The organism is Agrobacterium sp. ST15.13.013 (genome assembly GCF_027956525.1).
Classification (GTDB): Bacteria; Pseudomonadota; Alphaproteobacteria; order Rhizobiales; family Rhizobiaceae; genus Agrobacterium; species Agrobacterium salinitolerans.
Map to the genome: position 1 here is coordinate 1 of NZ_JAQKGP010000018.1, position 57,671 is coordinate 57,671.

Annotated in this window: 43 protein-coding genes, 1 tRNA gene and 1 pseudogene (1 of these 45 running past the window's edge); 26 read left to right on the forward strand and 19 right to left on the reverse strand. The window is 58.4% G+C overall.

Features of this window, described 5'->3' with window-relative positions; genetic code table 11:
- Positions 1–241: 241 nt before the first annotated feature.
- The 3 genes from PL597_RS17820 to PL597_RS17830 all read right to left on the reverse strand — a co-directional run bounded on the left by PL597_RS17820 (position 242) and on the right by PL597_RS17830 (position 2,990).
- Complete coding sequence (locus tag PL597_RS17820; protein ID WP_233283388.1) at positions 242–925, reverse strand: hypothetical protein; 684 nt, start codon at positions 923–925, stop codon at positions 242–244.
- Positions 926–1,004: 79 nt separating this feature from the next.
- Positions 1,005–2,303, reverse strand: coding sequence for a hypothetical protein (locus PL597_RS17825; protein WP_271365827.1), 1,299 nt, complete (start codon positions 2,301–2,303; stop codon positions 1,005–1,007).
- Between the two features lie 90 nt (positions 2,304–2,393).
- Positions 2,394–2,990 (reverse strand): recombinase family protein, encoded by a 597-nt coding sequence (locus PL597_RS17830; protein WP_099086416.1) that lies wholly within the window; start codon positions 2,988–2,990, stop codon positions 2,394–2,396.
- A 250-nt stretch (positions 2,991–3,240) separates the two neighbouring features.
- On the opposite strand from PL597_RS17830, the gene PL597_RS17835 reads away from it, so the two are divergent.
- The 5 genes from PL597_RS17835 to PL597_RS17855 all read left to right on the forward strand — a co-directional run bounded on the left by PL597_RS17835 (position 3,241) and on the right by PL597_RS17855 (position 11,094).
- Positions 3,241–3,891: a GNAT family N-acetyltransferase gene (locus PL597_RS17835; protein WP_271365830.1), complete on the forward strand. Its 651-nt coding sequence runs from the start codon at positions 3,241–3,243 to the stop codon at positions 3,889–3,891.
- A gap of 30 nt (positions 3,892–3,921) precedes the next feature.
- Positions 3,922–5,754 carry a type I restriction-modification system subunit M gene (locus PL597_RS17840; RefSeq protein WP_271365832.1) on the forward strand — a complete coding sequence of 611 codons (1,833 nt, stop codon included), beginning with the start codon at positions 3,922–3,924 and terminating at the stop codon, positions 5,752–5,754.
- A 143-nt stretch (positions 5,755–5,897) separates the two neighbouring features.
- A complete protein-coding gene (locus PL597_RS17845) occupies positions 5,898–7,061 on the forward strand; it encodes a restriction endonuclease subunit S (RefSeq protein WP_271365834.1) in 1,164 nt (387 codons plus the stop codon).
- On the forward strand, positions 7,058–7,969 hold the full coding sequence (locus PL597_RS17850) for a GIY-YIG nuclease family protein (protein ID WP_271365836.1): 912 nt from the start codon (positions 7,058–7,060) through the stop codon (positions 7,967–7,969). The genes PL597_RS17845 and PL597_RS17850 overlap by 4 nt, the downstream gene beginning before the upstream one ends.
- Positions 7,966–11,094, forward strand: coding sequence for a type I restriction endonuclease subunit R (locus PL597_RS17855; RefSeq protein ID WP_271365838.1), 3,129 nt, complete (start codon positions 7,966–7,968; stop codon positions 11,092–11,094). The genes PL597_RS17850 and PL597_RS17855 overlap by 4 nt, the downstream gene beginning before the upstream one ends.
- Here the strand turns inward: PL597_RS17855 and PL597_RS17860 are convergent.
- The 7 genes from PL597_RS17860 to PL597_RS17890 all read right to left on the reverse strand — a co-directional run bounded on the left by PL597_RS17860 (position 11,091) and on the right by PL597_RS17890 (position 19,173).
- Positions 11,091–12,842: a site-specific integrase gene (locus PL597_RS17860; RefSeq protein ID WP_271365840.1), complete on the reverse strand. Its 1,752-nt coding sequence runs from the start codon at positions 12,840–12,842 to the stop codon at positions 11,091–11,093. The two genes, PL597_RS17855 and PL597_RS17860, sit on opposite strands and share 4 nt — an antisense overlap.
- Before the next feature lie 91 nt (positions 12,843–12,933).
- Positions 12,934–13,023: transfer RNA gene (locus PL597_RS17865), tRNA-Ser, on the reverse strand.
- 197 nt (positions 13,024–13,220) lie between these two features.
- Positions 13,221–14,102: a dihydrodipicolinate synthase family protein gene (locus tag PL597_RS17870; protein WP_271365842.1), complete on the reverse strand. Its 882-nt coding sequence runs from the start codon at positions 14,100–14,102 to the stop codon at positions 13,221–13,223.
- The gene (locus tag PL597_RS17875) at positions 14,099–15,742 is read right to left on the reverse strand and encodes an ABC transporter ATP-binding protein (protein WP_271365843.1); all 1,644 of its coding nucleotides are present in this window, start codon (positions 15,740–15,742) and stop codon (positions 14,099–14,101) included. Before PL597_RS17875 ends, PL597_RS17870 begins: the two co-directional genes overlap by 4 nt.
- The gene (locus PL597_RS17880) at positions 15,735–16,658 is read right to left on the reverse strand and encodes an ABC transporter permease (RefSeq protein WP_142913379.1); all 924 of its coding nucleotides are present in this window, start codon (positions 16,656–16,658) and stop codon (positions 15,735–15,737) included. Before PL597_RS17880 ends, PL597_RS17875 begins: the two co-directional genes overlap by 8 nt.
- A gap of 15 nt (positions 16,659–16,673) precedes the next feature.
- Positions 16,674–17,588: an ABC transporter permease gene (locus PL597_RS17885; protein WP_077984726.1), complete on the reverse strand. Its 915-nt coding sequence runs from the start codon at positions 17,586–17,588 to the stop codon at positions 16,674–16,676.
- Positions 17,589–17,664: 76 nt separating this feature from the next.
- Positions 17,665–19,173, reverse strand: a complete 1,509-nt coding sequence (locus tag PL597_RS17890; protein WP_271365844.1) for an ABC transporter substrate-binding protein — start codon at positions 19,171–19,173, stop codon at positions 17,665–17,667.
- A 323-nt stretch (positions 19,174–19,496) separates the two neighbouring features.
- On the opposite strand from PL597_RS17890, the gene PL597_RS17895 reads away from it, so the two are divergent.
- The 3 genes from PL597_RS17895 to PL597_RS17905 are packed head-to-tail and all read left to right on the forward strand — an operon-like array spanning position 19,497 to position 22,770.
- On the forward strand, positions 19,497–20,693 hold the full coding sequence (locus PL597_RS17895) for a sialidase family protein (protein WP_271365845.1): 1,197 nt from the start codon (positions 19,497–19,499) through the stop codon (positions 20,691–20,693).
- A complete protein-coding gene (gene pdxA, locus PL597_RS17900) occupies positions 20,690–21,646 on the forward strand; it encodes a 4-hydroxythreonine-4-phosphate dehydrogenase PdxA (RefSeq protein ID WP_077984723.1) in 957 nt (318 codons plus the stop codon). The genes PL597_RS17895 and pdxA overlap by 4 nt, the downstream gene beginning before the upstream one ends.
- Positions 21,643–22,770, forward strand: coding sequence for an iron-containing alcohol dehydrogenase (locus PL597_RS17905; RefSeq protein WP_271365847.1), 1,128 nt, complete (start codon positions 21,643–21,645; stop codon positions 22,768–22,770). Before pdxA ends, PL597_RS17905 begins: the two co-directional genes overlap by 4 nt.
- Positions 22,771–22,817: 47 nt before the next feature.
- On the opposite strand, the gene PL597_RS17910 is transcribed toward PL597_RS17905, so the two are convergent.
- The 4 genes from PL597_RS17910 to PL597_RS17925 form a co-directional block, all read right to left on the reverse strand.
- Entirely contained in the window at positions 22,818–23,525 is a 708-nt protein-coding gene (locus PL597_RS17910) for a FadR/GntR family transcriptional regulator (RefSeq protein ID WP_142913472.1), read from the reverse strand.
- Positions 23,526–23,529: 4 nt separating this feature from the next.
- Entirely contained in the window at positions 23,530–24,570 is a 1,041-nt protein-coding gene (locus PL597_RS17915) for a four-carbon acid sugar kinase family protein (RefSeq protein ID WP_269824948.1), read from the reverse strand.
- Positions 24,571–24,802: 232 nt separating this feature from the next.
- A complete protein-coding gene (locus PL597_RS17920) occupies positions 24,803–27,046 on the reverse strand; it encodes a polysaccharide deacetylase family protein (protein ID WP_271365848.1) in 2,244 nt (747 codons plus the stop codon).
- A gap of 171 nt (positions 27,047–27,217) precedes the next feature.
- Complete coding sequence (locus tag PL597_RS17925; protein ID WP_035260778.1) at positions 27,218–27,607, reverse strand: acyl-CoA thioesterase; 390 nt, start codon at positions 27,605–27,607, stop codon at positions 27,218–27,220.
- A 173-nt stretch (positions 27,608–27,780) separates the two neighbouring features.
- Here PL597_RS17925 and PL597_RS17930 point away from each other — a divergent pair, with 173 nt between their 5' ends.
- On the forward strand, positions 27,781–27,975 hold the full coding sequence (locus PL597_RS17930) for a hypothetical protein (protein WP_217004127.1): 195 nt from the start codon (positions 27,781–27,783) through the stop codon (positions 27,973–27,975).
- Positions 27,976–28,006: 31 nt separating this feature from the next.
- On the opposite strand, the gene PL597_RS17935 is transcribed toward PL597_RS17930, so the two are convergent.
- Positions 28,007–29,815: an ABC transporter ATP-binding protein/permease gene (locus PL597_RS17935; RefSeq protein WP_077984717.1), complete on the reverse strand. Its 1,809-nt coding sequence runs from the start codon at positions 29,813–29,815 to the stop codon at positions 28,007–28,009.
- A gap of 292 nt (positions 29,816–30,107) precedes the next feature.
- On the opposite strand from PL597_RS17935, the gene PL597_RS17940 reads away from it, so the two are divergent.
- The 7 genes from PL597_RS17940 to PL597_RS17970 all read left to right on the forward strand — a co-directional run bounded on the left by PL597_RS17940 (position 30,108) and on the right by PL597_RS17970 (position 41,848).
- The gene (locus PL597_RS17940; RefSeq protein ID WP_271365850.1) at positions 30,108–33,434 is read left to right on the forward strand and encodes a transglutaminase family protein; all 3,327 of its coding nucleotides are present in this window, start codon (positions 30,108–30,110) and stop codon (positions 33,432–33,434) included.
- Between the two features lies 1 nt (position 33,435).
- On the forward strand, positions 33,436–35,841 hold the full coding sequence (locus PL597_RS17945) for a circularly permuted type 2 ATP-grasp protein (RefSeq protein ID WP_269824945.1): 2,406 nt from the start codon (positions 33,436–33,438) through the stop codon (positions 35,839–35,841).
- 4 nt (positions 35,842–35,845) lie between these two features.
- A complete protein-coding gene (locus PL597_RS17950; RefSeq protein WP_271365851.1) occupies positions 35,846–36,724 on the forward strand; it encodes a transglutaminase family protein in 879 nt (292 codons plus the stop codon).
- A 168-nt stretch (positions 36,725–36,892) separates the two neighbouring features.
- Entirely contained in the window at positions 36,893–38,131 is a 1,239-nt protein-coding gene (locus PL597_RS17955; protein WP_191218611.1) for a vWA domain-containing protein, read from the forward strand.
- Positions 38,132–38,256: 125 nt separating this feature from the next.
- Positions 38,257–39,879: an ABC-F family ATP-binding cassette domain-containing protein gene (locus tag PL597_RS17960; RefSeq protein ID WP_077984712.1), complete on the forward strand. Its 1,623-nt coding sequence runs from the start codon at positions 38,257–38,259 to the stop codon at positions 39,877–39,879.
- A 60-nt stretch (positions 39,880–39,939) separates the two neighbouring features.
- Positions 39,940–40,950: a 2-hydroxyacid dehydrogenase gene (locus tag PL597_RS17965; RefSeq protein WP_269827166.1), complete on the forward strand. Its 1,011-nt coding sequence runs from the start codon at positions 39,940–39,942 to the stop codon at positions 40,948–40,950.
- Positions 40,951–41,095: 145 nt separating this feature from the next.
- A complete protein-coding gene (locus PL597_RS17970; RefSeq protein ID WP_077984710.1) occupies positions 41,096–41,848 on the forward strand; it encodes a FadR/GntR family transcriptional regulator in 753 nt (250 codons plus the stop codon).
- Between the two features lie 56 nt (positions 41,849–41,904).
- Here the strand turns inward: PL597_RS17970 and PL597_RS17975 are convergent, their stop codons facing one another.
- Together PL597_RS17975 and PL597_RS17980 are read right to left on the reverse strand one after the other, a co-directional pair.
- Positions 41,905–42,702 carry a carbohydrate-binding protein gene (locus PL597_RS17975; RefSeq protein WP_271365854.1) on the reverse strand — a complete coding sequence of 266 codons (798 nt, stop codon included), beginning with the start codon at positions 42,700–42,702 and terminating at the stop codon, positions 41,905–41,907.
- A 10-nt stretch (positions 42,703–42,712) separates the two neighbouring features.
- Complete coding sequence (locus tag PL597_RS17980) at positions 42,713–44,500, reverse strand: heparinase II/III domain-containing protein (protein ID WP_271365855.1); 1,788 nt, start codon at positions 44,498–44,500, stop codon at positions 42,713–42,715.
- A 245-nt stretch (positions 44,501–44,745) separates the two neighbouring features.
- On the opposite strand from PL597_RS17980, the gene PL597_RS17985 reads away from it, so the two are divergent.
- The 9 genes from PL597_RS17985 to PL597_RS18025 all read left to right on the forward strand — a co-directional run bounded on the left by PL597_RS17985 (position 44,746) and on the right by PL597_RS18025 (position 55,672).
- Positions 44,746–45,675, forward strand: coding sequence for a carbohydrate ABC transporter permease (locus tag PL597_RS17985; protein ID WP_202048328.1), 930 nt, complete (start codon positions 44,746–44,748; stop codon positions 45,673–45,675).
- A gap of 3 nt (positions 45,676–45,678) precedes the next feature.
- Positions 45,679–46,515 carry a carbohydrate ABC transporter permease gene (locus tag PL597_RS17990; protein WP_077984706.1) on the forward strand — a complete coding sequence of 279 codons (837 nt, stop codon included), beginning with the start codon at positions 45,679–45,681 and terminating at the stop codon, positions 46,513–46,515.
- A 4-nt stretch (positions 46,516–46,519) separates the two neighbouring features.
- Positions 46,520–47,692, forward strand: a complete 1,173-nt coding sequence (locus PL597_RS17995; RefSeq protein ID WP_137412561.1) for a glycoside hydrolase family 88 protein — start codon at positions 46,520–46,522, stop codon at positions 47,690–47,692.
- A gap of 13 nt (positions 47,693–47,705) precedes the next feature.
- Positions 47,706–48,815, forward strand: a complete 1,110-nt coding sequence (locus PL597_RS18000) for an ABC transporter ATP-binding protein (protein ID WP_137412562.1) — start codon at positions 47,706–47,708, stop codon at positions 48,813–48,815.
- Between the two features lie 19 nt (positions 48,816–48,834).
- Positions 48,835–49,539: a hypothetical protein gene (locus PL597_RS18005; RefSeq protein WP_271365856.1), complete on the forward strand. Its 705-nt coding sequence runs from the start codon at positions 48,835–48,837 to the stop codon at positions 49,537–49,539.
- A gap of 48 nt (positions 49,540–49,587) precedes the next feature.
- The gene (locus PL597_RS18010; protein ID WP_271365857.1) at positions 49,588–50,868 is read left to right on the forward strand and encodes an ABC transporter substrate-binding protein; all 1,281 of its coding nucleotides are present in this window, start codon (positions 49,588–49,590) and stop codon (positions 50,866–50,868) included.
- Positions 50,869–50,937: 69 nt separating this feature from the next.
- Positions 50,938–52,812: a DUF2264 domain-containing protein gene (locus PL597_RS18015; protein WP_271365859.1), complete on the forward strand. Its 1,875-nt coding sequence runs from the start codon at positions 50,938–50,940 to the stop codon at positions 52,810–52,812.
- Positions 52,809–54,476, forward strand: a complete 1,668-nt coding sequence (locus tag PL597_RS18020) for an acyltransferase (protein WP_269827161.1) — start codon at positions 52,809–52,811, stop codon at positions 54,474–54,476. Before PL597_RS18015 ends, PL597_RS18020 begins: the two co-directional genes overlap by 4 nt.
- A 50-nt stretch (positions 54,477–54,526) precedes the next feature.
- Positions 54,527–55,672, forward strand: coding sequence for an alpha-hydroxy acid oxidase (locus PL597_RS18025; protein WP_077984699.1), 1,146 nt, complete (start codon positions 54,527–54,529; stop codon positions 55,670–55,672).
- A gap of 226 nt (positions 55,673–55,898) precedes the next feature.
- On the opposite strand, the pseudogene PL597_RS18030 reads toward PL597_RS18025, so the two are convergent.
- Together PL597_RS18030 and PL597_RS18035 are read right to left on the reverse strand one after the other, a co-directional pair.
- Positions 55,899–56,108 (reverse strand): annotated as a pseudogene (locus PL597_RS18030) (IS3 family transposase); the annotation flags it as partial.
- Positions 56,109–56,322: 214 nt separating this feature from the next.
- A complete protein-coding gene (locus PL597_RS18035; RefSeq protein WP_077984698.1) occupies positions 56,323–57,219 on the reverse strand; it encodes a LysR family transcriptional regulator in 897 nt (298 codons plus the stop codon).
- Positions 57,220–57,324: 105 nt separating this feature from the next.
- On the opposite strand from PL597_RS18035, the gene PL597_RS18040 reads away from it, so the two are divergent.
- Positions 57,325–57,671, forward strand: the start of a protein-coding gene (locus tag PL597_RS18040) for a 4-oxalomesaconate tautomerase (RefSeq protein WP_271365861.1). The gene runs 736 nt beyond the window's last position; only the first 347 of its 1,083 coding nucleotides appear in the window; it begins with the start codon at positions 57,325–57,327; the stop codon falls past the right edge of the window.

The window sequence follows — 57,671 nt, forward strand, 5'->3', positions numbered from 1 at the left end:
TGGAACAGAGAACGCTGCAAACAATCGACAATCCGTTCGGCACGAGATTGTCACCTATGTCTTAGGTACAAACTGTTACCTATGTCTCCGGTCTGGACATTTGCATCAATGGCGGAGAGGGTGGGAAACTCCACGGAGCCCTTTTACCCTAACAATTTCAATGGCTAAGCTACTCGCTTCCACATGGCTCTGTAGCATTTCAATGTAACAGTCGCAACGGCTCCTAGCTGGTCAACGATGATCAAAAGTTGCGACTGGAACAAACATCTCCGGCGGCTTCTTCCATCTGAACTCCGATGTGCCTGAGTACCCTGCCTCTTGGCCTTGGGTAGACGTGAAGCTCTTGTACGCCACCTCCTGGTTTGGGCCACGATTTGTGAGTTCCGGATGCCATACGGTGGATGAGACGGGCTGCTTGAACGTGCTTGAACTCGTTTTTCAACTCGGGTTGAGGGTCAGCTTTGATCTTCGCTTCAACGGCCATCCAAGCTGCAATGATTTCCAGCGGCTCGACCTTCGCCTTTCTGAGGCGCGCCCATGCTGCTCTGGCGCGGTCCTCGGGAGACAGCCCGCGAAGACGGAAGGCTTCCACATGATAGCCTGCCTGCTGAAACAGCCCTTTCACTCGAAGCACGGCGATCTGAACCGAAGCCTCATCGATATGCTGCTCCAACCATCGACGAGCGGCGACACGATGTTCGCGAAGCTCTGCAGCCGTATAGCTTTTCTTGTACGGACTTCCGTGACGGCTGTAGTGATCAGCGTGCGATCGACAGAAACGGCGATCCAAGCCCTCCCCAGTCGCGGCACGAGCCGGATGGCCGCAGCCGACGACTTTGCACGAGCCGACCTCCCAGTCTGGCGCGGCAGCTCTGCTCTTGATATCGTTCTTGCGGCGTTGGCGTTTCGTCCAGTCAATCGTCATTACGGGTCCATCTAAGGATTAAGTGAGGTCAGCCCTGTATGGCTGTATCAGCATGAGAGAGTTTGTGCTCAGGTCCAAATCATCCAGCTCCAAGAGCATCTGGTGGATAGGAGCTCACAGCACCATCCACGCCTGACCTGGATAAGAAGGCCTCCATCATGATGTCCCTGCCTATCATGGCTGCTGACCGAGGCACGACCACCGCATCATGTATCGGCAATGCGGTTATGCCGCGATCAATCAAACCGAGAAGTGTGTTAACAAGGATGTCGCTCTCAATGCGTTGCACCGTGTGCCCGACCCCATTGAAGAAAAGATGAGCGACGGGGCCGTGGTAGGCTTCCACCGCAGCCGTGAACTTGGCCATCGTGTGTTTCCTACCAAGGTTAGCTTTGATCTCGCCAGGCGTCCTGGTCAGGCGTCTATCGGCTGCCACCATAGCAGCAAAACCCTGCTTGACCCCCGACCGATAGTCCTCGAACCCTGGAATGTTGTAGAGATCGCCTTCAGGCACAGGCAGGCGTGCTAAACCGTACAGGATGCGGGCACCTGCCTGGCCATAATCAAGCTCAACAACCTCTTCTCCATCGATACTGAGGGCATCGCGGCGACGTTTCTTTTTCAGGACCTGCCAGAAGCCATTCCAGAGCCGACCGCCACTATCAAAGCTTCCTCGGGTGAAACGTCGAACAAGCTTCCTTTGAGTGACATCCGGGTAATGGTCTCCATCTTCGAACATGAACTCGTCAAGCGAGATGTCTGCACGAACCAGCCAACTGTTAATCGTGGCCATCTGCTCACGGAGCTTGATGGTCTCTGCCGTGTCTTCATACGGGGCGAGTTCCACACCCCCTCTGCTCGTTTTCGGAGAAGCCAAATGGATAACCTCTCCAGCATCTTCCTGCCCGATGTCATCGAAGTCGATGCCGAGCGCCTCTAGGCGTGACTTCAGCTTCTGCGTCGGTCGTAAGCTCGTAAGCCACGATTGGTGCGCTTCAAAACCCTGCTGGCCTTTGTTCTGATGGACATAGTCGAGGCCACTTTCAGACAGTGCGTCCAGGATGGGTGGCAACAGCTTGCTTTGGACTGGAGTACGGTATCGAGCAGGTGGCCAAATATTCGAGCGTCGCACCGAAATTCCGTCTCCACTCTCCATGAGGCTATACAGAGCGAGATCGCAAATGACCGCTGCGACTGTGCGATCGAAGGTATTTTGGTCTATCGCTCGGCGCTTCCGCTTGCGCTCTGGAAGGCTCGCATCCACCTCCGCTGCGATGTCTCTGACGAGACTTGCTAAACGTACGCTGTTGGGCAACCGGTATGGGTTAAGCGGTCTGTCTTTTGGAGCACTTACGGGCTCGAAATCGTCATCAGTCATTTCAGAAATTCAGCATGCCTGTCATAAATAGCCACCCCGCAGTCTGTCAGTGAAAGGCTCCCACTGACAAATGCAAGGCGTGGAAGAATATCACCGGAGTTCAGGAGAGCTTTCGTTAGTCGCTTTGAGGCCAGCGCTTTCAAGTGCTCGATAAACTGAGCCACGGCCAATTCCAAGCTCTGTTGCCACCTGCGACACTGACTTTCCAGAGCGAAACAGCTCCACAGCGTCATCAGCCTTGGCTCTAGCCGTAGGTTTGCGACCCTTGTATTTGCCCTGCGCTTTGGCCTTGTTGATACCTTCGATCTGCCGTTCCTTCATAAGGGTGCGCTCAAACTCGGCAAACGCGGCGAACATATTGAGAATTAGCCGTCCATATGCTCCGTTGGTATCGACGGTCTCCTTGCCGAACTGCAGCACTCGAAGGCCCACACCACGCTGATGCAAGTCATCCACGATCTCGCCGAGTGCCCTCGTGTTGCGGGCCAAGCGGTCCACCTTGCTCACTACCAAAGTGTCCCCCTCTCGAAGAAACGTCAGCGCAGCATCGAGTTGCGGGCGGGAACTCAAAGCCGAGGTCTGCTCCTGAAATATCTTATCGCAGCCTTCCGCGACTAGGTCCCGAACCTGGGCTTCCAAACCAGCGACCTGCTCTTGTGTTGAAGTCCTCGCATAACCGATCAGCATGATACCCCCAAATGTCCAATAGGGTTTAGATATAAATCGAACAACCGTCCAAAAGTCAACGCCTACTCTTTTGGACAGCAAATTGAGACCCATTGACGCCGTCCATTGGACCCTGCCCTTATGGACAGTCAGAGGCCGAGCCTGTACTGCGTAACGCGGGCTACCTACCGGGAGGGGGGAGTTCGAAGAGGCATCTTAGTCAGATGGGGGTCTCGAATTTTTTTGGCATAAAATTCCTAGGAGCCGTCGAATGGAAGACCTCAAGTATCTTAAAGTTGAGACCACGTTCAGCAAGAATACTGATGACCGCGACCTGCTGGAATTCAGAGTGACGCTAATCGATGAGCCAGCTAAGGATGGCGCCCCTTCCTCAATCCTCGCCAAGCTGAGTGGGTTTCTGGTGCAGCCCGGTTATCTACCGGAAGAGGGAGATGATTGGTACTTCGACATCTTCGACATGCGCAGCGGTCATGCAATGGAGGTATTCCATATACTAGCTGATCAGCGCCCGCTTTGGGTGAAGGCATTAAAGCTGCCCCTCGCGTTGGGTGCCTACGATTGCGTCGCCCACCTCGAACGCGTTTGGGTGGCGCCAGAGTTACGAGGGCAAGGCGTCGCACTTCGCCTCATGCGTGAAGCACAGCATGTTCTCGGACGCCCCGGCCTGCTAGTTATTCTAAAAGCACATCCTGATGGGAAGGATGTTCCCGATGCCGCTTGCCTCAAGTTAGCTAAATATTACCAATCAGATAAGCGGCTTGGTTTTGCTGCGGTATCGAAGCGAAAACATCCTGGCTGGCTTGTTGCCGCGTGGCATGAACCGGTAGCTGCATCCGGAGATGAGGTCTTCTTTGCCCAGCCGACCAAAGAGCTTACGGAAAAGCAAGCTTTGCAGCCGTAACATGCCGAACTACAATATGAGGTTACAGCGTTGAACCAGCAGGCACTTTCATCTTTCATCTGGTCGGTAGCGGACCTATTGCGTGGCGATTATAAGCAGGCGGACTATGGTAAGGTCATTCTGCCGTTTACCGTGTTGCGCCGTCTCGACTGCGTGCTGGAGCCAACCCGTGCTGCCGTTTTGGCTGAGTTCAAGGCGCGTGAAGGCTTGGGCATCGACCCAACGCCGTTCCTCAGGCGCAAGTCAGGGCTGCCCTTCTTCAATACATCTGACATTGACATGAAGCGTCTAGTGGATGACCAGGATAACATAGTGCAGAACCTGCACTTCTATATTCAAGGCTTTTCGGATGACGTACGCGATATTTTCGAGCGGTTCGAATTCGCTGCGCAGGTAGACAAGCTTGCCAAGGCGGGGCTGCTCTACATGGTCGCTGAAAAGTTCACTCGTATCAACCTAAGCCCCTCAGAAGTGAGCAGTCACCAGATGGGATTAGCGTTCGAGGAGTTGATCAGGCGCTTCTCGGAATTGTCGAATGAAACGGCGGGCGAACACTTTACTCCCCGTGAAGTGATCAGCCTTATGGTCCACCTTCTCTTTGTCGAGGATGATGATGTTCTGTCTAAGCCAGGTGTGATCAGGACGATATACGACCCAACGGCGGGCACGGGCGGGATGCTCTCGGTTGCCGATGAATATCTTGTTGAACACAACCCTAATGCTCGACTGGTTATGAACGGCCAGGAACTTAACCCTGAGAGCTACGCCATCTGCAAGGCGGACATGCTGATTAAGGGCCAGGACGTAAGCAAGATTGTCTTCGGCAACACCCTCTCCGACGACGGTCATATGACCGAGAAGTTCGACTACATGCTCTCCAATCCGCCATTCGGCGTCGAGTGGAAGAAGGTAGAGAGTGTGGTCCGTAAGGAACATGAGCAGCAAGGTTTCAAAGGTCGGTTCGGTCCTGGCCTGCCACGAGTGTCCGATGGCTCCTTGCTGTTCCTGATGCATCAGGTGTCGAAAATGCGGCCTGCGGTAGATGGCGGCAGTCGCTTTGCTATCGTCCTCAATGGCTCGCCCCTTTTCACGGGTGGTGCGGGAAGCGGTGAGAGCGAGATCAGGCGCTACGTGCTGGAGAACGACCTTGTAGAAGCCATTGTCGCGCTACCCACGGACATGTTCTACAACACCGGCATCGCAACTTATGTCTGGGTGCTGACCAACCGCAAACCTGCAAACCGCAAGGGCCAGGTTCAGCTCATCGATGGCTCAAGCTTTTGGCAGAAGATGCGCAAGAGCCTGGGCTCCAAGCGCAAGATGATGAGCGCAGAGGACATCGGGGAGATCACTAGGCTCTTTGGCGAATGCGTTGAAGCGCAGTTGGCGACCGTGCTCGATGCCGATGGCAAGGAAACCGATCGACGGGTGATCAGATCAGGTGAGGCCCAACCAACTGCCCCAGAAGGCGGCAAGGTCAAGCTGGCGCCGCTCTCGCGCATTTTCCCAAACCAGGCGTTTGGTTATCGCTCCATCACTGTGGAACGGCCGTTGCGCGACGAGGAGGGGAAAATCGTGTTCGGGCAACGGGGCAAGGGCAAGGGCAAGTTGCAACCGGACAGCAACCTGCGAGATACCGAGAGTGTGCCCCTCACCGAGGACGTAGAGACCTACTTTGAGCGCGAAGTGTTGCCTCATGCTGCGGATGCCTGGATCGACCACGACAAGACCAAGATTGGCTACGAAATACCATTCAATCGGCACTTCTACGTTTTCGAGCCGCCGCGCCCGCTGGAGGAGATCGACGCAGAATTGAAGCGGGTCACGAACCGCATCCGTGCAATGATTGGGGAACTCTCCTAATGCGAGCGCGTCCTCTAAATGAACTGAGAGATAGCGGCTCCAGCTGGCTCGGGGCCATTCCAAGCTCATGGAATATAGTTCCGCTATGGACCTTGTTCCGTAGGGTCAAACGAACGGGATATGAAGGAGAGCAACTCCTGTCGGTGTACCGTGACTTTGGGGTTGTTCCCAAAGCGTCGAGGGATGATAACTTTAACAAGCCTTCAGACGACCTCAGCCCCTATCAGCTGGTGGAACCCGGCGACCTCGCAATCAACAAGATGAAAGCTTGGCAAGGCTCCGTGGCAGTATCGGAGTTTCGGGGCATTGTCAGTCCAGCGTACTTTATTTTTCAAGCCAGCCACAGCCAGAACAACCGGTACCTGCACTACCTGCTCAGGTCGGCAGAGTACACCGCCGGTTACCTTTCGATTTCCAAGGGCATTCGGCCAAACCAATGGGACCTTGAACCTCAAGAGCATTCTCGGATGCCCGTTCTTCTCCCACCACTCCCAGAACAAAACGCCATCGCCGCCTTCCTCGACCGTGAGACAGGCAAGATCGATGCACTGGTGGAGGAGCACAAACGGCTTATCGAACTGCTCAAGGAGAAGCGCCAAGCCGTCATCTCACGCGCAGTCACCAAGGGCCTCGACCCGAACGCCCGCATGAGGCCGTCCGGCGTGGAGTGGCTCGGTGATGTGCCGGAGCATTGGGAGGTTCTCAAGTTCTCCCGCTGCGTAAGCATCGCCGAAGGGCAGGTAAATCCTGAGGAGGAGCCTTTCCGCTCGATGCCCTTGATCGCACCCAATCATATAGAAAGCTGCACCGGGCGATTGCTCGGGCTGGAAACGGCAGCAGAGCAGGGCGCAGAAAGCGGAAAATACTTGTGTCGACGAGGTGACGTGATCTACTCGAAGATCAGGCCTGCATTGGCGAAAGCAGTAATCGCTCCCACCGATACGCTCTGCAGCGCTGACATGTACCCGATGCGGGGACGGATTGGTTTGTCACAGGAGTACCTCTTTTGGCTTTTGCTAACGCCAGAGTTCACTGGCTGGGCCGTTCTTGAGGCTGACCGCGTGGCGATGCCGAAAATCAACAGGGAAAGCCTCGCTGGTCTTCGCCTTCCAGTTCCGTCGCCCACGGTACAGGCCTCAATCTCACGTTTCTTGGATGTCCAAACTCGGCAGTTTGATGGCCTACTTGGTGAGGCTGAAAAGGCAGTCCGTCTTTTACAAGAACGGCGATCTGCACTGATCTCAAGTGCGGTGACTGGTAAGATCGACGTAAGCAGTATGGCAGAACTAGTGGAGGCGGCTGCATGAGCCTGCAATCTCAAGGACGATCCCTTGAACTGTATTTCATTGATGGACGGCCAGATGGGATGCTCACAGCGGAGGTCTTCAACTGGACAGGCCATGTCCTGATGGCACCTCGAACTCAGATTAGAGATGCGCTTTCCAGGCCCGAGGCACGTCACGCTGGAGCCTATATTCTTCTGGGTGAGCGTGACGGCGAACCGTTGGCGTACATAGGCGAAGGAGACGACATCAGCCTTCGCATCAAAAACCACGACATCAACAAGGATTGGTGGACGAGCGTAGCGATCATCACAACGTCCGCAAACAACCTGCATAAGGCACATGCCCAATATATCGAGGCGCGCTTGATCGAGAAGGCCCGCAGCGTTGGTCGGATGAAGCTCGACAATGGGAATTCGCCCGCGCGCCCCACCTTAAACGAGGCGGCACGGGCGAACATGGAGAGCTTTCTCGACTATTTGTACTTGGTCCTTCCGGCGGTTCGCGTGGACATGTTCCTGGAAAATACGCGTCCGGCATCAGCGACTTCGACAATTGCTTTGACCTCCACAGTGGGAGCAGAGTTCGAGTTAACGAGTGCCAGACATGCCCTTCAAGCGGTTGCTCGCCTCGTAGAAGGTGAGTTCATCGTTGAAGCAGGCTCCACAGCACGTTCGGAGTGGGAGGGCAAAAGCGAGCACACCTATCGACGGCTATATGACGAACTCGTTAATTCATCAGTATTGCTGCCAGACGGCGCGCATCGACGTTTTGCATCCAATTACGCCTTTAAGAGCCCGAGCGCGGCGGCCGCTGTCATCTTTGGCAGAGCGGCGAATGGCCAAACGGAGTGGAAGCAGAAGGGAAGTGGCCTACCCTACAAGGAATGGGAAGCCAGACAGATTTACAGCGGTGTGGGTGCGGCGCAATGAACCTTCATCGCGAGATCAGCTTCGAGAACGAGGTGTGCGATCATCTCGCCGCAAATGGATGGCTCTACGGCAATGGTGATGCTCAAGACTACGACCGCGCTAGGGCAATGTTCAGCCCCGACTTGATCGCTTGGCTACAGGTTACCCAGCCGGATGCCTGGAACATACTCGTCAAGAACAACGGCACTGCAGCCGAAGCTATTGTGCAAGACCGTGTCCGAAAGGCGCTAGACGACCGTGGGACATTGGACGTTTTGCGCAATGGTGTCGAGTTGGTCGGCCTCAGATCACCCTTGAAACTTGCTCAGTTCCGCCCTGCTTCGGGTATCAACCCAGACATCCAGGCGCGTTACCAAGCTAATCGGCTGCGTGTGGTGCGGCAGTTGCGGTACTCGACCGGCAATGAGAACGCCATCGACTTGGTGCTCGTCCTCAATGGCCTGCCGGTAGCGACGGTCGAGCTGAAGACCGACTTCACGCAATCCGTTCAGGACGCTGTAGATCAGTATCGCTTTGACCGGCATCCAAACCCCAAAGGTGGAACACAAGAACCACTGCTGGCCTTTCCGGGCGGCGCGATGGTGCACTTTGCTGTGAGCAACGTGGAAGTCATGATGACCACCAAGCTCATCGGACCGCTCACGAGCTTTCTGCCCTTCAACAAAGGCCGTGATGGAGGAAAAGGCAACCCAACGAACACCTCGGGGCATCCAACGGCCTACCTCTGGGAGGAGGTGTGGCAGCGTGACAGTTGGTTAGAAATCATCGGGCGATACATCGTCGGCGAACGAGACAGCAAGAAGAAGCTGACGCGCTACCTGTTCCCGCGCTTTCACCAACTTGACGCAACACGCAAGCTCCGCGAAGCGGTACTGCAAGAGGGCGCTGGAGCAAAGTACCTCATCCAACACTCGGCTGGGTCGGGCAAGACTAACTCCATCGCCTGGTCAGCCCACTTCTTGGCCGACCTCCATGATGCGCAGGACCGCAAGGTATTCGACAGCGTCCTAGTCGTTTCAGACCGCAATGTTATCGACACCCAGTTGCAGGAAGCCATTTTCAGCTTCGAGCGCAATGCCGGTGTGGTGGCAACCATCCGTAACGATGGGCGGGCTAAGAGCGGACAACTTGCCCAGGCGCTGGCGAACGGCAAGAAGATCGTGGTCTGCACCATCCAGACCTTCCCTTTTGCGCTGAAGGAGGTTCAAACTCTCGCGGCAACGGAGGGTAAGAAGTTTGCCGTAATCGCGGACGAAGCGCATTCTAGCCAAACCGGGGAAGCTGCAGCTAAGCTTAAGGCGGTACTCTCGGCCGAGGAGGTGGCGAGCCTCAACGATGGTGGCGAGATCAGCACCGAGGACATTCTTGGCGCAAATATGGCAGCCCGCGCAGCCGAGAGCGGCATCACCTACGTGGCTTTCACCGCAACCCCCAAGGGCAAGACACTAGAGCTGTTCGGGCGGAGGCCACGACCAGACGAACCTGCTGATCAGGACAATCTGCCACAAGCCTTCCACGTCTATTCAATGCGCCAGGCCATTGAGGAGGGCTTCATCCTTGATGTGCTGCGAAACTACACGCCCTATGATCTTGCCTTCCGCTTAGCAAACCAAGACGACACGCTTGGCGAGATCGAAGTTGAACGGTCCGAAGCGCGGAAATCTTTACTACGCTGGGTACGCCTCCACCCCTATAACATTAGTCAGAAGGTCCAGATTGTCGTTGAGCATTATCGTGCCAACGTGCGTCCGCTTCTGGACGGGCGGGCGAAGGCCATGGTTGTGGTTGGTAGCCGCCTTGAGGCCGTCCGCTGGCAGCTAGCTATCCAAAAGTACATTAAAGAACAGGGTTACGAGCTCGGGACGCTTGTAGCTTTCTCAGGTGAGGTCAGCGACCCCAAGACCGGTCCAGAACCATTCACCGAAACCAGCTGGGAGCTGAACCCAGGATTAGCAGGGCGCGACATCCGCGAGGCATTCAAACTGCCTGAGCACCACATCCTGTTGGTAGCCAATAAGTTCCAGACAGGCTTTGACCAGCCGTTGCTCTGTGGCATGTATGTCGACCGACGGCTTGCGGGCATCCAGGCAGTCCAGACCTTGTCCCGCCTCAACCGGGCTCATCCTGGCAAAGACACCACCTACGTACTCGACTTCATCAATGCCGGTGACGACATACTGGCAGCATTCCGCACCTACTTTGAGACCGCAGAACTTAACAGCGTTACTGACCCAAACGTCGTCCTCGACCTCAAGGCCAAACTGGACGGCCTGGGTTACTACGACGAGTTCGAAGTGAACCGCGTGGTTGAGGTGGAGCTGAACCCCAACGCGAAACACGGTGACCTTGTCGCCGCCATCACTCCGGTAGCAGATCGTCTTCTACGTGGCTTTAGGGATGCCCAGGATCGGCAACGGGTAGCGGAGGCTTCCAGCGACCATCGCATGGAGAAGGCAGCAAAAGACGAGATGGAAGCGCTCATCCTTTTCCGCAGTGACATCGGCGCCTACATCCGCCTCTACGCCTTCCTCTCGCAGGTTATCGACTTCGGCAACACAGCCGTGGAAGCTAGGCACATCTTTTTCCGACGCTTGCTGCCACTCCTGAAGTTCGGTCGCGAACGCGAGGTCGTGGACACCTCTAGCATTGTCCTAAGCCATCACAAGCTCTCCACCAAAGGCAAGCGTGACTTAGCCTTAGCACCAGGCATGGGCGAGAAGCTTCAGGCGATCTACGAGGCGGGTTCCGGTTCCGTGCAGGAGAAGGAGACCGCGCTCCTGGCCGAGATCATCGCCAAGGTCAACGAACTGTTCACAGGCGACACTTCGGACGATGACCAACTGGTTTACGTCAACAACGTGATCAAGGGAAAGCTACTGCAATCGGAGCGATTGGGCGAGCAAGCTGCGAACAATACCAAAGAGCAGTTTTCAAACTCACCCGATTTGGCGCAGGCTCTTGTTGACGCAATCATCGATGCGTTCGACGCGCACCGGACCATGAGCGAGCAGGCGCTCAAGTCCAAGCGGGTCCAGGATGGCCTCAAAGAGGTTTTGCTTGGCCCAGGGCAGCTATACGAAGCGCTTCGCGCTCGCGCATCGCATAGCCCCCAATTCGGCGCTTAGTCTGGTCTGACGCTCAGATGGCTTAGGTCCAAGCCGTCATATTTAACTCTGCGAACCCACTCATCGAGCTTGGGAAGGACATAGCCCTTGCCATAACGTGCCGCCATTCCTTTCTCACTGTGACCTTGGAGCGTATTCATGATCTCGGCAGGCATCTCCGCATCACGGCACGCATCCTCGAAGTTATGGCGGAAGCTGTGGAACGCGGTCTTGGAGCCTTTAACCCCAACAACCTTTAGAAATCTGGCGTAGAACTTTGAGAAGGGCGACGAGTAGTATCCATCCGCCCCCATGGGAAGGTCGGGAAACAAGCGGGCGACCCCAGCGTCACGCCTGCTCTGGATTAGCTGCATCAGGCCAAGCCTTATGAGCTCGGGGTGAACAGGGATGCGCCGATAGGCGTTGGCAGTCTTTAATCGCTGATCTTCATATTCATCGACCAGATGGAAGTGGAGAACGCCGCTCTCATCGCGAACATCATCAACTCTTAACTGGATGATCTCGCCCATCCGAGCACCAGAAAATAAGCTGATCAATGGAACCCAATACCTACCACTCGACGAGAAAACTTCATTTCCGGGTCGAGCCCAGTAGTGCTCAGAGTGACAACCGGTGTAGATCGGCGAACTGAAAATGGCTTGGAGTTGATCGAGAGAGAACGGGTCGCGTTCATCTCGAACACTTTTCTTGATTTTCAGCTTAAGGCTGTCGAATGGGTTCCCGCTGACCTCATCATAATTCTCAGCCGCCCAATTCCAAAATGCACCAACGAAGCCAATGATTTTGTTCAAGTTCCGGTCGGACATTGGAGGAAGTGCCAACTCTCCAGACTTCTTAGCGGCTTCAGCAAAGCTCAGGCCAACCAGGCCCTTGTGTTTGTTCCAGTTGGCCGGGAGCTTTTGAAGCGCCTGCTTGAACGCCCTGCCATCGGCCTTGGCGTACGAACCAATGGGACGGTCGCCAACGAGAGTGAGGAAGTGTTGCGACCACACCTCATGCTCCCGTCGCGTCTTCTCTACCCAAGCAGAGCGCGACTTTTCGATAATCCATTCCGCCCGAGCCTGCCCTGCAGTCACTGCGCCAGCTTCTAAAGGCTTGGAGACAGCTGCTGGCACTGCAACTACGGCAATCTCCGGCGTTTTAATCACCTGGCCTTTGTTGCGGGCATCAATCGCGGATTGAGCTCGAACGATTGCAGACTGTATCGACCGATAGACCGCCTTCCAACTTGGCGAATTTCCATCCAATCTAACCTCAAGACCGTCCCAAGTGAGCACTTCTTCGGCCTCAGCTCGGTAAAACGCGTCACTCTTCCCTCTGGCGAGCAGGAAACCTGCCCCTTCAGCGAACTCCTCCGAAGAGGCCACACGTTCCTCGAAACTTTGCACTGGTGCCTCCGGTTGCGGCTCATCCGCTTCGTAGAAGCCGTCCATTCTGATACCTTCGTCCTCATCGAGAAGGTGCGCGTAGTAGAGGTCTTCGACAAGGTCCAACTGAGCCTTGGACAACTCGGACACCGGCGGCGTGCTAAGAGCTGCCATCTGACGACGATGAGCATCGAACTTTTCATCAACCTCGGCAGCAGCCTTCCGTACAGCTATGAGGGCTTCATAGGCGTTCTTCGTCCGAAGCGAGAACGTCTCTTCCGCCTTAGGATAGGTTTCTTTTATGTCTGAGGGGATGGCAGCGCGGTGCCAATAGGTATTACCGCGCATCATTAATCGGGGGTGTCTGGGCATGTCTTTCATCGCTCTACTGTAACAGTTGAGTGGAACAACGAGAAGATCAAGGCACTGAAAATGCTAACTTACTAGGAAACGCAGGCGCTTCGGTTCAAAATGGCGGAGAGGGTGGGATTCGAACCCACGATACCCTTGCAGGTATGCCGCATTTCGAGTGCGGTGCATTCGACCACTCTGCCACCTCTCCGCATGCGCGAACGCTTGCGTTGCGCGCTCCTCTTAAACATCAATGGCGGGGCTGACAAGGGGAATTTCGTGTTTATGTCACAAATTATTCGCCATGGATCAGGCTAGGGAAAATGCTTTTGATGATGGCCGTTTGGCATATATTTTTAAGGTGAGGCACACGATCCGCTGCGGTGCGCGTTACAGTCGCTCACGGCGTCAGAGCCGTTGATAACGCCGCAAGATTTCCAGGATTTTTTCATCCTGCGCTTTATCCGGCAGAAGGGCCGGTTGGCGACTGGCGCCAACGGAAGAGTCCTGGAGATAAAGCGAGCGCTTGACCATGGCCGGTGCGAAGCCGAGGGCGTAGAGATCGATGCGGAAGTCAGTGTAGATTGCCTGCTGGCGTTCGGCCTCGGTGATATCGCCGGCGTTGAAAGCATTGAGAATGCCGGCCAGAACATCCGGCAGTGCGTTGCCGAGGCCGGAAATGCAGCCCGCCGCGCCGTTCTGTAACGACCAGAGAACGAGGTGATCCGGGCCGGAATAGACCTCGAAACCCGGCATCTCCTTTGCCACATGAAGATAGGCTTCGAGCGTCTGCTGAGCGCCGCCGGAATCCTTGATGCCTGCGATATTGCCATGGATGGCGAGTTTGCGTGCGGTTTCAGGCTCTATGTGGTTCTGGGTGCGGGCGGGAATGTCATAGAGATAGACCGGCGTTTCAACGGCATCGGCCACTGTCGAGAAATGGCGGATCAGGCCATCCTGCGTGCAGGCGATGAAGAAGGGCGTGATGACGGCGATACCGTCGGCGCCGATGCGGTCGAAGGCTTTGGCAAGTTGCAGGGTTTCGAATGTGGCGGGCATGCCCGCATTCACGATGACCTTGGCACGGCCGGCAACTTCGTCCACCACCTCTTCGGTCAGCCGGATTTTTTCCGTATGCGTCAAAGCGGTAAAATCGCCATTGGTCCCGGCGCACATAATGTTGTTACCGGCCGCCACCTGGCGGCGCACCTGTGCGCGGGTTGCCTCATAGTTGATGGTTTCGTCCTCGTTGAAACAGGTAACGAGCGCGACGAAAGCTTGTTTGCTCATGAAAGAACTCCGCTTGAATTTGCGACGGCATCGCCGGCAACGGACGGATGACGCTGGGATTGCATATCAGGGTCTGGATCGAGGCTCGCGGACAGAAGGGCACGGGTATAGGCCTCGCACGGCGCTTCGAACACCTGTCGGACGGTACCGAACTCTACAATCTCTCCCCCCTGCATGACCATGACGTGATCGGCAAAATCCCGAACAACCGGCAAATCATGCGCGATGAAGATGAAGGAGAGGCCCATTTCGCGGCGCAGCTTATCCAGAAGTGCTATGACCTGCGCCTGAACCGAGACATCGAGAGCCGAGACCGCTTCGTCGCAGATGATGAGCTTGGGTTCCAGTGCCAATGCGCGGGCAATCGCGATCCGCTGCCGCTGACCGCCGGAGAACTGGTGCGGATAACGGCGCATATGTTCCGGCGAGAGACCCACCTGATGCAGCAATTCGGCAACCCGTTCACGCCATCTTGCCTTGGGCAATATCTCCGGATGGATGACCCAGGCCTCGGAAATTAATTGAAACACGGTCATGCGCGGATTGAGCGACTGGGTGGGGTCCTGAAACACCATCTGCAAATCGCGCCGGAGCGCAAAAAGTTCAGCAGGCGAGAGCTTGAAAAGGTCGCGGCCCTTCCACAAGGCGCTGCCCGCATCCGGCTCGTCCAGCCGCAAGAGAATACGCGCCAGCGTCGATTTGCCAGAACCGCTTTCACCGACGACGGCAATGGTTTCTCCGGGCATGAGGTCGAAGGAAATGCCCTTCAGCGCCTCGAAGGCGCCGTAACGCTTGCGCACGTCACGCACGCTGAGCAGCGCTTCGCCCACCCCCTGCGGCTCATGCATATCGCCCTTGCCGGGTGCTGCGCTGATGAGCTTGCGGGTATAGGGGTGTTGCGGATTTCGATAGACCTCGCGAACCGTGCCGGCCTCGACCAGAACGCCCTTTTCCATCACAACCACGCGATCGGCGATTTCGGCGACGACGCCGAGATCGTGAGTGATGATGAGCACGGCCATGCCGGTTTCTCGCTGCAATTCCTTGAGCAGCGAAAGCACCTCAGCCTGCACCGTCACGTCAAGCGCGGTGGTCGGCTCATCGGCGATCAGGAGATCGGGCCGAAGCGCCAGCGCCATGGCGATCATGACGCGCTGGCGCTGACCGCCGGAAAATTCATGCGGATATTTCTTCAAGGCCCCGTCCGGGTCAGGAATGCCGACGCGGGCGACAAGCCGCCTCGCCTCCGTTTCCGCCGCCGCCTTGCTCATGCCATGGGTGGTCATCGCCTCGCGGATCTGCCAACCGACGGTATAGACCGGATTGAGGTGGCTAAGCGGGTCCTGAAAGATCATGGCGATGCGCCGGCCGTTGATCTCGCGGCGCGCCTCGGTCGGCATGGTCAGAAGGTCCTGACCGTCGAGCAATATCTGACCGCCGCCGATATGTCCGGGCGGCATGTCGATGAGGTTCATGATGGCCGAGGACGATACCGACTTGCCCGAACCGCTTTCGCCGAGGATGGCCAGCGTTTCGCCACGGTCGATATGGTAGGAGACATCCTTTACCGCATGGACGACACCGCTTGCGGTGTGGAACTCCACGGACAGGTTGCGCACGTCGAGAAGACGGTCAGCCATGCTTGCGGCCTTTCATTTCCAGGCGCCAGCGCTGCACGGGATCAAGCGCGATGCGCAGCCAGTTCGAAAGCAGGTTGAGCGACAGGGTTGTGAGGATGATGGCAAGTCCCGGCCAGAAGGACAGCCACCAGGCATTGGTAAGATATTGCCGCCCCTGCGAAATCATCAGGCCCCAGGTGATTTCCGGCGGCTGAATGCCGATACCGAGGAAGGATAGCGCGCTTTCCGCCAGCATCACATAGGCGAAATCAAGCGTGGCAAGCGTCGTCAGCGTCGGCAACACGACGGGCAGGATGTGGCGGAACAGGATGCGCTTGCCGGATGCGCCCATCACGCGCGCCGCCTGCACGAACATACGCTCGCGCACCTCAAGCACCTCCGCCCTTGTCGTCCGGATGTAAACGGGAATGCGGGTGATGGCGAGAACCAGCATCAGGTTGAGGATGGAGGAGCCGAGCAGATAAAGCACGATGACCGCAATCAAGAGCGACGGGAACGACATGATAACATCAGCAAGCCGCATGATGATCTGACCGACACGGTCGGAGGAAAAACCGGCAATCAGCCCGAGCACGGCGCCGGTAATGGCGGAAAGAAGCACCGCGCCGGCGGCGATCATCATCGTGTTTTGCGTGGCGGCGACAATGCGCGCGAGAAGCGAACGGCCGAGCGCATCCGCCCCCAGCCAGAAATACCACTCGCGCTGCCAGTCGAACGGGGCGAGGTTGCGCCCGCGCAGGTTCTGTTTCGTCGCCAGATCGCCAAGCCACGCCGGGCCGACAAAAGCGAGGATAACGACGACGATGAGGAAGATCGCGGCGCAGAGCGCGAATTTATCCGCCCACAACATGCGCAGCATACGTGTTGCGAAGGACGGCTCGGCGGTGATCTCGTTGTCGGCGCTGGAAAGGCTCATGGCTGAACGGCCTCCTCAGTGCCGGATACGCGGATCAAGGAGCGCATAGGCGATATCGATCAGAAGATTCATCAGGAAGATCGCCAGCGCGGTCACGAGAATGGCGGCCAGCACGACGTTGAAATCGCGCTGAAGAATGGAGTCGATCATCAGCTTGCCAACGCCGGGAAAACCGAAAATCGTTTCGACGATGACGGCGCCATTGAGAAGGCTTGCCGCCTGATCGCCAATGACGGTGATGACCGGCAGCATGGCGTTTCGCAAAGCGTGGATGAAAATGATCGGACCCGACTTTACGCCCTTGGCGCGCGCCGTCTTGACATAGGCCGAGGACAAAGCACCGATCATCGAACCGCGCACCACCTGCACGATAATGCCGAAGGGGCGCACAAAAAGGACTGCGATCGGCAATATCCAGTGCAGCACGGAGCCCGTTCCCGACGTGGGCAACCAGGCGAGATTGACAGAGAAGACGACGATGGCGACGATCGCCAGCCAGAAATCCGGCACGGATGCACCGATGAGCGAGATACTGGAAGCCATGCGGTCGAAGAAGCCACCAGAGCGGAAAGCCGCAAGCGAACCGATGACTATGGCGGCGGAGGTAACGAGCGACATGGTGATGACAGCGAGCCAGAGCGTCCAGACAAAAGCCTCCAGCACCACATCCAGCGCCGGGCGCGCTTTTCTCAGTGATTCTCCGAGATCACCCGTCATCACATCGCCCGCATAGCGCAGGAACTGCACCGTCAGCGGATCGTTCAGCCCGTGCAGCGCCCGAAACTGCTGCTTCAACTCCTCCGAAGCCTCCACCGGCAGAAACAATGCGGCCGGGTCCCCCGTCAGGCGCGACAGGAAGAAAACCATCACGATGAGGCCGATCAGGGAGATCAGGCTCGCAACGGAACGTTTTCGGATGAAACTCAGCATGGTTGCCTCCGGTTTTTCAATGCGGCGGCGAAGCTTGCGCTGCGCCGCCGCTTCTCAATTGACAAGACGCGGGGTCTTATTTGATGCCGATTTCCGAAAGCTGCAGCATCGAGTTCGTGGAGATGGTGGGCTTGAAGTCCAGCCGTTCCGAGACGCGGGAGAAGCCGACCATGTGGAACAGCAGCACATCGGCCACCACATCGTCGTGCAGATAAGCGATGAGTTCCGACCAGAGCTTGGCGCGCTCGTCACCGACCGCTGCGGATGCACGTTCAATCAGATCGTCAACCTTCTTGTCCGAGAAGCCGGACTGTGTGCCCTTGGTGGCATATTTGAAGAACATGGTGAAGGACGGGTCGCCCTTGGAATTGTCGTGCATGGCGGCGACAATCTGCGGTCCGCGGCCTTCCTTGAAGGGCTTGGAATAATAGCTTTCGTGCTCGGCCACTTCCACGAATTTCAGGTCGATCTTGAAGCCGACATCCTGCAATTGCTGCTGGATCGCCTCCATGATCTCGGTGACGTTGGGGAAATTCGCGGTACGCGCGATGATGGTGATCGGCGTATCCACCTTCACACCGGCAGCCTTTGCTTCCTCGAGCAGCTTTTTTGCGCCCTCGGGGTCATAGGGGAAGACCTTGACGTCGGGGTTCCAGCCAAGCGTTGTCGGCGGAACGAGCGCGGTGGCCAGCACGGCGCCTTCTGGAACCAGCGTGCCGAGGAAGGCCTGCCGGTCGATGGCGAGGTTGAGCGCGCGGCGCACCCGCACATCGTTCAGCGGCTCAATATTGTGATCGAGACGCATATAGACCGTCTCGCTGTCGAGATAGGAAAAGTCGGTCTTCGTATTGGTGGCGTCCAGCTGGGAAATCGAAGGCGAGAGATCGGCTTCGCCGGTCTGCACCATGGCCGCGCGAACCGAAGGATCGGCGCGGAAAAGATAGGTCGCTTCCGTCACCTGCGGTTTGTCCCCCCAATAATCGTCGCGCGCGGTGAGCACAATTTGCTGACCCGGCGTCCAGTCGGTCAGCTTGTAGGGCCCGGTGCCGACAGGCTCTCGGATGAATTCCATCTTGGTTTCTTCCGGAACGATGGTGACCAGCGACATCAAGAGCGGCAGAATAGGCTGCGCCGGTTCGGCCTTGAAGTCGATCGTGTAGTCATCAACGATCGATGGGGTCACCGTCATGCCACCGAAATAACGACGGGACTCGCAGGCGTTCTTGTCGCTCATAATGCGTTCGAAGCTGTGCTTGACGTCCTTGGCATCGAACGCCGTGCCGTCGGAAAACTTTACGCCTTCACGCAGGTGGAAACGCCAGCTTCCATCGGCATTCTGCTCCCACTTCTCGGCAAGGCGCGGCTGAACACCCTTGTTGCCGCGCACATCAAGCTCCGTCAGCGTCTCGCTGACATTTTCCATGATGATGCGATCGATGTTGGAGCGGGTGGCCATGCAGGGCTCCAGCAGGTCCGCCTCTTCCGCCAGCACGATCTTGATCGGACCCGATGCCGCGAGCGCCGGCGAAACCGCGGCGCTGAAGGAACCCAAGACAAGGGCGCCCGCAATCAATGACTTCTTCATTCCGTTCTCCTCCCAGATTCAGAAATTCAGCAACATGGCGGCGCGCCGCAAGGGGCATTTGAAAAATCCCCGTCTCCTGCATTAAGGAGCATGGCATGCGGATGATTGTCTCCTCCACCCGTTAGCGAAGCATCGACGCTATCACGTTTTTTGTCAATTTATTTTTCGACGGCAATTTTTATTAAAGCCAAATTCATTAATTTTATTATTTAAAAACAAAAGTTTAATTCCAAATATCAAAAATATCGAATCCTCATTTTCTATCAAATAAACTTGACAACTTTTTTAATATGTCATTTTCATCGAGACAAGAGGAGACCATGATGACCCCTGATGACATCGCTCGCGCCATGACCGGAGCCATGCATGCCGTGTCGGAAAACCGGCAGGAAGCCTTTCTGCCGTCGCCCATGATTCAGAACCATGCGAGCTTCCTGCACCTTCTGGACGATGGCGCCCTGCTCTGCGCATGGTTCGGCGGCACGCTGGAAGGAAAATCGGATATTTCGATTTTCGCATCCGTACTGACGGCGGGTGCAACCCGGTGGGGACCGCCGCAGCGACTGAGCCACGACCCCTCCCATTCCGAACAGAACCCGGTTGCCTTCACCGCGCCGGATGGCGTTCTGTGGCTGTTTCATACCGCTCAGCCCTCCGGTAATCAGGATGAATGCCGCATTCGCATGGCGCGGATCCACCGCGACGCGACTGCACCGGAAAAGCTTGTTTCCGAGGAAGGACGTTTTCTCGATCTCCCGCAGGGCTGCTTCATCCGCGCGCCGCTGCGCATCCGAGATGACGGTGCCTGGCTGCTGCCGATCTTCCGCTGCATCCAGCGCCCCGGCCAGAAATGGAACGGTAGCCACGATACGGCAGCGCTCGGCATATCCACGGACAATGGTGCGACCTGGCGATTGCAGGATCTGGAGGAATCGACCGGCTGCGTGCATATGAGCCCGGTTGCGGTGACGAATGGGGACTACGCCGCCTTCTTCCGCCGCCGTCAGGCTGACTTCGTCTACCGCACGCAAAGCGCCGATGGCGGCCGCTCGTGGTCAAAGCCGGAGCCGACCGATGTGCCCAACAATAATTCCTCCATTGCGGTCATCAAGCTCAACGATGGCAGGTTGGCTATGATCTGCAACCCCGTCAATGCCGCGCAGTCGAGCGATCGCCGCGCCTCGCTTTACGACGAACTGGGAGAGGACGACGACAGGCCGGATGCCGATCCGAGCGGCGGGTGCGTTCCCGTCTGGGGTGTGCCCCGCGCGCCTGTTTCGATCTGCCTGTCCGACGATGACGGGCGCAGTTTTGCCACCCGGATCCTGATCGAAGACGGGCCGGGCACCTGCCTTTCGAACGATTCGACCGATGGGCGCAATCTGGAAATGTCCTATCCGTGGCTTCTGGAAGCGCCGGACGGTACGCTGCATGCAAGCTACACCTATCATCGCCGCGCAATCAAATATGTCCGGCTGGCGCCCGGCTGGGCTGACGAGAACGACGGGAGACAAAGATGAGCAATATTATTGGCATCACCATGGGCGATCCCTGTGGTGTCGGCCCGGAAATCACGGTGCGGGCGCTCGCCGAAATGTCCGGTTCGGATCGTGCAGCGACGCGGATTTACGGCAACCTCGCCACGCTGGAAGCGGCGCAGGATGCGCTCGGCGTTGATATCGATCTTTCTCAGCACGTGGTCGACCTGCCAGTGGAGGGTGCGCCGCTGCCCTGGGGTACATTGTCGCCTGTTGCCGGAGACGCCGCGTTCCGCTTTATCGAAAAGGCTGTTCGCGATGCCGAAGCGGGCGCAATCGGCTGCATCGTTACCGCGCCGATCAACAAGGAAGCCCTGAATCTCGCCGGTCACCATTATGATGGCCACACCGGCATGTTGCGAAGCCTCACCGGCTCCTCGGCTGCCTATATGCTGCTCGCCTCCGAACGGTTGAAGGTCATTCACGTTTCCACCCATGTCTCCTTGCAGGAAGCCATTACCCGCGCGACGACGGAGCGCGTGCTTGCGACCATCCGCGCTGGCAACGCGCATCTGAAACGCATCGGTTATGGTCAACCGCGCATCGCGGTTGCCGGTATCAACCCGCATTGCGGTGAAAACGGCCTGTTCGGCAATGAGGATGACAATCAGATCGCACCGGCGGTCGCCGCCGCACGCGCCGAAGGCATCGAAGTTCAGGGACCGATTTCCGCCGATACCGTGTTCCACCGGGCTTATTCCGGCGCTTTCGATCTCGTCGTCGCACAATATCACGATCAGGGCCATATCCCGATCAAACTTGTCGCTTTCGACACCGCCGTCAATGTCTCCGTCGATCTGCCGATAGACCGCACCTCCGTCGATCACGGCACGGCTTTCGATATCGCCGGCAAGGGCATCGCCAATCACGGCAACATGAATGCGGCCATCGCCTATGCGCGCAAGCTGGTGGCGGGCAAGGATCGAAAGGGATGAGCACCATGTCGACAGCTCCCATTCTCATCCATCAGCCACGCCGGCTCGCCGTTGGCGCCGGCACCGTTTCACAGGTCGGCGTCTGGGCGGGGAAAACCGCATCGACCCTCGTTATCGCCACACCGCTGACGGCCAAATTTGCCGAACGGCTGCAATTGCCGGGTCCTTTCACTGTCTTCGACGCCATTCCCGGCGAGCCGGACACCACAACGCTCGAAGCCGCCCTTTCCGCGGCAAGCGCCGCCAAGCCGGATCTCGTCATCGGCCTCGGCGGCGGTTCGGTAATGGATGTGGCGAAGCTGGTCGCAGCGCTCTGGAATTCCGGCCAGACGCTTGAGGATGTGGCTGGACCGAACAGGGTTGCCGGGCGCAACACGCGGCTGGTGCAGATCGCCACCACCGCCGGAACCGGCTCCGAAGCCGGCATCCGTTCGCTTATCACAGACCCGGTAAAAGGCAGCAAGATCGCGGTCGAAAGCCCTCATCTGATCGCGGATTTCGCCGTGCTCGATCCGGAACTCACCTATTCGGTCCCACCAGCCGTTACGGCGGCAACGGGTGTGGATGCCATGGCCCATTGCGTCGAAGCCTTCACCAACCGCAAGGCCCACCCGATGATCGACGGTTTCGCACGCATGGGATTTGCACTGGTCGGTAAATATCTGGCGCGCGCCGTCCGCGACGGTGCGGATACTGAAGCGCGGGAAGGCATGATGCTTGCCTCCTATTATGGCGGCATCTGCCTTGGTCCGGTCAATACGGCCGCCGGCCATGCCATCGCCTATCCGCTCGGCACGCTTCTTAACCTGCCGCACGGGCTGGCGAACGCCATCGTCTTTCCGCATGTTCTGGCCTTCAACCAGCCCGCGGTTTCTGCGAAGACGGCGGAGGTGGCGGGAGCGCTCGGGCTTCGCGAACATCTTTCGCCTGATGATTTGCGCAAGGCGGCGACGGATTTCTGTGCCGGACTCGGCATCGAAATGTCGCTTGCACGGCACGGCGCCATTGAAGCCGATCTTCCCCGCTACGCTGAGAATGCGCATGCCATCCGCCGGCTGATGGACAACAACCCCGTCGACATGAGCCTCGAGGATGTGCTCGGCGTTTACCGCCACGCCTTCTGAGCAAAATTCCGGTGCGCGGACGCGCGCATCGGTCTTCGGTCACCCGCTTATTCCGTGTGCGAAGACTCAAACAGGCGGTCGCGCGATCCGGTCAGGTGCTGGAGCATCAGCTGGCGTGCCGCCTCTGCATCCCCATCGGCAATCGCCTTTGCGATTGCCTCATGCTCGGCAAAAACACGCGTCAGGCCGGATGCTTCCCGCTTCAATGACATGCCGTGGAACTTCATTCCCACGGCAATATGGTCTTTCAGCGCTTCCATCGCAGTGGAGAAATAACTGTTCCGCGCCGCCCGTGCGATGGCGAGATGAAACTGATAATCGGCATCCTCGCGGTGGGACTGGCGATTGGTCGCATCCCGCATCAGTTCGAGCGCCTTCCGGATCGCCGCAAGTCTCTCACCATCGTGCCGCAGAGCCGCGGCCGCCGCCGCTGCCGGCTCCAGCGTCAGCCTGAATTCGTAACAGTTGAGAAGGTCCGCGACGTTTTCAAGCTGTCCGAAGCCGAGCGGCTCGCGCAGGCCGAAGGCCCTGACATAGCTGCCGGAGCCTCTGCGGGAATAGATGAAACCCTGTTCGCGCAGCCGCCGGAGTGCCTCGCGCACCACCGGTCGCGATACTTCGAATTCCATGGCGAGTTCATGCTCGGTCGGCAGCCGCTCATCCGGCTTGTAGGCGCCGGATTTGATCGCGCGGTGCATTCTCTCGAAAATAATGTCCGGAAGTGCCTTGCGCGCCGTTTCTTTCATCAGCCCCATCTGGTCAGCTCTCTCCAGCGTCATTGTCGCCAAGCATCATTTTCGCGATCCGTTTCAACGTGTCAGCTTGCCCAAAACCGCCGGACTTCGCAATGATGCATTGATCGCCGGACCAGCCCACGCCGAGACCCGGCAGGCATTCGCCGGCAAGACGCAAGCGCGAAACGCCCATGGCCCGCAGCACGGCCTCCGCCGTGGCTCCACCTGACAACAGCAGTCTCGCCGCTCCGGCGGTAAAATGCGGCACGACGCCTTGCGCCAACCGGTCTGAAACCGCAAGCGGCGACAGATTTTCCGCACCCTGCGTCGCTTGAACCAGCATCAGACCGGCACCGTCATCGGTGTGGCGGGGCATGACGCCATTCGGCGCCTCAATGATCGAAACAGGTCCAACGCTTTTGAGAACGTCAATCTGCTCCACCGTGATCGGATCGCGAGACCCGATGACAAAAAGCCCCTTTCCGGCCGGAATGATCGCGGCCTCAGGAACAGCCTGCGCCGTCATCGCCTCAGCCAGCGCCTCGGCAAGCCCGCGCGCGCCGACCAGAAGATCGGCCCCTTGCGCCTGCGCGGCGGCGAGAGCCTCGGCGATTTCGCCCTTTGATCGCGTATCGGGTATCGTGCAACGGTCGGCATGCCCGCGAAGCCTTTCATGAACCGGAATGGCAGCGTCGACGCCAAAGCCGGAAACGGCTCCGCCAATAACGACGCGTCCGAAATCCGGAATTGCGGGCGCGACAAGCGCGTGGCGATAGGAAATCGCATCCATTTCCGCCGCAATATGCCCCTTCAGGCGGGAATCGATCTTCTTGAAAAGGATGGTATCGACCGGAATCATCCCCAGCAGTTCCCGCGTGCGGCGGCGGGCTTCATCCGCCTCGCCGTCGCGGCAGCCGAGATTGACGCTAAGGACGGCAGGCGCATCCGCCAACGCCGCACGCGCACCGTCAAGCCCGATGGCAACCTCGGTCGCCAGCCCGCGCCCGGCAAAAGGGGCGGCGGCGTCGAGCGCTCCGGTCAGATCATCGGCAAAAATTAATAGCAAGGGCGATGTCTTCATAAAAGTTGTAATGTTTACTGTCGATAAATTTATTTATAATCAATAGATAAGTGGATGTGAATAACAAAATTTGCGACACAGCTTTTCGCACTGACCAATCAGCCGCAAAGAGGCTCGAAGGACGAGAGAAAAATCGGAAACGGCAAAAGAGAACGCCAAATGCGAGCCGCAGAAACATCTGGCGAGACGGCCGAGAGATGGCGAACGAACAAGGTCGCTAGATGAACCGGAAGGGCAGACCTGAAATGAGCGCGTTGACGAAACGCTTTTTCTGAAAGCGACCATTCAGCGATACACGCGGCAGCTGCGTCGGCTTTTCAAGGCAACGGGGATCGATAACGCCAGCCTGCGTGGTCACGGCTGCAGAAAATCCTGCGTCGTGAACCGCTTTCGCTTCCCGTTCTCCCACGGCCTTTACCCAGCCATAGGGATAAGAAAAGGACCGTGGCCGGTGGTCGACATAAGCTTCCACCCGACGCGTCGATTCCGCGATCTCATAAGCCAGACGCGTCGCATCGACCTTGCGCATATTCACATGCGTCACGGTATGTGCGCCGAAATGCACCAGAGGGTCTTGCGCCAGCGCCTTGATCTCGTCTTCATCCATGACAAGTTCGTCCACGATCGCGATGGGATCGACGCCATGCTGCCTCGCGACACGATCGATCCTTTCCACCGCCTCGTCTTCCGAAAAATTCTGGACGAAATCTTCAAGCCGCGTGAATGCCTCCGCTTTCTGCGAAGGGCTGGCGCACGCCACCAGTTCCGGCCCCGCCCCGAAATCGAATTCGAAAGACGCGGCTTTCTGCGTCAAGGCAGCAGCGGTTTCCCACCAGAGGCTGCGTGTTCGCTCCACAAAACCCGGCGTGATGAAAATCGTGTAGGGAACGGCATATTTACGGAAGATCGGTGCGGCATACTCGGCATTGTTTCGATAGCCGTCGTCGAGCGTGAAGGCGCAGAAGGACCGGCCCTCGTGATTATCGGCAAGCAGAGCCGGCAGATCGTGCAGATGGACAGGAACAAGACCGCATTCGAGTGCGGCCTGTATCGCCTCTTCCAGAAATTGCGGCGTGACGGACAATTGCACATTGGGTGCGAAAGCCGAAACAACCCCTCCGGGGCGCACATGATGAAGCGTAAAGATTACGCCACGCCCGGCAAAAGACGGAAATGCCGAACGGACGGCCGGGAGAGAACTCACCTCCAGCCCCGCCCTTATGACTCCATATTTCACAAGGCGTTTTATCGGCTGAAAGAAAATTCTCCCCGATTGTCCTGATCTCAGGCCGGGAAGAAGGCGTTTTCTCACGACTCTCGAGACCGTTAGCGGCAGGTCGATCAGGCCCGGCAAGGGATCCTTCGGCGCAAAGGCGGCCCAGCTGCGGATCTTGCCCAGAGAAGCAAGGTAGTCACCAATTTTCGTCTGCCCCCTCCGGGCCAATGTGAAAGCGGCAACGGCGTCGCGGACAAGATAGGACCAGGAAACACCCTGCCGCACATCGCCGGGCGGACCGACCGGCTCACCGTTGGCGACCCGCCATAGCAGGGCGCCAAGGTCGACGCCCGCCGCCGAGCAAAGGCCAAACCATGACCATGGGCGCGGATTGACATCGAGAAGCTTGAGTTTCCCGTCCCGGTGGTCGAGCTTGAATTCCGCCTCGACCAGCCCGCTATGGCCGGCCGATTTCAGTATTTTTCGGGCCGCCTCCACCGCTTTCCCGTTGTCGACGACCTCGACGCGGGTGCTGGTATAGCCGAAATCGACAGGATATTGCCGGACGCGCCGGGCAGTGAATTCCGCTACCGGCTCTCCGTTCAGCCAGAGCGCCGCGTAGGAGAACTGGCTTTCTCCTCCACCCGGAATGAGTTCCTGCACGACGACATTGCCGACGCCGATCTCTTCACTCGCATCGGCAAAAGCCGTTTTCAAAGCATGGCGGTCATCGGCACGAATGACTTTTGCCCGGGCGATGGTGGTATCGCCACCCCCCATATTCGGCTTGAGAATGACGGGAAACAATATGTCCAGCGTGTCGATGTCAGCGGCCGATGTCAGTGCATAGGTACGCGGAATATCGACGCCGAGTTCTGCGGCGCGCTGATAAAGCAGCGGTTTTTCGCAGAGCCATTGCAGCTCCGCCCAATCCGGCAAAACGATCTTGTAAAGAGCGGAAAGCTCCTCACGATGCTGCGCAACGAGCTGGACCTCCCCGTCACCGGATGGCACCAGCAGACAGCCCTTCAAACCACGTTTCGCCGCCATCTGACGCAGGAACTCCATTGCTCCGGCGTCGTGCGGGCCATCCCAGCGGATTGTTTCCCGCACGAAGCGCGACCAGCCTGGCAACGGTGAATCATGGGTGAGATAATAGACAGGCACATTCAGGGCGCCGAGGCTGCGCGCAAGGGCGAGCGTGCCGTGAGCGCCGCCGACAATAACAACACCTGGAATGGTCAAAGCCTGATCCTCGTCCTATTCCATATCTTGATCGCAAAAATTGATAAATAAATTGGATATTTCTAAAGTATTGAGCGGACGGATATCGAATTGCGAAAAATCCGAAACGCCTATGCTTCTAGTCATTTGCAGGCGCTTCGGAATTGCTTTGAAAAAAAAGCGGAAGCCGTCTCACGCCTCCTTGCGGACGGGACGAGGATCGCCGTTGTCGTCCACCGCGACCATGATGAAGACGGCCTCCGTCACCTTTTCGCGTGAATCCTGATAGTGCCTGCGGGTCCACGCCTCGATCTTCAATGTGACAGAGGTACGGCCGATCTTTTCGATTTTGGTATAGACACACAATGTATCGCCGATCTTGACCGGCTTCTTGAAGACGATCTCATTGACTGCGACGGTGACGGTGCGGCCGCCAGCCACATCATTGGCGCGGACGAAAGCGGCAAGGTCCATCTGCGACATGACCCAGCCGCCGAAAATATCGCCGGCCGGGTTGGCATCGGCGGGCATCGCAAGCGTTCTGAGCGTGAGTTCCATATCGGCGGGCGGTTGCTGGTCCATGTCTCAAAGTCCTTTCACAAGCCTCCCGCTGCCGGACTTAAACAACCGCACCCCATCCGCCAATAGCCGATTTGTCGCGGCAGCCCTTCCAAAACAGCAAGGAATCATAGAGCCGTCGTAAGCTTCGGTTAACCATGATGAGGCACGATTCCAAAAAACGCGAGGGCGTGCGAATGGCCTATGACTGGAGTGGAAACAACGCAATACAGCAGCGCTACGACCGTATTGTCCTGGTGGTCGCCAGCGTCGTCGCCATCAGCCTGGCGACCGGCACATTTGCTCTGCGTTCGCAGGTGGAGCCGGACACCACACTAAGCCTTGTCAAACAGCCGCGGCTCGCTTCGGATCAATGGCATCTTCGGCTATAACCCGCTCCGAACAACTCCATAGCCCGACGGCCTATAGCGGAGCGCTGTCTGCCGGGGAGATATTTTCCTTCTGCGCGGTATGGTCGAGATGCGCCACGGCCGGGGCGAGAACCGACAGAAATGTTTCGGAGCGGCCGATATAGATGATCGCCGCACTGTCGATCCCGTTCAGAACTTCCGCCAGCGTATCCTGCGTCTGTTTTTCCAACCCTTCGAGCAAATCATCGATAACGAGGAATTTCGGCTTCAGCAGCAGGGCGTTTGCAACCCGGATGCTGGCCTGCTCGTCTGAATCCAGTTTTTTATCCCAGCGAATGTTTTCATCGAGACGGGACGCCATCTCGCCAAGCCCGCAGGCAGCGAGCGCCGAGATATAATCGGCATCGGCAAAACGCTGGGGAGCGCGCGGATAGGCGAGGATTTCACGCAGCGAACCCGCCGGCAGATAGCCGTGCTGGGCGATGAAAAGCGTGTCGGACTGTTCGGGCATCTCTATCCTGCCCTGTCCCCAGGGCCACAGGCCCGCCATGGCCGCAAAAAGCAGCCTTCGGTTCACGCCCTGCTCGCCATTGATCATCAGTCGTTCGCCCGGCCCGATCGTGACTTCGCTCTCGCGCAGCTGGAAGCCGCGATCCAAATCCTGTCCGCCCGCATCGCGGCAGATCACCACCGACTGGAGGCGGATTTTTTCATTCTCCGCGCTGCGTTGCAGATCGATCGCCAAGCCGTGCTGTTCGACGCTGTCCATCTCGATAAGGGCGTTACGGAACACCGAAACGCGCTGTAACGTGGCCTTCCAGCTGGCAATCGGTCCGAAATTGTCGATGTACCAGCGCAGCGCCGTGTTGACCTGGTTGAACGCACCCACGGCCATCATCAACCCGCCGAATGTCAGATTGCCGGAAAAATAAACGGGAGCTGCAATCAGAATCGGCGCCACCACCGCCAGCCAGCCATATCCCGCCGAAACCCATGTTAGATTTGTCAGGGCCATCGCCAGCCCTCGAATGACGCCAATCACCGCATCAACATCGATACCGATCCGCCGCCTTTCGTTCTTTTCGCCGCGCGCAAGGGCAATGGCGGCAAGATTTTCGCTGGCCCGCATCAGCGAGAAGCGAAGCTCCGCTTCTTTGGAGTAACGCTCGGCATTCAGTCCAACCAGCCGATAACCGACGAGATTGCTGAGCAGGGAGGCTGAACCGGCGTAAAATATCGCCGCCCAAACCATGTAGCCGGGGATAGCATAGGTATCGCCGCCGATGGTGACAGCAAAGCCCGCCGAGAGCGACCAGAGGACGCCGATAAAGCTGATGAGCAGGATCGTCGCATTGACGAGCCCGATGGAAAGCGCCGTACTGCTTTCAGCGAGATTGCGGACATCGTCATGCAGGCGCTGGTCGGGGTTGATCGCAATCGTGCCGAAACCGGCAAGACGGGCGGCGCGCCCGGGTTTCAGCCATTGATCCACCATATCCTTGGCAAGACCTTCGCGCATGTTCAGCGCCGTCATCTGGTTCAGCCAGGTCTGGATGACGTTGAGGAGAAGCAACGCCCCCCCGATGATGGCGAAGACCTCCAGCTGGTGAATGAAGGCGGCAAGATCGCGCCGCTCCAGCGCATTGTAAAACGGCGCGTTCCATTCATTGAGCCTGATCTGGCCGTAAGCGGTGAGCAATATTACCGTGAGCAACGCCATCGACAGCAAGATCAGCCGATTGCGCACCGGCGAGGTCCAGAAGGCGCGCCCCATCATGCGCAGCTGCGCGGGAAAATCGAGATCGAAACCCGAAAGATTAGCCGCGCTTTTGCGCTGATCGTCGGTCACCGTTGTTGCCATTCATTCCATTCCGAAACGTCAGTCGGCAAAGAAAGCGGGGCGCGATTCTGCGCCTTTCGTTGCCAAGCAATAACACGCCGTTCAACCTTGTCCACAATCCCGGCGAAATCTCAGCTGCGATGATTGAAAAGCCCAGACAATTCTTCCCGCGGGCAAATATCGCGGCTTAACCCAACAATGCTGTCGCTTCCGGAAATGATCCTTGCTTTCTTTTCCTGCATTGCACAAAATCCGGATAATTTCAGAGGGGCGGACAAACCGCATAAGCCGGAAAACCGGGCAAGGCAGATTAATGGCGATCAAAGCGAGCATCTATCATCTGACGCATTATAAATACGACAATCCTGTTCGCCTTGGACCACAGATCATAAGATTAAAGCCCGCCTCGCACTCCAGAACCCGTGTCATCAGCCATTCGCTCAAGGTTTCGCCCTCCAATCACTTCGTGAACCTTCAGCAAGATCCTTACGGCAATTACCTCGCCCGCTTCGTTTTTCCCGAGCCGGCGACGGAATTTAAGATCGAGGTCGATCTTGTCGCCGATATGACGGTTTACAATCCGTTCGATTTCTTTGTGGAGGAAGAGGCGACAAAGTGGCCGTTCGATTATCCGCAGGAATTGCGGGACGATCTCTCCATCTACATGAAGCCGGAACCGACAGGCCCGCTGCTTGCCGCCTTCATGGCCACCGTCGACCGCACGCCGGGGCAACCGACTGTGGACATGGTCGTTGGCCTCAATGCCCGCCTGCAACAGGAGATCGGTTACGTCATCCGCATGGAACCCGGCGTCCAGACGCCGGAGGAGACGCTCGCTTCCGGCAAGGGCTCCTGCCGCGATACGAGCTGGCTGCTCGTGCAGGTTCTGCGGCATCTTGGCCTCGCCGCCCGCTTCGTGTCGGGATATCTCATTCAGCTCACTCCCGATCTCAAGGCGCTGGATGGCCCATCCGGCACCGAAGTGGACTTCACCGATCTTCACGCCTGGGCCGAGGTCTATATGCCCGGCGCCGGCTGGATCGGGCTTGACCCGACCTCCGGGCTTCTGACAGGTGAAAGCCATATTCCGCTGGCCGCAACGCCGCATTATCGCAATGCCGCACCGATTTCCGGCGGTTATTTCGGCCACGCCAATACCGAATTCGCCTTCGACATGCAGGTCCGGCGTGTTGCCGAGACACCGCGTATCACCAAACCCTTTTCGGATGAAAGCTGGGAGGAGCTCAACGCGCTCGGTGAAGCGGTCGACGGCGTTCTGAACAGCCATGACGTCCGGCTGACCATGGGCGGCGAGCCGACCTTCGTTTCCATCGACGATTTCGAATCCGACGAATGGAACACCGGCGCAGTCGGGCCGACAAAGCGTGAAAAGGCCGACGCCCTGATCCGCCGCCTGCGTGAGCGTTTCGCACCGGGCGGCTTTCTGCATTACGGGCAGGGGAAATGGTATCCGGGCGAAACCCTGCCGCGCTGGACCTTTTCGCTCTACTGGCGGAAGGACGACCTGCCGATCTGGCAGAACCCGGCCCTGATTGCGGAGGAAGGCGCAGATACGGGCGTCAAGGCCGAAGATGCACAGAAGCTATTGGGTGGTATAGCCACCCAGCTCGGCATTGAGCCTGATCTGGTGCTGCCAGCCTATGAGGATCCGGCCGAATGGATCATCAAGGAAGGCAGCCTGCCCGACAATGTCGACCCGTCCAATTCCAGACTGAAGGATCCGGAAGAGCGCAACCGTATCGCCCGCGTCTTCGAACGCGGTTTGACGACGCCCACCGGCTACATCCTGCCGGTACAGGCATGGAATGCGCGCGCCGCCGGCGAACGCTGGATCAGCGAAAAATGGAAGACGCGGCGCGGCAAGATTTTTCTCGTTCCGGGCGACAGCCCGGTCGGTTACCGCCTGCCGCTCGGCACCCTGCCCTATGTGCCGCCGTCGGCCTATCCCTATATCCATGAGGCCGACCCTTCTATCCCCAGGGGTCCGCTTCCCGATGTCTTGACGCCCTCCGGTCGCGCCATGCCCGAAGCCTCGTTCCAGGCAAGCGAAGTGGCCGGGCAGGAGCGCATAGAGCAGACGCTTGGTGAAATCGGCGGCGCGGTGCGCACCGCCATGTCAGTGGAACCGCGTGACGGAAGGCTTTGCGTTTTCATGCCGCCGGTCGAGCGCATCGAGGATTATCTCGAACTGATCGCGGCAGCGGAAGCGGCTGCCACAGAGCTTGGACTGCCCGTCCATATCGAGGGTTATGCACCGCCGCATGACGAACGCCTCAATGTTATCCGCGTCGCGCCCGATCCCGGTGTGATCGAGGTCAACATCCACCCCGCTTCGAGCTGGAAAGATTGCGTCAATATCACCACGGCAGTCTATGAGGAGGCGCGCCAGTCGCGTCTCGGCGCCGACAAATTCATGATCGACGGCCGCCATACCGGCACCGGCGGCGGCAATCATGTGGTTGTCGGTGGGGCAAACCCCAATGACAGCCCCTTCCTGCGCCGGCCCGATCTTCTCAAAAGCCTCGTTCTGCACTGGCAGCGGCATCCATCGCTCTCCTACCTCTTTTCGGGCCTGTTCATCGGCCCCACAAGTCAGGCGCCGCGCATCGACGAGGCCCGCCACGACAGTCTCTACGAACTGGAAATTGCGCTGGCGCAGGTGCCTGCCCCCGGTGAGGGCGCTCCGCCTCTACCATGGCTGGTCGACCGGCTGTTCCGCAATCTGCTGACGGATGTGACGGGTAACACCCACCGGGCCGAAATCTGCATCGACAAGCTGTTTTCACCCGACGGGCCGACCGGGCGCCTCGGACTGGTGGAATTTCGCGGTTTCGAAATGCCGCCGAACGCGCGCATGTCGCTTGCCCAGCAATTGCTGGTGCGCGCCCTCATCGCCCGTTTCTGGAAAAATCCGGCCGCCGGCAAATTCGTGCGCTGGGGTACGGCGCTCGCCGACCGCTTCATGCTGCCGCATTATATCTGGGCGGATTTTCTCGATGTGCTTGCGGACCTCAGAGAAAACGGTTTCGACCTCAAGCCGGAATGGTTCACCGCCCAGCAGGAATTCCGTTTCCCCTTCTTCGGCGAGGTGGAATACGAGGGTGCGAAGCTTGAGCTGCGCCAGGCGCTGGAACCCTGGCATGTGATGGGCGAACAGGGCGCGATCGGCGGCACCGTGCGTTTTGTCGACAGCTCCGTGGAGCGCCTGCAGGTGCGGCTGGAAACCTCCAACCCTTCTCGTTACACCGTCGCCTGCAACGGACGCGCCGTGCCGATGACACCAACAGAAAACCGCAGTGTCGCGGTGGCCGGCGTGCGCTTCAAGGCGTGGCAGCCCTCTTCCGGCCTGCATCCCGTCCTGCCCGTCAATTCACCCTTGACCTTTGACATTTATGATACATGGTCGAGGCGATCGATCGGCGGATGCATCTATCATGTTGCTCATCCGGGCGGGCGCAATTACGAGACGTTTCCCGTCAACGGCAATGAGGCCGAGGCACGCCGCCTCGCCCGTTTCGAACCATGGGGGCATACGGCCGGGCAATATCCGCTGATGGCGGAAACCGTGTCGTCAGAATTTCCGCTGACGCTCGATCTGCGTCGGCCTTACGGAGTGTAAATTGTCCAAAGCCCCGGCAACGGAACGCAAGACGGAAACAGGCGCGCAACCACGCGGGCTTGAATATTCCCCCTTGCCGGGCGTTGCCGACGAAATGCTCGATACCAATGGCAAGGTCAGGCCGGTCTGGAAGACCCTGCTCGACGCCCTGTCGCGCATGTCGGAACGGGAATTGCACGAGCGCTTTGCCCGCACCGACCGCTATCTGCGCGACGCCGGCGTGTTCTACCGCGACTACGGCAAGGGCAGCAGCGAAAGAAACTGGCCGATCTCCCACATTCCGGTCCTGATCGACGACAGGGAATGGACGGTACTTTCCGAAGGACTGAAGCAGCGCGCCAATCTTCTCGAAGCCATGGTTGCCGATTTTTACGGCGAGAACCGGCTGGTGAAGGAAGGTTATGTGCCGCCAGCGCTGATTGCCTCCAATCCGGAATTTCTAAGGCCCATGGTCGGCGTGAAACCGGCAACCGGCCACTATCTGCATTTCTGTTCCTTCGAGATCGGCCGCGGACCTGACGGCAACTGGTGGGTACTGGCTGACCGCACGCAGGCACCGTCCGGCGCCGGTTTTGCTCTCGAAAACCGGGTGGCGACCACTCGCGCGCTTTCCGATATCTATGCGGAAACCCATGTCCACCGTCTCGCCTCGTTTTTCGGTGCTTTCCGCGACGCGCTGCAGGCGCAAAGAAAGCACCCGGATGACCGGATCGCCGTGCTGACGCCCGGTCCCGCCAACGAAACCTATTTCGAACACGCCTATATCGCCCGTTATCTCGGCTTCATGTTGCTGGAAGGCGAGGACCTCACCGTCGTCAACGGCCGCGTCATGGTCAGAACCGTGGCCGGGCTAAAACCGATCGGCGTTCTGTGGCGGCGTCTCGACGCCTCCTATTCCGACCCTCTGGAACTCAACCAGCACTCCCATATCGGCACGCCCGGCATGGTGCAGGCGCTGCGCAATGAGGCGCTCACCATCGTCAACGCGCTCGGCAGCGGCATTCTCGAAACCAGGGCGCTGCTCGCCTTCATGCCGCGCATCTGCCGCCACATTCTGGGCGAGGAGCTGAAACTGCCATCCATCGCCACCTGGTGGTGCGGTCAGGAAGCCGAACGCCGCCATGTCGCCGGCAATATCGAAGGCATGGTCATCGGGCCTGCCTATTCCCGGCTTCCCTTCTTCGACGACAACGGCCAGTCCGTGCTCGGCTCTTCCCTGAGAGAAACTGCAAAGGAATCGATCAGCGACTGGCTTACCTCCGACGGCCACAGGCTGGTGGGCCAGGAAGTGGTGAAGCTCTCAACCACCCCGGCCTATATCGACAACAAGCTCGTGCCGCGCCCGATGAGCCTTCGCGTTTTTGCTGCGCGCACCCAGGAAGGCTGGCAGATCATGCCGGGCGGCTTCGCACGGATCGGCAGCGGCGACGATGTGTCTGCCATCGCCATGCAATCGGGCGGCAGCGCTGCCGATGTCTGGATCGTCAGTGACAGACCTGTGGAGCGCACCACGCTTCTGCCGGCGGAAGAGAGCTTCACCCGCAATATGCCGGGCAGCCTGCCGAGCCGCGCAGCCGACAATCTGTTCTGGCTCGGGCGTTATATCGAGCGTTCGGAAGGCGCCCTGCGCATCCTGCGCGCCTGGCACGGGCGTTATGCCGAATCCGCCGATCCGCGCCAGCCGCTGCTTGCCCATGTGACACGCTATCTCGAAACGCTCGATGTGGAGATGAACGATGCCGTGCCGGAAAGCCTGCTGAACAACATCAACAGCGCGCTTTATTCCGCCAGCAACATTCGCGACCGCTTTTCGCCGGACGGGTGGCTGGCGCTGAACGACCTTGCCAAGACCGCCCGCCGTTTCCACGCGAAAGTGGCCCCCGGCGACGACGCTACCCATGCCATGACGATCCTTTTGCGCAAGCTTGCAGGCTTTGCCGGTCTCGTGCACGAAAACATGTATCGCTTCACCGGCTGGCGTTTCCTGTCGATCGGCCGTTACCTGGAGCGCGGCCTGCATATGACGCGTCTTCTCGGCCATATGACCGGCCCGGACGCGCCTGACGGCTCCTATGACATGCTGCTTGAAATCGGCGACAGCGTCATGACCCATCGCCGCCGCTACAACGTCAATACGGCCGGCCTGACCGTGACCGATCTTCTGGCGCTCGACCCGCTCAATCCCCGCTCGATCCTGTTCCAGCTGAACGAGATCCGCACCGAGGTGGAGCAGCTTCCGAACGCCTTCGTCAACGGTCAGATGTCGCCCTTCTACCGCGAGGCGATGCGCCTGCATTCCGGGCTTGCGGTCATGACGCCGGAAAACATGAACGGCGCGATCTATCGCCAGCTCGAAACCGACATGGAACATCTCTCCGATGTTCTGGCCCGGACCTATCTCGGATAATCCTATGCTTTACGATCTTTCCCTGCATATGGGTTACACTTACGACACGCTGGCCCACGGCGCGCGCCACATCATCCGCGTTCTGCCGCTCTCCATCCCCGGCCGGCAGCGGCTTGTCGCCGGCTCCATCGATGTTTCGCCTGTGCCGGAAGAACGTGCCACCTTCGAGGATTTCTTTCATCAATCGGCCACGTCAGTGCATCTGCGCGCACCGCATGAGAAGCTGGATATCCGCATGCAGGCCCGCGTGATGGTGGAGTCGCTGGCGCTGACGGCGGATTTCTCGCCCGAGCTTTCCCGCCTGCCGCAGGACCTGGCCGATGTCTGGTCGCTCGATTTCCAGTCGCCGCACCACTTCATCGGTGCGAGCCCGAGGATCGGAATGGACGCAACAATATCCGCCTATGCCCGGGAATTGCTGAAACCCGGAATGACCATTCGCGAGATCGCGCTCTCTCTATGCAAACGCATCCACAAGGACTTTACCTATGACGGCGAGGCGACGACCGTCGATACGACGCCATCGGAAGCCTTCAAGCTGAAGCGCGGCGTGTGCCAGGATTTTTCGCATATCATGATCATGGCGCTGCGCAGCCTCGGCATTCCCGCCGGTTATGTCAGCGGTTTCCTGCGCACCATTCCGCCACCGGGCAAGGAACGGCTTGAAGGCGCCGATGCAATGCATGCCTGGGTTCGCGTCTGGTGCGGAGAAGCGGCCGGTTACCTGGAACTCGATCCCACCAATGATATCGTCGCCGGAAGCGACCATATCGTTGTCGGTTACGGCCGGGACTATTCCGATGTCGCCCCGGTGATCGGTGTCTTGAAGAGCTATGGCAACCAGCAGATAAAACAGGCCGTCGACGTCATCCCCGTCCAATAATGACACGATGTGTATTATTGCGGCCATCGCGCCAGACAATTCTTGAAAATACTTCGAAAACTGCTCCAATGTGAACACTGTGTAAAATTGAACCGATCACGTTAGCGGATTTTACATCGTTTGCGGCTTTTCTGTGCTCAGTCGAATATTCTAATCTGTGAGCCCGTCATGACCGCCTCTGCACATCAAAAACCCAAGCGCCGTTTTCTTGCCGATACCAGCGGCAATTTCGGCATGATGACGGCCATCCTGCTGCCGGTCCTGCTGGGTTTTGCCGGCGCCGGCATGGAGTTGGCGAATGTGATGCAGGTGAAAGCGGATATGCAGAATACCGCGGATTCGGCGGCCCTTGCGGCGGCGACCGAGGCCCGTTTGAAAATGGGCGATATGACGGACGAGCAGATCAAGGAAATCGCCAAGAACTTCATCGCCGCCCAGATGGAAAAGAGCCTGACCGAGGAAGAGAAAAAGGAACTGGAGCAGAATTCTCCGACCAGCATTGCGACGACGGAAAATGCCCGCGGCAAGACCTACACCGTCGAGACCACGATCAACCGTCGGATAGAACTCAATCCGCTCCTGGGATTCATTGGCGCAAAAACGCTCGATCTTTCGGTAACGGGCACCGCAAAGAGCACCGTCAACAAGGGCGCACCGATCTCCATGTATCTGGCACTTGATCGTTCCGGTTCGATGTCATTCAAGACGGATACCATCAATACCGCAAAAAAATCGTGCCCGGTTTATACGACAGACAATTGGGGTAGCAGCGAAGCGAGGGCCACATCCAGCCCTTGCTACATCAACAAGGCCACCTCGCTCAAAACGGCCGTTGGGTTCCTCGTCGCAACATTGAACAAGGCTGACCCGACCTACACGGCTAACGGCGGTTCAGAGCTCGTCCGAACAGGCGCCTCGGTCTATACGCATGAGACCTATGCGGCCCAGCCCATCAGCTGGGGTACGGGCAGCGTTGTCAGCTACGTTGACAAGCAAATCCCGGAATTCCCTACCGGAGGCACGGATGCCCGCAGCAGCCTGAACGCCGCTTATAACGCCCTTAAAAAATCCAACACCACCGAAGCGAAAGCACATAAAGACAAAGGCAGTGAATCGTTCGAGCGCTACATTGTTCTCATGACCGACGGCGAAATGACGGGCAACAGCGCCTCGTGGAACTCCAGCATCGACCAGTCGGTACGCACCACCTGCGAGACCGCCAAGAAAGACGGGATCAAGATTTTCAGCGTCGCCTTCATGGCGCCGGACAGGGGCAAGTCGCTGTTGCAATATTGTGCATCGAGCGCTGACAATTATTACGCGCCGGAAAACATGGAACAGATCGTCACAGCCTTTGGCGAAATCGCCCGCAAGGCTGCCGGCAGCATGGCCACGCTCACCAACTGATTCTGTTTCCGGAGCGGCTTCTCCGGAGCATCTTGTCGGCTGCATGGCTGACACGACACGTCCGGCAGGTGACAGCGGCGGCGGCCCGTGGCATAGGAGGGCCGCTCCCATTCACAGGCCCTGTCATGATCCGCATCGAAAACATCAGCAAGTCGAACAGTCACCGCATTCTCTATATCGAGGCTTCCGCCGCGCTCAATCGCGGCGAGAAGATCGGCCTTGTCGGCCCGAATGGCGCCGGCAAGACCACGCTGTTCCGGATGATCACCGGCGAAGAGCAGCCCGACGAGGGCCAGGTCGTCGTTGAAAAGGGCATGACGGTCGGTTATTTCGATCAGGATGTCGGTGAAATGTCCGGCCGCTCGGCCGTCGCGGAAGTCATGGAAGGGGCAGGCCCCGTCAGCGAAGTGGCGGCGGAGCTTCGGGAACTGGAAGCCGCCATGTCCGACCCCGACCGGATGGACGAGATGGACGCCATCATCGAACGTTACGGCGAAGTGCAGGCGCGTTATGAGGAGCTGGACGGCTACGCGCTGGAAGGCCGTGCGCGTGAGGTGTTGGATGGCTTGAGCTTCAGCCAGGAAATGATGGACGGCGATGTTTCCAAGCTTTCCGGCGGCTGGAAGATGCGCGTGGCGCTTGCCCGTATTCTTCTCATGCGCCCTGACGTGATGCTGCTCGACGAACCGTCGAACCATCTCGATCTCGAAAGCCTGATCTGGCTCGAAGACTTCCTGAAGAACTACGACGGCGCGCTGCTTATGACCTCGCATGACCGCGAATTCATGAACCGCATCGTCACCAAGATCATCGAAATCGATGCCGGCAATCTCACCACCTATTCCGGTGACTACGGCTTTTACGAGCAGCAGCGCGCGCAGAACGAAAAGCAGCAGCAGGCGCAGTTCGAGCGCCAGCAGGCTATGCTCGCCAAGGAAATCAAGTTCATCGAACGCTTCAAGGCCCGCGCTTCGCACGCCTCGCAGGTGCAGAGCCGTGTGAAGAAACTCGAGAAGATTGACCGCGTCGAGCCGCCAAAACGGCGTCAGACGGTTGCTTTCGAATTTGCGCCCGCTCCTCGCTCAGGCGAGGATGTCGTGGCGCTGAAGAAGGTCAACAAGACCTATGGCAGCCGCACGATCTACGACGAGCTCGATTTCATGGTGCGGCGCAAGGAACGCTGGTGCATCATGGGCATCAACGGCGCCGGAAAATCGACGCTGCTGAAGCTGGTGACCGGCACGGCGGAACCGGATTCCGGCAATGTCACCCTCGGCGCCAGCGTCAAGCTCGGCTATTTCGCCCAGCATGCCATGGATGTGCTTGATGGCGACAGCACCATTCTCGAATGGCTGGAGGAACGTTTTCCGAAGGCGGGGCAGGCGCCGTTACGCGCCCTTGCCGGCTGTTTCGGCTTTTCCGGCGACGACGTGGAAAAACGTTGCCGTGTTCTTTCCGGCGGCGAAAAGGCCCGCCTCGTCATGGCCGCCATGCTGTTCGATCCGCCGAACTTCCTCGTGCTGGACGAGCCGACCAACCATCTCGATCTCGACACCAAGGAAATGCTGATCAAGGCTCTGTCAAATTATGAAGGCACGATGCTGTTCGTTTCGCACGACCGCCATTTCCTGGCCGCACTTTCGAACCGGGTGCTGGAACTGACGCCTGACGGTATCCACCAATATGGCGGCGGCTATACCGAATATGTCGAGAGCACGGGACAGGAGGCACCGGGTCTTCGCAGCTAAGATATCTGCCGGACGCATCGCCCTGTCACGGCAGCTTTCGTTTGGAGACTGGAGAAACAGATGCGGATCGTGGTCTACAGCGCCAAACCCTATGACAGGCAGTTCCTTGACGCTGCAGCCCACGCTGACATGCGGATGCAATATTGCGAAGCACGTCTGTCTCCAGAGACAGTTGCGCTGGCGGAGGGAGCGGCGGCGATCTGCGCCTTTGTTAATGACGACCTGTCGCGGCCGGTGCTTGAAAAGCTTGCGGAAATGGGTGTCCGGCTCATCGCCCTGCGCTGCGCCGGTTTCAATCAGGTCGATCTCGCCGCCGCCGAAAAGCTCGGCCTGACCGTTGCGCGCGTGCCGGCCTATTCGCCCTATGCGGTCGCCGAACACACCATGGCGCTCATCCTGTCGCTCAACCGCAAGATCCACCGCGCCTATAACCGTGTCCGCGAAGGAAACTTCGCCCTCGATGGCCTGCTTGGCTTCGATCTTCACGGGAAGACCGTCGGCATTGTCGGCACGGGCAAGATCGGGGCGATTTTCGCGCGCATTGCGGCCGGCTTCGGCTGCCGTCTCGTCGGCCACGATCTACGGCCAAATCCGGATTGCGAGGCGCTGGGCATGGTCTACGTCACGCGCGAGGAGCTGTTCCGAACATCGGACATTCTGGCGCTGATGTGCCCGCTCACACCGGAGACCCGCCACCTTATTCGTGGAGAGACGCTGCCACTTCTGAAAAAGGGCGTGATGCTCGTCAATACCAGCCGCGGCGCCATCATCGACACGCAGGCGGCAATTGCAGGCCTGAAAGACGGCACGATCGGCAGTCTCGGCATCGATGTCTATGAAGAAGAGGCCGATCTCTTTTTCGAGGATCTTTCCAACGAGGTGCTGCGCGACGATGTTTTCGCGCGACTGCTGACCTTTCCAAATGTTCTGGTCACCGGTCATCAGGGCTTCTTCACGCAGGAGGCGCTCAAAAATATCGCGGACACCACGATCGGCAATATCGAGAGCTTTTTCAGGACCGGCAGGGCGTTGCATGCCGTTTCCACGGAACAGTTTGCTGGCCCGGCCTAGTGTCTCCGGTCAGAATCGGGAAGATTTTTAGTACCATTCTGCGCCTCCTCTGCATGAAGGCAGGTAAAATTGGTATGATCATTGAGTTTTAATGAAATTCATCATACATATTTGACAGGCTCCACGCCTGCCTCGATTTCAATGCATGGTGACCGACGTGCCTGAACAGCAAAAACAGCGCAGCAAATCCTCCGGTTCTCTGGTGAGCAGAGTTAGCCTCAGCCTGAGAAACGCGATTGCCTCCGGGCAATATGGGCCCGGCGACCGCCTGCCCAGCGAGATCGAGATGACGGAAACCCATGGCGTCAGCCGCACCGTCGTGCGCGAGGCGGTGACGGCGCTACGCTGCGACGGGCTGGTGGAGGTGCGTCAGGGAGCGGGCATTTTCGTACTGAAGCATGAAAAGGACACGTCACCCACACCCGGTGTTGACCGCGCCCGGCTTTCTTCCGATCTGGAGGTGCTGGAAATCAGGACGCCGCTTGAAATCGAAGCGGCGGGGCTCGCCGCCCTCCGCCGCTCGCCATCGCAGGAGGAAGCGATTTTCGACTGTCACGCCCGGCTTCTGCAATGTATCGAGGAGAACCGCTCCATTCGTGAGGCGGATCTGGCGCTGCATCTCGCCATTGCGGCCGCCACCAACAATCCGCTTTTCACACAGTTCCTCGAACTGCACGGCCAGACCGTAATTCCACAATCGCGCGTGGTTTCCGAAACCGGCGAGAACGACCAGACAGCTTACCGGCGATTGATCCACAAGGAGCACGAGGCAATCGTCATCGCCATATCGGACCGGAACGAACAAGCCGCAAAGCTGGCGATGCAAGCGCATCTGCGCGGCAGCCAGCACCGTTACCGCGACATGATGCGCGACATGCGCGGCATCGCACACAGCTAAAGGATTTCACGTAAACCCGGGTCGTAGCTTTGTGTTCTGAAAGGCGCGATCAGGGGCTACGGCGCTTCCCGCAGATCCGCCCCCCAGACCTCGATCTGCGTCAGCGCGGGAAAGGGCGAAGGGTCGTCCGCTTTTTTAAGATCATGCAGACGGATCCACTCCACCCGGCGCGCCACAACCGGGAAGGTTTGGGCCACACCGGTTTTCTGCAGGGAAAAGCTCGCACTTTCGCCGTCGGAAAAAGTGACGCTCGCTTTTTCCCACCAGGCATCGTGTGGGAAGTCTGCCCGCAGGTAAAAAGTCAGCTGGTCGATAAGGACTGCGCGGCCGAATACGAGGGTCAGCGAAGCTTCGGGATCGCGGTTGATGCCCCAGCTTGTATAGGGCCAGAAGCCGTGGCCCGCGCTCGCCTTTTCACCATCGATAACATTGCGGGCTGCGAAGGCCGCCTCCCCACGCGTTTCCGTGCTCGCATAAACGTGCGGAAACAGCGAGGTGTTCTCATGATCGTCAAACGGGTTGAGCGCCAGATTCCTGCGAACTCCAATTTCACCGGCAAGTGTGCGGCGCGCGGCGATCCTGTGAAGATTGCCGCTGAACGCCTGCGGCGGATAGGATTTGCGTTTCGCCGCGGAAGGAATGGGCAGGGTGAATTCATTTCCGTGCAGGAAAACCAGCGTCGGCTGCATGCCGGCGTCGAGCGCAAGCCAGATATGACCGGGCTGTGAAATCTCAACGACAAGCCTGTCACCCTCGCAATATTCTGCGCGATAAACGAGCAGAGCTTCGTCCTCCGCTTCGGCTTTCGCCAGAACATCACCCAGCGCATTGACAACCTTGAGTGTAAGTTTCATCGGCACTTCCTTAACTGATCGTCAGGCACAGACGCTGGGCTGCGATGGGGATGAGAATGCGATAGATCACCGGGGGCCAGGACTGGCGAAGGCGGGCATCGTCGATTGTTATGGCTTCGATTGCGGGTTCTCCCGCGCCTTCGCAGGCTATCTCTCCCAACCCCGCAAAGTTCAGGACACCCGGCGTGACAGCGGGCTTTTCGGCAACCATCAGCGACAGAACCGCCTCCTGCCCGCCGTGATAGTCGTCAACGACTTCCACATGGCTGCCACGCAGCAATCGGACGCGGCGACGATAGTGTTCAACACGCGCCATGGCGGGATAGGCCCCGGCTATGTCAAAAGAGACTTCCGCCTGCTCTTCGGAAAATTCCGTCGCAAAATCTGTCGCGGCAAACTCTGCCCCGGCAGCCTGCATGACGCCGCCGAAAGTCGGCAGATTGTGAAAGGCCGATTGCATCGTCCAGATGTCGTAGCGTTGCGGTGAGAAGGTTTTTGCGGTGTAGGTTTCCACCCCGACATCGATGATGAACGGCCGGCCGTTCTTATAAAGCGTGAAACTGCCGACATCGTTGTGATTGTGGCTCTCACCATTATTACCCGCCTTAACGGCAAGATCGAAAACCCCGTCGCGGGCAATCGCCAGACCGATACCGGGATAGGCGATATCGATCTTTGCCGGTTCCGCCGGGACAGGCGCGGCCAATTCCGGGATGGCGAGAACTGCCTGGACCCGATACCAGAGATTCCACTCCTTGCACATCATCCGGTCCGGTGAGCGGTTCCAGCAGGCGGCAGCGAAAGCCTGAAGCGGTAGCGAAGAAACGGCCCTGCCGAAGCGATATTCCCGCACGCCGGATGTCTCGACCTTCGCCGGCGCATCGGCGAAGTTGAAGAACCGGTCTTCCGCCACGTGCATGTTGAGAATGAATTCGGCCATGCCGCGCAGCTTCGGCGCATGAAAGAGCGACGCCATGAAGCCCGGCGCAGAAGCTTCGAGAATGCTCATCGCCCCGAACAGGCAAAGCGCCGCATGGCCATAATAAAGAACGCCCTCTTCGCAGGCGCCGTCTTCCGCATAATCCTTTTGAAACGCATCGAGACTCTTGAGCGCCTTTTCCACGACCGCACGCCTCGTCGACTGGTCTATGGGCAATAGCAGGGTCGAGAGAAGGACGTTCTGGGTGATCCAGGCCGTCCAGTTGTTCATCCGTTCGTCGCCATTTCCCATCCACCAGAAATGCCGGGCGAGATAGGGCTTCGTGATACGCCTGTCGATCTCGGCGCGGATGCGGGAAACAAGGTTTGCATTCGCTCTTTCCAGTTCCGGTGCCAGCAAATGCAGGCACAAAGCGAGATTGGCGCCCGTTTCGGCGGCGAACAGGTCGATCACCGGGTTCTGCGGATCGGGAAGAGAATCTCGCGGGCCGCCGCGAATATGGGAATTATGGGCGGGCAATTGCCAGCCGCTTTCCTCGCATATCAGCCAAAGACCATCGATGATGGCATCGAGAAAGCGACCCTGCCCCTCGGCGCATTCTCCAAGAACCAGCGCGTTCAGCTTCAGTCTTCGGGAAAAATAAAGCGCCTCGAAACGATCGCGATTGCCGGTGCGGCTATATTCCCGGTAGTCGCCCGCCAGAATTGTGGACCAAGGTTCGTCAAGCGTCTGCTCCGCCGCCTCGATGAGACCACGGGAAACCGCGCCCGGCGCTGAAGACCGTATTTTCTGCGCCGTCAGTTCCGCGCCGAAATCGGCGAACCGCTCTGGCAGAAAACGCATCATTTCGACAAACACGCCCTCAAACCTCCCGCGCGTTCCGCAATCCGATACGGGCCTCCTATCATACGTATTTCCGAAAAACCAGAAAATTTGTCTGACTTTATGCAAAGTTGTTTGACCAATATCGATATTGTGTTATCCAGAGCGCGGGAGGCGGCAGGGCGAAGACCTGGACCGCAATGGAACATGCAGGGCCGCCACCGATTAAGCGGTGAAACGGCGGCAATGGGAGATATGCTGTGGCAATCGCAACCGCGACCATGTCCGACAAGCAGGCGACTCCGTATCGCAGGAAAAAACGCCGCATCGTCTCCAAACGGCGGCGCGGAATAGAAAATGCGCTCGTCGCCTATTCCTTCATTGCGCCCAATTTTCTCGGCTTTGCGATTTTCACGCTCGGACCGATCCTCTTTGCCTTTGCGTTGGCCTTCATGCATTGGGACGGCTCCAATGCCATGCGTTTTGCCGGTCTCGATAATTTCTGGCGGCTTTTCGAGGATAAGGCCTTCATCGCGGCCTTCTGGAACACGGTCATCTACACCGTCGCGTCAGTGCCGGCCACGCTCGCCTGCGCACTCGGTCTCGCGATTCTGCTTAACCAGAAAATCCTCGGCCGCAATTTCTTTCGCACGGCCATGTTCTTTCCCTATGTCGCATCATTGGTCGCCGTGGCCGTCGTCTGGAACATGATTTTCAATCCGGAGATGGGTCCGGTCAACATGCTGCTCTATACGCTCGGCCTCGATCCCGCCGACATGCCGGGATGGGCGGCGGACCGGCACTGGGCCATGGTCACGGTCATTCTCTTCGGCGTCTGGAAGAGCATGGGATATTACATGGTCATCTATCTCGCCGGGCTGCAGGGCATCAACTCGGAGCTTTATGAAGCCGCGGGGCTGGATGGCGCCAATGCCTGGCAGAAATTCATCCACGTCACCCTGCCACAGCTTGCGCCGACGACCTTTTTCGTCACCGTTATGCTGACGATCCAGTCCTTCAAGGTTTTCGATCAGGTCTATATGATCACGCAGGGCGGTCCCGGCACCTCGACGCTCGTTCTCGTCTACCACATCTACAATGAGGCCTTCATTTCCTGGGATCTCGGCTATTCCAGCATGATCGCGCTCGTCCTGTTCTTCCTGGTCTTGGTGGTCACCATCGTCCAGTTCAAACGGCAGCGGGAGGATTGATCCATGCGCATCATGGGCCGCAAAATCCCCGCCGCCACGATCGGCATCTATCTGACCGTCATCGTCGTCACCATCGTCATGCTTTTGCCCTTCGCATGGATGCTGTCGGCGTCGCTGAAACTCAGCCGCGATGTCTTCGCGTTCCCGATCGAGTGGATACCCTCCCAGCCCCGTTGGGAAAACTATGTGGAAATCTGGACAAAAATCCCGCTGGCGCTGTTCATCTACAACACGTCGAAGCTGACGATCATCGTCACGCTACTGCAATTGCTGACCTCAAGCTTCGCGGCCTACGCCTTCGCCAAGCTGCATTTTCCCTACAAGAATACGCTGTTTCTCGGCTATATCGCCACCATCGCCATGCCCTGGCAGGTCTATATGGTGCCGCAGTTTCTGCTGATGCGTGAATTCGGGCTCAACAACACCCATCTCGCGCTGATTTTCCTGCAGGCCTTCACCGCCTTCGGCGTCTTCCTGATGCGGCAGTTCTACATGTCTATCCCGAACGAGCTTTGCGAGGCGGCGCGCATCGACGGCATGAACGAGTACCAGATCTGGGCGAAGATCATGCTGCCGCTTTCCAAACCGGCGCTTTCCACCTTGACGATCTTCACCTTCGTCACGACCTGGAACGATTTTCTCGGGCCGATGATCTATCTCACCAAGACCGAGCTGAAGACCATCCAGATCGGTCTTCGCATGTTCATTTCGCAATATTCGGCGGAATACGGGCTGATCATGGCCGCCTCGGTGGTGGCGCTCATCCCGGTTCTCGTCGTTTTCCTGGCATTGCAGCGCTTCTTCGTCGAAGGCGTCGCCTCCACCGGCCTCAAGGGTTGATTTCATGCTCGATTTGACCACGTCCCTTCCAACCCCGATCACCGCAGCGGAAATCGACGTAGCGCTGACGGCCGCCGTCGCGCAGGTCAGGCGCAATCTGCCTGAGTTCACCTATGCCGCGCAGAACCATTCGAGCGTGAAGAATTTTTACCCCGCAGTGGCCAACGACCAGTGGACCGCCGGTTTCTGGCCCGGCCAGATATGGCTCGCCTTCGAACATACCGGCGACAGGACCTTTCAGCATGCGGCGCAAATACAGGTGCAGAGCTTCCTGCACCGTATCGAAAAGCGCATCGAGACCGATCATCACGATATGGGCTTTCTCTACTCGCCCTCCTGCATCGCCGCATGGAAACTGGTGGCCGATGAGGATGGAAGACGCGCTGCGCTGATGGCGGCGGACCAGTTGATGGAACGGTTCCAGCCGGTCGGGCAATTCATCCAGGCCTGGGGCCGCAGGGACAATCCCAACGAATATCGCTACATTATCGACTGCCTTTTAAACCTGCCGCTGCTTTATTGGGCGAGCCGTGAAACGGGCCGGGAAGACTACCGCACCGTGGCGCTTGCCCATGCCCGCACCACACTTGCCCATTCCGTCCGGCCGGACGATTCCACCTATCATACATTTTACATGGACCCGGAGACCGGCGCGCCGGTGCGCGGTGTGACCAAGCAGGGTTACAGCGACGAGAGTTACTGGGCCCGTGGACAGGCCTGGGGCATCGCCGGCATGGCCATTTCCTATCGTTATGAGCGTCTGCCCGCCTATCGCGACACCTTCGAGCGGCTTCTCGCCTTCTATCTTAAACGCCTGCCCGATGATCTCGTACCCTATTGGGACCTGATTTTTGCGGATGGCGATGGCGAACCGCGCGACAGCTCGGCGGCGGCCATCGTCGCCTGCGGCCTCCTGGAAATGGCGGAGCTGGAAACGCCGGAAAAGGCCGCGGAATATCGCGACCTGGCAAGGCGCATGGTGAAAAGCCTCGCCGATCTCTATTCGGTTCGCGATCCCGCGATCTCCAACGGGCAGCTTCTGCACGGCACCTATTCCAAGAAGACGCCCCACAACACCTGCCGGGGCGAAGGCGTCGATGAGTGCGTCTCCTGGGGCGATTATTATTATCTGGAAGCGCTGATCCGGCTTTCGCGCAACTGGTCTTCCTATTGGTGAGCGCGAGGCACAGATGGCTAGCATTTCCCTGAAAAAACTCAACAAGACCTTCGGCGCGCTCAAGGTCGTTCACGATATCGATCTGGATATTGCCGACAAGGAATTCATCATTCTGGTCGGCCCTTCCGGGTGCGGAAAATCCACGACGCTCAGGATGATCGCCGGGCTGGAGGAAATCTCCGGCGGCGAGTTGCGCATCGGCGAGGACGTGATGAACGATGTGCCCTCCAAGGACCGCGACATCGCCATGGTGTTCCAGAACTATGCGCTATACCCGCATATGACGGTCTACAAGAACATGGCCTTCGGTCTGGAACTCAGAAAGGCGCCGCGCCATCTCATCGACACCAAGGTCAAGGATGCGGCGAAAATTCTCGACATCACCCATCTCTTGAACCGAAAGCCGAAAGCGCTTTCCGGCGGCCAGCGCCAGCGTGTCGCGCTTGGCCGCGCCATGGTGCGCAATCCGGAAGTCTTTCTGCTCGATGAGCCGCTTTCCAATCTCGACGCCAAGCTGCGCGGAACGATGCGGTCGGAAATCTCCAAACTGCACAAACGGCTCGACGCCACCTTCATTTACGTCACCCACGATCAGGTGGAAGCCATGACCATGGCGGACCGTATCGTGGTGATGAAGGATGGCCATATCCAGCAAGTGGATACGCCGCAAAATCTCTACGACCGACCGATCAACATGTTCGTCGCGGGCTTCATCGGCGCGCCGCAGATGAACATGCTGCCGGTAACGCTACGCCGTGACGGCGACCGCTTCACCGCCCTGTTCGACGGCGCTTCCTTGCCACTGCCGGCAGGCATCGATACCGCACGCCTGCACCCATATGAAGGAAAGGACATCGTTCTCGGCATCCGCCCGGAAAACTTCCACGAATTCGCCCCGGCGGATATCGACGCCGCCAATGTCGCACCCTTCCGGGCGACGGTGGAACTGGCGGAGCCGATGGGATCGGAGGTGCATCTCAACCTCGTCTCCGGCGGGCGAAACCTCGTCGCGCGCGTCTCACCGCGTTTCAGGGCGAAGATCGGCGATCCCGTCGAACTGGTGGCGGATCTGACGAATGCACAGCTTTTCGATCCCGCCACCGAGCGATCGATCCTTTATTAAGGCGACGGGGAGAAACGCGATGCAATGGCTGGAAGGCTTATGGACAAGGGAAGGGGCCGGGATCGACAAGAACGCCCCGCCGCTTACCGGCGTTGCCCTGTTCCTCGATATCGTCAAGCGCGAATGGTGGGAGATGGTGAAGCTCAACCTCCTGTTCATCATCGCCAGCCTGCCGGTGGTGACGATGCCAGCGGCGATGCTGGCCACGGCCCGCATCTCAGTTTCCTTCGCAAATGACGAGAATACCTATCTGCTGCGCGACTTTCTCGAGGCCTTGCGGAAGTTCGCTCTTCGCGGCACCGCACTTGTGGTTTTGAGCGCGCTGCTGGTGAGCGCCGGTGTTTACGCGACTGTCAGCTATGCCGGGGCCGCCCGGCTTCAGCTCGTTTATAGCCTGCCCTTTACGATCAGTCTGGCAGTGACGCTGCTTCTCATCCTTCTCAGCGCCTACGCCATTGTTCTCATGGCGAAACAGGACTTGCTGCTTGGAGAAACGCTGCGGCAGGCGGCATTTTCCGCGCTCATCAGACCGTTGCCGATGCTGGCGGCGCTCGGATTCGTCACAGCGCTGTGGATCGCACACATCCTCTTTTATCCGGTGTCGGTGTTCATGCCGGCCACCATCAATTTTTCGCTCGGCATGTTCGCCCTGTGTTTCGCAGCGAAAAACGCTGCAGCGAAAACACGCGCGCCGAAACCCGAACCGGCGGGGAGCAGCGCTTAAGGCAGACTAAAATCAAAACGACATCAGTCAGGGAAGGAGAAACGGGCTATGGAGTTTAAGACAACCAGACGTGCATTTGCTCTCGCAACCGCCGGTCTCGGCATTGCGATCGGCATGGGAGGAACGGCGCTTGCTGCGGGCGATGCGCCCGTCACGCTTAAATGGGCGCTTTGGGATTTGGACAAGGGCGCTTATTTCAAACCCTTGATGGAGGCCTACAAGCAGAAACATCCGAACGTGACGTTCGAGGTGGTCGACCTCGGCTCGCAGGACTATACGCAGATGATATCCACTCAGCTGACCGGCGGCTCCAAGGATATCGACGTCGTCACCATCAAGGACGTGCCCGGCTACGCCAATCTGGTGCGCGCCGGCAACATTACCGATCTCAGCGGCTTCATCAAGGACCAGAAGATCGAGACGACGCCCTATGGCGGCCTGATCGAGGAACTGACCATCGACGGCAAGATTTACGCCCTGCCGTTCCGCTCGGATTTCTGGGTGGTCTATTACAACAAGGATATTTTCGACAAGGCCAGCGTGCCCTACCCCACCAATGACATGAGCTGGGCGCAGTTCGATGAAATCGCCGGCAAGCTGAAGGGTGGCATGGGCGCCAACCGCACCTACGGCGCGCTGCTGCACACCTGGCGTTCGACGGTGCAGCTGCCCGGTATTCAGGACGGCAAGCACACGCTGGTGGACGGTAATTATGAATTCCTGAAACCCTGGTATGAGCGTGCGCTTGCCCTGCAAAAGAGCGGCGCGATACCGTCCTACGCCTCGCTGAAAACCTCGAATACCCATTATTCCGCTCTTTTCTTCAACGGAACGATCGGCATGCTGCCCATGGGCACATGGTTTGTCGGCACCCAGATTGCCAAGGTGAAATCCGGCGAGTCGAAAAGCGCCAACTGGGGCATCGTGAAGTTCCCCCATCCGGATGGTGTGCCGGCAGGGGCGACGGCCGCGCAGATTGCAGGATTGTCGGTCAATGCCAATTCCGACCACAAGGAAGCGGCGCTGGATTTCATCCACTTCGTTACCGGACCTGAGGGTGCGGCGATCATCGCCTCCACCGGCACTTTCCCTGCGCTCAGAACCGATGATGTGGCCGAGAAGATCGCAGCACTGCCGGGCTTCCCGCAGGATCAGAACAGCAAGGACGCGCTGCAGGCGGGCAAGGCCTATCTGGAAATGGCGGTCAACCCGAATGCGGCCAAGATCGAAGTTGTGCTGAACCGCGTGCATGATGCGCTGATGACCGACAATATCTCCATCGATGATGGCATCAAGGACATGAATGACGGCGTCAAGGCCATTAAATAATTGCCCCAGGGCCGCGGGCGATGAGCCTGCGGCCCTTCCTTCGATCATGAATTCCGGATATTCGTCACCGTGCCTCACGAGACCGCCACAGCCAATCCGCTCTTTCACAATCCGCTTTTAAGCCGGGACGATCTCGCAAAGGCGGTGATCGATCTCTTCAACCCGCTGCTTGCCTGTTTTTCACCCGGCGGCGCGCGTGTCCGACTTGGAGCGACGGGGGCGATTTTCGATTTTCCTGCGGCGGAACTGGAGGGTTTTGCCCGGCCACTATGGGGCATCGTTCCACTTGCCGCCGGCGGTTATGACTTTCCCCACTGGGATCTCTACAGGCGTGGACTGGCCAATGGCGCCAACCCCGCCCACCCCGAATATTGGGGCGACACGGCTGATCGGCACCAGCGGCTGGTCGAGCTGGCGGCGATAGGATTTGCGCTCGCCATGGTTCCCGAACATATCTGGGAGCCGCTTGCCGAAACGGACAGGCGGGCCGTCGCCGCCTATCTTCTTGCTGCCCGCGAGCGGGAATTCGTCGACAATAACTGGAAATTCTTCCGGGTTCTGATCGATCTCGGGCTGGAACGGGTCGGCGTGGAATTCGACCGCGCCAAGACCCAGACCTATCTCGATGAACTCGAGGCTTTCGATATCGGCAACGGCTGGTATCGCGACGGGCCGGTGCGCCGGGTCGACCACTATATTCCCTTCGCCATGCATTTTTACGGCCTGATCTATACGGTGCTGGCAAAAGGCGACGACGCGCGAAAAATGCGCTTGCTCGAACGCTCGCGCATTTTCACCCGTGACATACGCCACTGGTTCGGGCCTGACGGGGCCTCGCTCGCCTTCGGACGCAGCCAGACCTACCGTTTTGCGGCGGGCGGTTTTTGGGGCGCTCTTGCCTTTTCCGGTCTGGAGGCGCTGCCGTGGCCAGAGATCAAGGGTTATTACATGCGCCATATCCGCTGGTGGTCGAAGCGGCCAATCGCGGACCGCGACGGCGTCCTATCGGTCGGATATGGCTACCCAAATCTTTTGATGAGCGAGAGCTACAATTCTCCCTGTTCCCCCTATTGGGCGCTCAAATTTTTCCTGCCGCTGGCGCTGCCCGCCGATCACCCATTCTGGACTGCGGAAGAGGCCGAACCGCAGGAATTTGCCGAACCGGTTCCCTTGGCGGAGCCAGGTATGGTGGCCTTTCATACGCCGGGCAATATCGTGGTCCTGTCCTCCGGGCAGCAGCACGACAGGATGCGCGGCGCACAGGAAAAATACTCGAAATTCGTCTATTCCACCCGTTATGCCTTCAATGTCGAGGCGGATGACCGGCATTTCGCCGCCGCGAGTTTCGACGGCATGCTCGGCCTTTCCGACGATGGCGTGCACTTGCGCACCCGCGAGACGCTGGAAGAGGCCTTGATTGCGAGAGACTGCCTCTATTCCCGCTGGCGGCCATGGGCGGATGTCGAGATCGAGACCTGGCTCGTGCCACAAAACCCCTGGCACATAAGGCTGCACCGCATCCGCACCCCGCGCCCCTTGCAAACATCGGAAGGCGGATTTGCCATAGAGCGGGCCGATTTCAATCGCGACTGCACCGAGGCGGGTGGAGGTCGCGCCGTCTGTTGCGGACAGACTGACACCAGCCTCATCGTCGATCTTTCGGCTGGCATTCGGCGCGAAGGCGTGTGCCATCAGGCAATCGCCAATACCAATCTCATCCACGCCAGAACCCTTGTTCCGCAATTGCGCGGCGCCATCGCATCCGGCGAAACGCTGCTGGTGACGGCGGCCATGGCACTGCCGGCCGGTAGAGAAGCAGAGGCCGCATTGGCTGTCCTCCCCGAAAGCCCAGATCTCCCGAGGCTGGAAGAGATGTTCAGGCGGGGGGGGCGACGCGTTCCCGCCTATGCTCTCGATGAAACCCGCGCAGGCTGGCGGAGATGACAGACGAAGTATCGAGCTTTTCCCAAAGGTCGGATCGGCTGAACATCCTGACCTGGGAGCGGAAGCAGGAGGATATCGACGGCCCCGACCATCAGGCGCGGTTGCGTGGCCTCAAGCGCTCTGCCAACACCGTTTTCGGGCAGGGCGTCTACATCGCCGCCAAGGCCGAGGTGCATACGGATAGACTCCTTATGGGTGCGTATTCGTGGATCGCCGGTTACGCAATCGTGCGCGGCGATATCGAACTCGGCGACAATGTCTCGATCAACCCCTATGCCTGTCTTTCCGGTAAGGTTACAATCGGCAATGGCGTGCGCATCGCCTCACATGTCAGCATCGTCGGCTTCAACCATGGCTTCGACGACATTGAAACTCCGATCCACCGCCAACCGCTGACCTCGCTCGGGATAGAGATCGGCGACGACGTCTGGATCGGCGCCAATGCGGTTGTGCTCGATGGCGTGAAGATAGGACGCGGCGCTGTTGTCGCCGCAGGCGCGGTGGTGGCGAAGGACATTCCCGCCATGGCCATTGCAGGCGGCGTTCCCGCCCGGGTTCTGCGATATCGCGGAAAAAAAGCGGCCGCGCCGACGCTGATGGAACCCGATAGCCCGCTGCGAGAACTCGGCAAGGAGATTGCGGACGACTGGCTTGCGGCCATCCGCTCCTATGGCGAGGATGGTAACTATCGTTCCGCCGATGCATCTGGAGGTGAGGTCGAAAGCGTCAGGCATCTGTGCGATGCCATCGAGATCGCAGCAGCCTTCGGACAGGAAAAGATCGCTTTCGATACCGGAAAAACCGTGGCCAATCTTCAGGCCTTGCAGGATCAAGAAACGGGGCTTTTTCTTAACCGTCACCACCGCTCTTCTACATCTCCCGAGAAGGACCCTGCCGTCCTCTATAATATTCTGGCTGTCGGATATGCGCTTGAATGTTTCGGAGCTGCGCCAAAACAGCCGATCGCTTTCATTGAGCGCCTGCGCGCCGAAGAACTCATCCTCCTGCTGGAAGAATTGCCGTGGCAAAGCCGGGCATGGCATTGCGGCGCCACAATAGACGCCATCGCCACCGCGCTTTATTTCAACAGGCGCTATTTCACATCCGGCGACAACCTCACCGTTCTCTTCGGTTGGCTGGCGATGAATGCGGACAAAACCACCGGGCTTTGGGGTGAGCCGACTGCCGCACAGGACCTGCTGCAACCGGTCAACGGTTTTTACCGGCTTACCCGCGGCTCTTACGCGCAGTTCGGCCTTTCCCTTCCCTATCCGGACGCAGCAATAGACTCCGTTATCGCCAATTATCGTGCCTATGGCGGTTTCCACGGCGAGGATTTTAATGCCTGTAACCTGCTCGATACGATCCACCCGCTTCTTCTGTGCCTGAAACAGACGGATCACCGGCAGGACGAGGCGAAAGAGATAGCCCGCGAAATTCTGCGCCGAAATGAGGGACGCTGGCAAAGGAACAGAGGATTTGCCTTTGCCGAGGGGCATCCGGCCGGCCTGCAGGGCACGGAAATGTGGATGTCGGTTCTCTGGCTTTCAGCGAAGCTCCTCGATGCGGAACATCTCCTGCCGTTCCGACCTCGCGGCATCCATCGCTTCGAGCCTGCGGAAATCGTCCGTGGCCTGATTGCCCGCTCCAAATCTCCGGTATAGGTTTCCGACACTCTTTTGAAAGCTTTCAAACCTGACCGGTCGAGTAAAAGATGCAACTCAAAGACTGCTATAATTTCCACGATTTTCGCCGCATGGCCAAGCAGCGTCTGCCCGGACCGATCTTCAATTATATAGACGGCGCCGCCGATGACGAGGTGACGTATCGGCGAAACACGGCCGCCTTCGAGAAATGCGATCTCGTTCCCGATGTGCTGCGGGGCGTGGCCGATGTGGATATGTCGGTCACCGTCATGGGGCAGAAGCTGTCCATGCCGGTCTATTGTTCGCCGACGGCGCTGCAACGCCTCTTCCACCATCAGGGGGAACGGGCGGTTGCGGCCGCGGCGGGAAAATACGGCACGATGTTCGGCGTTTCTTCGCTCGGCACCACGAGCCTGGAAGAAGCGCGCCGGATCAGCGGCGGTCCGCAGGTCTATCAGTTCTATTTCCACAAGGACCGAGGCCTCAACCGCGATATGATGGCGCGCGCCAAGAGCGCCGGTGTCGAGGCGATGATGCTGACGGTGGACAGTATTACCGGCGGCAACCGCGAGCGCGACAAGCGCACCGGCTTTGCCATTCCGTTCAAGCTCAATCTTTCCGGCATCGCGCAATTTGCCATCAAGCCGGCCTGGGGCATTAATTACCTGACGCATGAGCGCTTCAGCCTGCCGCAGCTCGACGACCACATTAAAATGGACGGCGGCGCTCTTTCCATCAGCCGCTATTTCACCGACATGCTCGACCCTTCGATGAACTGGGACGACGTGGCGCAGATGGTGCGCGAATGGGGCGGGCCGTTCTGCCTGAAGGGCATCATGTCGGTGGATGACGCCAGACGCGCCGTCGACATCGGCTGCAGCGGCATCGTGCTTTCCAATCACGGCGGCCGCCAGCTCGATGGCTCCCGCAGCGCCTTCGATCAGCTGGCCGAGATCGTCGATGCGGTCGGCGACCGGATCGACGTGATGATGGATGGCGGCGTGCAGCGCGGCACCCATGTTTTGAAGGCACTGTCTCTCGGTGCAAAAGCCGTGGGGCTCGGCCGCTATTACCTTTTCCCCTTGGCTGCTGCCGGGCAACCGGGCGTGGAAAGAGCGCTCGAGTTGATGCGTATCGAAATCGAGCGCGGCATGAAACTGATGGGCTGCACCTCCGTCGATCAGCTGACACGCCGGAACCTTCGGTTTCGTTGAACAAGCTGGACGTTGGAAGAGAGCTGGGCGAAGCGCGGTCGCAACCGACTACGTGAAACCGCATGCCATTTCAGCCGCGTTTCGTCGCTGCTCCTGAAGCGCCATACTGATGTTCCAGACGAGCGCCAGACAAACAAGCCCGCAAAAGCAGGCTGAAATCAGCGAGCGATGACGCTTGGCTCCGGAGAGAAACTGAATAGCCCCGCGTTTCGTAGACACCCTCGGGTTACGTTTTCTGCCGTTCTTCGAACTCGACGGGTGACAGCATCCCGTTTTAGACATGTTTGCGCTTCGGGTTGTAAAACATCTCGATGTAGTCGAACACGTCCTGCCTGGCTTCGTCTCTTGAGCGATAAACCTTTCGGCATACCCGCTCCCGGCTCAACAGATTGAAGAAGCTCTGGTGCACGGTATTGTCATGGCAGTTTCCGCGCCGGCATCCTCCACTTCAAGAGGGGGTATCCTCGCTGCGAGGCAAATGATCAGATAATCACGGCGCTAAATTGGCGAGCGCTGGTCGCGGAACGACCGAGGGCGATCTCGTGCTTAGAACCAACAGCAATAGCTCGACACTACTCCAAAGTGGCCAGATGCTCACGAACAATCCCCCGTATCAGGGCCTGAGGTTTAGACCGCACGAGGCTGTAAAATTAATGTGTTTTCCAAGTTCTCAACAGCATTTCCACGAATTTTTCCGCCGCCGGAGACAGCGCGTTACTCCTTCTCCGCACGATGCCTATCGTGCGGGAAACCACCGGGTTGACGATCGGCCGGGTGATAAGGAATGGGTGATCGCCCTGCGGCGTTGCCAACCGCGGCAGGACGGAAATCCCAAGTCCAGCTTCTACGAGACCGAGCGACGTGTTCAGGTGCGTCACCTCGTAAAACCAATTCAATTTTAGATTGCATCGCGCAAGCGCGCTGTCGAGAAGCGTCCTGTTGCCACTTGAACGGTCCACGACAACCAGCGGAAAGGCCTCCAGCTGGTCCCACTCGATTGTCTCGTAGGCTGCCAGAGGGTGGTCTTTCCTCATCGCCAGCACGAAGGGGTCATCGATGAGGGGCTCGAATGAAAGCTCGGGATCGGAATTGCCCATCAGGTTGATGCCGAATTCCACCTCGCCTCTGGCGACCGCCTGAAGACCTTCATTGGCTGTCAAATCCCTGATCCTCAGCCTTATGTGGGGATATTGCTGGCTGAAGGTCTTGATGACGGTGGGAAGAAAGTAAAAGGCGGCGGTCGGAACACAGGCCATGGTGATAAGCCCACGCCGTTGCGCGCCGTCCTTCATTGCAAAAAGCGATCCGTCAAATTCCTCGAGCATACGCCGAACGAGCGGCATGACTTCCTGTCCCATGGCAGTGGGGGCAACGTGGCGTGTCGTTCTTTCCAGAAGGGGCGCCCCGATCGCCTGCTCCAGTTTCTGGATACGGCGGGTGAGCGCCGGTTGCGAGATGTGAAGCGCCTCGGCGGCCCTGTGGAAACTGGCCAATTCAACCACCGCTTGAAACGCCCGCAAATCCAGAATTTCGCAATTGATGCTCATATCGCAATAAAACTCCAAAACATTGCATTTAACAGATTAGACTCTTTTGCTCATATTGCAACAACACGACGCATTGATCCGCCAAATGCAATATTGAGGCAACCCATGAACGACCTGCTGAAGATACCCTGTGTGCTGATGCGCGGTGGAACGTCGCGTGGACCGTTCTTTCTCGCATCCGATCTTCCCCGTGATCGAGTAGACCGGGACGCGGCCCTTCTCTCCATCATGGGGTCGGGCCATCCACTGCAGATCGACGGCATTGGCGGAGGCAATCCGGTTACGTCCAAAGTTGCGATTATCGGCCCTTCCACAGTCCGGGGCGCGGACATTGATTACCTGTTCGCGCAGGTTCGGACCGACAGGCAGTATGTCGATTATTCGCCAAATTGCGGAAACATGCTGGCCGCTGTCGGCCCTTTTGCTATCGAAGCGGGACTTGTCGAAGCACG

Excerpts from the sequence above, each read along its gene's own strand:
- PL597_RS17965 (WP_269827166.1), top strand. The coding sequence starts at position 39,940 with ATGCGGATCGTGGTCTACAGCGCCAAACCCTATGACAGGCAGTTCCTT.
- PL597_RS17860 (WP_271365840.1), bottom strand. The coding sequence starts at position 12,842 with ATGAAAGACATGCCCAGACACCCCCGATTAATGATGCGCGGTAATACC.
- PL597_RS17925 (WP_035260778.1), bottom strand. The coding sequence starts at position 27,607 with ATGGACCAGCAACCGCCCGCCGATATGGAACTCACGCTCAGAACGCTT.
- PL597_RS17880 (WP_142913379.1), bottom strand. The coding sequence starts at position 16,658 with ATGAGCCTTTCCAGCGCCGACAACGAGATCACCGCCGAGCCGTCCTTC.
- PL597_RS17850 (WP_271365836.1), top strand. The coding sequence starts at position 7,058 with ATGAGCCTGCAATCTCAAGGACGATCCCTTGAACTGTATTTCATTGAT.
- PL597_RS17935 (WP_077984717.1), bottom strand. The coding sequence starts at position 29,815 with ATGGCAACAACGGTGACCGACGATCAGCGCAAAAGCGCGGCTAATCTT.
- PL597_RS18010 (WP_271365857.1), top strand. The coding sequence starts at position 49,588 with ATGGAGTTTAAGACAACCAGACGTGCATTTGCTCTCGCAACCGCCGGT.
- PL597_RS18000 (WP_137412562.1), top strand. The coding sequence starts at position 47,706 with ATGGCTAGCATTTCCCTGAAAAAACTCAACAAGACCTTCGGCGCGCTC.
- PL597_RS17955 (WP_191218611.1), top strand. The coding sequence starts at position 36,893 with ATGACCGCCTCTGCACATCAAAAACCCAAGCGCCGTTTTCTTGCCGAT.
- PL597_RS17985 (WP_202048328.1), top strand. The coding sequence starts at position 44,746 with ATGTCCGACAAGCAGGCGACTCCGTATCGCAGGAAAAAACGCCGCATC.
- PL597_RS17930 (WP_217004127.1), top strand. The coding sequence starts at position 27,781 with ATGGCCTATGACTGGAGTGGAAACAACGCAATACAGCAGCGCTACGAC.
- PL597_RS17910 (WP_142913472.1), bottom strand. The coding sequence starts at position 23,525 with ATGGGGCTGATGAAAGAAACGGCGCGCAAGGCACTTCCGGACATTATT.
- PL597_RS17995 (WP_137412561.1), top strand. The coding sequence starts at position 46,520 with ATGCTCGATTTGACCACGTCCCTTCCAACCCCGATCACCGCAGCGGAA.
- PL597_RS18035 (WP_077984698.1), bottom strand. The coding sequence starts at position 57,219 with ATGAGCATCAATTGCGAAATTCTGGATTTGCGGGCGTTTCAAGCGGTG.
- PL597_RS17855 (WP_271365838.1), top strand. The coding sequence starts at position 7,966 with ATGAACCTTCATCGCGAGATCAGCTTCGAGAACGAGGTGTGCGATCAT.
- PL597_RS17885 (WP_077984726.1), bottom strand. The coding sequence starts at position 17,588 with ATGCTGAGTTTCATCCGAAAACGTTCCGTTGCGAGCCTGATCTCCCTG.
- PL597_RS17830 (WP_099086416.1), bottom strand. The coding sequence starts at position 2,990 with ATGCTGATCGGTTATGCGAGGACTTCAACACAAGAGCAGGTCGCTGGT.
- PL597_RS17890 (WP_271365844.1), bottom strand. The coding sequence starts at position 19,173 with ATGAAGAAGTCATTGATTGCGGGCGCCCTTGTCTTGGGTTCCTTCAGC.
- PL597_RS17950 (WP_271365851.1), top strand. The coding sequence starts at position 35,846 with ATGCTTTACGATCTTTCCCTGCATATGGGTTACACTTACGACACGCTG.
- PL597_RS17825 (WP_271365827.1), bottom strand. The coding sequence starts at position 2,303 with ATGACTGATGACGATTTCGAGCCCGTAAGTGCTCCAAAAGACAGACCG.
- PL597_RS18020 (WP_269827161.1), top strand. The coding sequence starts at position 52,809 with ATGACAGACGAAGTATCGAGCTTTTCCCAAAGGTCGGATCGGCTGAAC.
- pdxA (WP_077984723.1), top strand. The coding sequence starts at position 20,690 with ATGAGCAATATTATTGGCATCACCATGGGCGATCCCTGTGGTGTCGGC.
- PL597_RS17940 (WP_271365850.1), top strand. The coding sequence starts at position 30,108 with ATGGCGATCAAAGCGAGCATCTATCATCTGACGCATTATAAATACGAC.
- PL597_RS17905 (WP_271365847.1), top strand. The coding sequence starts at position 21,643 with ATGAGCACCATGTCGACAGCTCCCATTCTCATCCATCAGCCACGCCGG.
- PL597_RS17970 (WP_077984710.1), top strand. The coding sequence starts at position 41,096 with ATGGTGACCGACGTGCCTGAACAGCAAAAACAGCGCAGCAAATCCTCC.
- PL597_RS18025 (WP_077984699.1), top strand. The coding sequence starts at position 54,527 with ATGCAACTCAAAGACTGCTATAATTTCCACGATTTTCGCCGCATGGCC.
- PL597_RS17960 (WP_077984712.1), top strand. The coding sequence starts at position 38,257 with ATGATCCGCATCGAAAACATCAGCAAGTCGAACAGTCACCGCATTCTC.
- PL597_RS17990 (WP_077984706.1), top strand. The coding sequence starts at position 45,679 with ATGCGCATCATGGGCCGCAAAATCCCCGCCGCCACGATCGGCATCTAT.
- PL597_RS17975 (WP_271365854.1), bottom strand. The coding sequence starts at position 42,702 with ATGAAACTTACACTCAAGGTTGTCAATGCGCTGGGTGATGTTCTGGCG.
- PL597_RS17820 (WP_233283388.1), bottom strand. The coding sequence starts at position 925 with ATGACGATTGACTGGACGAAACGCCAACGCCGCAAGAACGATATCAAG.
- PL597_RS17870 (WP_271365842.1), bottom strand. The coding sequence starts at position 14,102 with ATGAGCAAACAAGCTTTCGTCGCGCTCGTTACCTGTTTCAACGAGGAC.
- PL597_RS17875 (WP_271365843.1), bottom strand. The coding sequence starts at position 15,742 with ATGGCTGACCGTCTTCTCGACGTGCGCAACCTGTCCGTGGAGTTCCAC.
- PL597_RS17835 (WP_271365830.1), top strand. The coding sequence starts at position 3,241 with ATGGAAGACCTCAAGTATCTTAAAGTTGAGACCACGTTCAGCAAGAAT.
- PL597_RS18005 (WP_271365856.1), top strand. The coding sequence starts at position 48,835 with ATGCAATGGCTGGAAGGCTTATGGACAAGGGAAGGGGCCGGGATCGAC.
- PL597_RS17895 (WP_271365845.1), top strand. The coding sequence starts at position 19,497 with ATGACCCCTGATGACATCGCTCGCGCCATGACCGGAGCCATGCATGCC.